Origin of the sequence: Ramlibacter sp., assembly GCF_041916345.1 — a bacterium.
GTDB lineage: Bacteria > Pseudomonadota > Gammaproteobacteria > Burkholderiales > Burkholderiaceae_C > Ramlibacter.
Genome location: NZ_JAYRZR010000024.1, coordinates 1 through 48069, shown reverse-complemented (window position 1 = coordinate 48069; position 48069 = coordinate 1). Strand labels below are relative to the sequence as shown.

Here is a 48069-nt window from a genome sequence, read left to right as displayed (position 1 = left end):
GAGGCGAACTGGAAGATGCGGTTGTCGCGGCCGATGGTGGTGTGGCCCTCGATCACCACGTGGCCGGCCACGGTGGTGCCGGCGCCGATCTTCACGTGCGGGCCGATCAGCGTGTAGGGGCCGACCTGGACGGTGTCGTCGAGCTCCGCGCCGGCGTCGACGATGGCGGTGGGGTGGATGCTGGCCACGGCGGGGCGGCCCTCAGGCCACGGTGCGCATGGTGCACATGATCTCGGCCTCGCAGGCGACCTCGTCGCCCACGCGCGCCACGCCCTTGAACTTGTAGATGCCGGCCTTCGCGCGCATCAGCTCCACGTCCATGATGAGCTGGTCGCCCGGCTCCACCGGCCGCTTGAAGCGCGCGGCGTCGATCCCCGCGAAGTAGTAGACCGACTTGTCGTCCGGCGTGGTGCCGGTGATGGCGAAGGACAGCAGCGCCGCCGTCTGGGCCATGGCCTCGATCATCAGCACGCCCGGCATCACCGGCCGGTGCGGGAAGTGCCCGGTGAAGTACGGCTCGTTCATCGTGACGTTCTTCAGCGCGCGGATGCGCTGGCCGTCCTCGATGGCCAGCACCCGGTCCACCAGGAGGATCGGGTACCGGTGCGGCAGTTGCTTGAGAATTTGGTGGATATCCATCATCGTTTCTCGAGGGCCTTGATCCGCTCGCGCAGCTGGTGCAGCTGGCGCAGCGTGGCGGCATTCTTTTCCCAGCTCGCATTGTCGTCTATGGGGAAGATGCCGGTATAGAGCCCAGGCTTGAGGATGGAGCGCGCCACGAAGGAGCCGGCCGAGATGTTGACGCCGTCGGCGAGCGTGAGGTGGCCCAGGATCATCGCCGCGCCGCCGATGGTGCAGTGCGCGCCGATGGTGGCGCTGCCCGCGATGCCCACGCAGCCGGCGATGGCGGTGTGGCGGCCGATGCGGCAGTTGTGGCCGATCTGGATCAGGTTGTCGAGCTTCACGCCCTCCTCGATGACCGTGTCGGCGAGCGCGCCGCGGTCGATGCAGGTATTGGCGCCGATCTCCACGTCGTCGCCGATGCGCACGGCGCCGAGCTGCTCGATCTTCTCCCAGGTGCCGGCATGCGGCGCGAAGCCGAAGCCGTCCGCGCCGATCACCACGCCGGGGTGCACGATGCAGCGCTGGCCGAGCACGCAGTCCTCGCCCACGTGCACCCGCGCCTTGAGCACGGTGCCGGCGCCGATGCGCGCGCCACGCTCCACCACGCACAGCGGCCCCACGCGAACGCCCTCGCCCAGTGTCGCCTCGGGGTCGATCACGGCGCTGGGGTGCACGGGCGGGCCCGACGGCCGCGCATGAACGCGCCGCCACAACCGCGTGAGCCGGGCGAAATAGAGATAGGGATCGTCGGCGACGATGCAGGCGCCACGCGCCAGGGCGGCCTCTCGCATGGCCTCACCCACGATCACGCAGCCGGCGCGTGAGCCCTCCAGCTGCTGGCGGTAGCGCGGGTTGCTCAGGAAGCTGATGTGGGCCGGCCCGGCGGATTCGAGCGGGGCCAGACCCTCGATGAGCAGGGCCGGATCACCCTGGCAGTCGCCCCCCAGCTCGGCGACGATGGCGGCTAGCGGCAGGGCCACGGCCTGTGCGCCCGGCGCGTCAGCGCGCCGCGTTGAGCGCCCTGATCACCTTGTCGGTGATGTCGTGCTTGGGGTTGATGTACACGGCTTCCTGCAGGATCAGGTCGTACTTCTCCTGCTCGGCGACCTGGCGCACGACGCGGTTCGCGCGTTCCAGCACCTGCTGCAGTTCCTCGTTCTTGCGGGCGTTGAGATCCTCCTGGAACTCGCGGCGCTTGCGCTGGAACTCGCGGTCCTGGTCCACCAACTGCTTCTGGCGCTGGCCACGCTGGCTTTCGCTCAGGGTGGGCGCATCGCGCTCGAACTTGTCGGAGGCGGCCTTCAGGGCGGTGCCCATGTCGCCCAGCTCCTTCTCGCGGCGCGAGAACTCCTGCTCCAGCTTGGCCTGCGCCGCCTTGGCGGGATTGGCCTCGCGGATGATGCGGTCGGTGTTGACGAACCCCACGCGGAATTCCTCGGCCATCGCCGGCGAGGCCAGGCACAACGCGGCCGCAAGCCCCAGGGCGAATCGACGGGACAGGAGCATCATCAGAAGGACGTACCGATCTGGAATTGCAATTTCTGGATTCTATCGCCAGGCTGCTTGCGCACCGGGTTGGCGGCGGCAATGCGCAGCGGACCGATGGGCGACAGCCAGGACAGGCCCACGCCGACCGAGGCCCGCAGGTCGGTCATGCGCATCTTCTCGTGCTCGCCGAACACGTTGCCCGCGTCGACGAAGGCGAACATGCGCAGCGTGCGGTCGTTGCCGGCGCCCGGGAACGGCGCGATGAACTCGCCGTTCAAGGTGATCTTCTTCGGCCCACCGATGGTGGAGCCGGTCACGTCGCGCGGGCCCAGCGTGCCCTGGTCGAAGCCGCGCACCGAGCCGAGGCCGCCGGAGTAGAAGTTCTTGAAGACCGGGAAGTCGCGTCCGTTCAGGCCCTTGCCCCAGCCCAGCTCGGCGTTGAACGCGAAGGTGTACTGGCGCGTCACCGGCAGGTACTGCTGGTACTGGGCGTTGAAGCGCAGGTAGCGGGCGTCGCCGGCGATGCCCCACTCGCCCATGGCGCGCTGGTAGCGCCCCTTGGTGGGCACCAGGGTGCTGTCGCGGTCGTCGCGGGCCCAGCCGATGGCCAGCGGCACGGAGACGCTGGTGTAGCCGAAGCGTTCCGCGTAGGCCAGGTAGGCCGCGGGGATGTTGGTGCCGGGGCGGATCTGGGTGCGCTCCAGGCTGCCGCCGAAGTACACCGTGTCGACCTCGCTGAAGGGGACGCCGAAGCGGATGCCCACGCCGGAGGTGACCAGCTGGTAGTTGCCGCCCTGGTCGTCGTAGGGCCGCGAGGTGCGGTGGTAGACGTCGAACGCGCGCGAGATGCCGTCGGCGGTGAAATATGGGTTGACGGAATTGAACACCAGCGTGCGGTTGTACTTGCTGGTGTTGACCTCCACGCCCAGGTAGTTGCCGGAGCCGAAGGCGTTGTCCTGCTTGATGGAGAACGACAGCGCCAGCCGCTCGGCGCTGGAGAAGCCGGCACCCAGCTGCAGGCTGCCGGTGGGCCGCTCGGTCACGGTGACGATCAGGTCCACCTGGTCGGGCGCGCCCGGCACGTCGACCGTCTCGACGTTGACATCCTTGAAGTAGCCCAGGCGGTCCACGCGGTCGCGCGAGAGCTTGATCTTCTCGCCGTCGTACCAGCTGGCCTCGAACTGGCGGAACTCGCGGCGGATGACTTCGTCGCGGGTGCGGTTGTTGCCGGCGATGTTGATGCGGCGGACGTAGGCGCGACGCGAGGGGTCCGCCGCCAGCACGAAGGCCACGCGATTGCTGGCACGGTCGATCTCGGGGCGGGCCTCGACCTGGGCGAACGCGTAGCCGAAGTTGCCGAAGTAGTCGGTGAAGGCCTTGGTGGTCTCCGTCACGTGGTCGGCGTTGTAGGGCTCGCCGGGGCGGATGCGCACCAGGGTCTTGAACTCCTCTTCCTTGCCCAGGAAGTCACCCTCCAGCCGCACGCCCGTGACGACGTAGCGCTCGCCCTCGGTCACGTTGATGGCGATCGAGATCTCCTGCTTGTCGGGCGACATCGCGACCTGGGTGGAGTCGATGCGGAACTCCAGGAAGCCGCGCTGCAGGTAGTAGGAGCGCAGCGCCTCCAGGTCGGCGTTGAGCTTGGTGCGCGAGTAGCGGTCGGACTTGGTGTACCAGGACAGCCAGCCGCCGGTGTCGAGCTCGAACAGGCCGCGCAGCGTGGACTCGTCGAAGGCCTTGTTGCCCACGAACCGGATCTCGCGGATGCGCGTGGGCTCGCCCTCGGTCACCGTGAAGGTGAGGTTGACCCGGTTGCGCTCGGTCGGGGTGACGGTGGTCACCACCTCGGCGCCGTACAGGCTGCGATTGATGTACTGGCGCTTGAGCTCCTGCTCGGCGCGGTCGGTCAGGGCCTGGTCGTAGGGCCGGCCTTCGGTCAGGCCGATCTCGCGCAGGGCCTTGACGAGCGTGTCCTTCTCGAACTCGCGCGTGCCCACGAACTCGACGGCGGCGACGGTGGGTCGTTCTTCGACCACCACCACCAGCACGTCGCCCTGGGTCTCCAGCCGCACGTCCTTGAACAGGCCGAGGGCGAAGAGCGCACGGATGGCGGCCGAGCCCTTGTCGTCGTTGTACTGGTCGCCGACGCGGAAGGGCAGCGAGGCGAACACCGTGCCCGGCTCCACGCGCTGCAGGCCCTCGACCCGGATGTCACGCACGGTGAACGGCTCCACGGCCCAGGAACCGGCCGCCAGGGCCATGGCCGCCACGGCCGAGACGGCACGCACGCGGAAGCGCTTGAATTGTTGTTTCATTGATGTCGCGATGATGGCGCCGGCCCGACGGCCGGGGGGCGCGGCAGCGGCAATCTGGTTGTCATCCGAAGAGCCGGGTGACGTCGTTGAACAGCGCGATCGACATCATCACCAGCAGCACGGCCACGCCGGAGCGCTGCAGCCTCTCCATCCAGGCGTCGGAGATGCTCCGGCCCGTGACGGCCTCCCAAAGATAATACATCAGGTGCCCCCCATCCAGGACGGGCAGCGGCAGCAGGTTCAGCACGCCGAGGCTCACGCTGATGAGGGCGAGGAACAGCAGGTACTGCGTGAGCCCCATGCTGGCCGACTTGCCGGCGTAGTCGGCGATGGTGAGCGGCCCGCTCAGGTTGCGCACCGAGGCCTCGCCGATCAGCATGCGGCCCATCATGCGCAGCGTGAGGGCCGACACCTCCCAGGTGCGCACCACGCCACGCCAGAGGCCGTCCAGCGGGCCCTGGCGCACCGTCACCATCGCCGGCGGCACACCCACGTAGGCGCCCACGCGGCCGAAGGCGGGCTGCTTGCCTTCCGTCACGACATCCGGACGGACCTCGATGCGCAGTACGCGGCCTGCGCGCTCGACCTCCCAGGTGCTGGTGACGGGCTGGCCGTCCCGCACCTGGCGGCGGATCCAGTCGCGCAGCTGCTGGCCGTCGACGATGGCCTGGTCGCCGGCGCGCCGCACCACGTCGCCCTGGCGCAGGCCGGCCCGGTCAGCAGCGCCGCCGGCCATCACGTCGCCGATGACGGCGGATGTCCACGGACCCATCAGGCCGACCTGGCGCAAGAGGCGGGCATCGGCCTCGTGGGCGTCCAGGCGCGACAGGGGCAGCAGCATGTCGCGCGGGCCGCCGGGGCTGCGCGCATCGAGTTCCAGCCGCAGGTCCTTGCCGTCGAGCGCGCCGCGGGTGAGCAGCCAGCGCAGGTCCTCGAAGGTCTCCACCGGCTGCGGCGCGTCACCGTCGAACGCGGCGCGGGTGACGATCTCGCCGCCGCGCAGGCCGGCCTGCTCGGCCACCGAGCCGGGCACCGGGCTGCCCAGCACCGGCAGCGGGGATTGCACCCCGATCCAGCTGACGACGGCATACAGCAGCACCGCCAGTACCAGGTTGGCCAGCGGCCCCGCGGCGACGATGGCGGCTCGGGCCTTCAGCGGCTGGGTGTTGAAGGCGCGATGGCGCTCCTCGGAGGCCACCGGGGCTTCGCGCTCGTCGAGCATCTTCACGTAGCCGCCCAGCGGGAAGGCGGCGATCACGAACTCGGTGTCCTGGCCCGGGTGCTGGCGGCGCGGCTTCCAGGCGTACAGCGTCTTGCCGAAGCCGATGGAGAAGCGCAGCACCTTCACGCCGCAGGCGACGGCCACGCGGTAGTGGCCGTACTCGTGCACGGCGATCAGCAGGCCCAGGGCAACGATGAAGGCGACGACGGTCAGCATGGGGGCTCCTTGTTCAGGCGCCCAGGCGGCCGATCGCGGCCGTGGCCGCGGCCCGCGAGCGCGCGTCGAGATCCAGCAGGTCCTGCAGGGATCGCGGATTGGAGGTGGCGACGGCCTCCAAAGTTGCAAGGTTCACCGCGTGGATCTGGTCGAAGCGGATGCGGCGGTCCAGGAAGGCCTCGACCCCGACTTCATTGGCGGCGTTCAGCACGGCCGGCGTGCCGGGCGGGCCGGCCAGTGCATCCCAGGCCAGCTGCAGGCCGGGGAAGCGCTGCCGGTGGCCGTGGCCGTCGAAGGACTCGAAGGTCATCGCGCCCAGGTTGGTGAAGTCCAGCGTGGCGGCGCCGGAGGCCACCCGCTCGGGCCAGGCCAGGCCGTAGGCGATCGGCACGCGCATGTCGGGCGTGCCGAGCTGCGCGACCACCGAGGCGTCGACGTACTGCACCATGGAGTGGATCACGCTCTGCGGGTGGATCACCACCTCCAGCCGGTCCGGCGGCAGGCCGAACAGGTAGCGCGCCTCGATCACCTCCAGCGCCTTGTTCATCATCGTGGCCGAATCGACCGAGATCTTGCGGCCCATCACCCAGTTCGGGTGGGCGCAGGCCTGCTCGGGTGTCACATGGCGCAGGCTCGCCGGCTCGCGCGACCGGAACGGCCCGCCGGAGGCGGTGAGGATGATCTTGTGCACCCGCCGCGACCAGCTTTCCGGGTCCTCCGGCAGCGACTGGAAGATGGCCGAGTGCTCGCTGTCGATGGGCAGCAGGGTCGCGCCGCCCTGGCGCACCGCGTCGAGGAACAGCTCGCCGCCGACCACCAGCGCCTCCTTGTTGGCCAGCAGCAGCTTCTTGCCCGCGCGGGCCGCGGCCAGGCACGACGACAGCCCGGCGGCGCCGACGATGGCGGCCATCACCGCATCCACCGAGGGGTGCGCGGCGATCGTGTCCAGGGCCTGCGGGCCGGCCAGCACCTCGGTGGCGATGCCTTCGGCGGCCAGCCGGTCGCCCAGCGCGCGCGCGGCCTCCGGCTGCGCCATCACGGCGTAGCGGGGACGGAAGCGCGCACACTGCTCGACCATGGGCTCCACCTGGCGCGCGGCGCTGAGCGCGAACACCTCGAAGCGGTCCGGGTGGCGGGCCACCACGTCGAGCGTGCTCACGCCAATGGAACCGGTGGCGCCGAGGATGGCGATGCGTTGCAGGGTCATGGGGCGACGAGTCGGGCCAGCATCATGGCCAAAGGCAGCGTGGGGAGCAAGGCATCCACGCGGTCGAGCACGCCGCCGTGGCCCGGCAGCAGCCCGCTGGAGTCCTTGACGCCGGCGCTGCGCTTGATGAGGGATTCCACGAGGTCGCCGACGACGCTCATGGCAGCCAAAAAGATCGCGGCCAGCACCAGAATGGGCAGGCCCGCGGCCGCGAGGCGGCTGTACAGGCTGGGCACCTGCGCCTGCCAGGCCTGGTCGGCCCAGGCCCAGGCGAAGGCCAGCACCAGCACGCCGGCCATCCCGCCCCAAACCCCCTCCCAGCTCTTGCCGGGACTGATGGCCGGCGCCAGGCGCCGCCGCGTGAAGCGCAGGCCGAAGGCGCGGCCGGCGAAGTAGGCTGCGATGTCGGCCATCCAGACCAGCACCAGCACCGACAGCAGGAAGTTGATGCCGATGACGCGGGCCTGGGCCATGGCCAGCCAGGCCAGCACCAGGGCCGCAATGCCACCGACGAGGCGCACGCCGCGCGGGATGCGTGGCCAGCCCTCCACCCCGGCGGCGATCAGGCCGCCGCCGGCCAGCACCCAGGCAGCGCCGACGGCCACCCAGAGCAGCAGCGAAGGCCCATCGGTCGCGCCCGATGCCCAAGCGGCCGCGCAGAGCACCGCGGTCACGGCCCCCAGGGCCAGGCTGGCCGTGCCGCCAAGGCCCACCAGGCGACCCCACTCCCAGCCACCGGCGGCGATCAGCACCAGCGTGAGGGCCAGGAAGGGTTGCGGCGAGGACCAGAAGAGCGCGGGCAGCAGGATCGCCAGCAGGACGATGGCGGTGATGACGCGCTGCTTGAGCATGGCGTTCGCGGCTCAGGCCGCGCGTCGCTCGCCCACGGCGGGCGTCACCTGCTCCGAGGTGCGGCCGAAGCGCCGCTCGCGGCGGGCAAAGTCGGCGATGGCCTCGTCCAGGGCCGCGGCGTCGAAGTCGGGCCACAGCCGGTCGCTGAAGTACAGCTCGCTGTAGGCGGCCTGCCAGAGCAGGAAGTTGCTGATGCGCATCTCGCCGCCGGTGCGGATCAGCAGATCGGGATCGGGCACGTCGGCGAGGGACATGGCGCGGTCCAGGCTGTGCTCGGTGATGGGCTCGCCGCGGGCCGCCAGGCGCGCGGCGGCCTGCGCGATGTCCCACCGGCCACCATAGTTGAAGCAGACGTTGAACAGCAGCCGCTGGTTGCCCGCCGTCAAGGCCTCGGCCTGTTCGAGGCCGGCGCGCACCTTGTCGGACAGCGCGGAGCGGTTGCCGATGAAGCGGATCCGCACCCCCTCGGTCTGCAGCTGCGGGACTTCGCGCGCCAGGGCGAGGGCCAGCAGTTCCATCAGGCCGGAGACCTCCTCGGGCGGGCGGTTCCAGTTCTCGGAGGAGAAGGCGAACACCGTGAGCACGCGCACGCCGACGTCACCACAGCGCCGCACGCAGGCCCGCAGGGCATCGACGCCCTTCTTGTGGCCGGCCACGCGCGGCAGGAAGCGGCGCGTGGCCCAGCGGCCGTTGCCGTCCATGACGATGGCGATGTGGTGCGGGATCACGGCTGCGGGCGGCTCAGACCGCCATGATCTCTTTTTCCTTGTCGGCCACCAGGTGGTCGATCTCCGCGATGTGCTTGTCCGTGACCTTCTGCACCTCGGCCTCGGCGCGCTTCTGGTCGTCCTCGGAGGCGACCTTGTCCTTCACCAGCTTCTTCACGTGCTCGTTGGCATCGCGGCGCAGGTTGCGGATGGCGATCTTGGCGTTCTCGCCCTCGTGCCGCACGAGCTTGGTCATCTCCTTGCGGCGCTCCTCGCTCATGGGCGGCATGGGCACGCGCAGCAGGTCGCCCATGGCGGCCGGGTTCAGGCCCAGGTCGCTCTCGCGGATGGCCTTCTCGATCTTGGCGCCCATGCCCTTCTCGAAGGGTTGGACGCTGATGGTGCGCGCGTCCAGCAGGTTCACGCTGGCCACCTGGCTGATGGGCATCATCGTGCCGTAGTACTCGACGTGCACCGTGTCCAGCAGGGCCGGGTTGGCGCGGCCGGTACGGATCTTGGTCAGGGTGTTCCTGAACGCGGCGATGGTCTGGTCCATCTTGTGCTGCGTGGTCTGCTTGATCTCGGCAATCGTGCTCATGGTGTGCTCCTGATGCGCCCCCGGGCCGCGCTCACGCGTAGACCAGGGTGCCTTCGTCCTCGCCCAGCACCACGCGCTTGAGCGCGCCGTGCTTGAAGATCGAGAAGACGGTGATGGGAAGCTTCTGGTCGCGGCAGAGGGCGAACGCGGTGGCGTCCATGATGCCCAGGTTGCGCGCCATGGCCTCGTCGAAGCTGATGCGGGCGTAGCGCTCGGCGGAGGGGTCCTTCTGCGGATCGGCCGAGTACACGCCGTCGACCTTGGTCGCCTTCAGCACCATCTGGGCGCCGATCTCGGCGCCGCGCAGCGCCGCGGCGGTGTCGGTGGTGAAGAAGGGGTTGCCGGTGCCGGCGGCGAACACCACCACCTTGCCCTCTTCCAGGTACTGCAGCGCCTTGGGCCGGATGTACGGCTCCACGACCTGCTCGATGTTGATGGCCGACATGACGCGGGCCGTGAGGCCCTGCTTGTTCATGGCGTCGGCCAGCGCCAGCGCGTTCATGACGGTGGCGAGCATGCCCATGTAGTCGGCGGTGGCGCGGTCCATGCCGACCGAGCCGCCCGCGACGCCGCGGAAGATGTTGCCGCCGCCGATGACGACCGCGACCTCCACGCCCATGTTCACCACTTCGGCGACTTCCTGGACCATCCGCACGATGGTGGCGCGGTTGATGCCGAAGGCGTCATCGCCCATCAGGGCCTCGCCCGACAGCTTGAGCAGGATGCGCTTGTGGGCGGGCTGGGCGGACATGACGGCGGGACTCCCTGGCGATCTTGGACGGTGAAACGTGGGGCGGCCGCGGCATGGGCGGCGGCCGCCATTTTGTCATCGAAGCGCCGCGCGGTCATGCCACGCGGCGCGCCGCATCACTTCTTGGCGGCGGCCACCTGCGCGGCGACCTCGGCAGCGAAGTCGTCCTGCTTCTTCTCGATGCCCTCGCCCACCACATACAGCGTGAAGCCCTTCACGGTGGTGTTGGCGGCCTTGAGCATCTGCTCCACCGTCTGCTTGTCGTTCTTCACGAACGGCTGGTTCAGCAGCGAGACCTCCTTCAGGTACTTCTGCACCGAGCCTTCGATCATCTTGGCGGCGATGTCGGCCGGCTTGCCGGACTCGGCCGCCTTGGCGGTGGCGACGCTGCGCTCCTTCTCGATCAGTTCGGCCGGCACGTCGGCGGACGACAGCGCCACCGGCTTCATGGCGGCCACGTGCATGGCGACGTCCTTGGCGGCGACGTCGTCACCCTCGTACTCCACCACCACGCCGATGCGGGTGCCGTGCAGGTAGCTCACCAGCTTGGCGCCGCCTTCGAAGCGCTTGAAGCGGCGGAAGCTCATGTTCTCGCCGATCTTGCCGATCAGGCCCTTGCGCACGTCTTCCAGCGTGGGGCCGAAGCCGTCCTGGCTGTGGGCCAGCGCGCCCAGGGCCGCGATGTCGGCCGGGTTGTGCTGGGCCACCAGTTCCGCGGCGGCGCGGGTCATGGCGATGAAGCTGTCGTTCTTGGTGACGAAGTCGGTCTCGCAGTTGATCTCGACCAGGGCGCCGGTGGTGCCGCTGATGGAGGCGGCGACGACGCCCTCGGCCGTGATGCGCGAGGCGGCCTTGCCCGCCTTGTTGCCCAGCTTGACGCGCAGCAGCTCCTCGGCCTTCTCCATGTTGCCTTCGGCCTCCGTCAGGGCCTTCTTGCACTCCATCATGGGGGCGTCGGTCTTGGCGCGCAGTTCGGCGACCATGCTTGCGGTGATTGCTGCCATGTTGATCCTCGTGTCGTGTGTGTTCTTCAATGGGGTTCGGGTGTGCAAAGGGGGCTCAAGAGCCCCCTTTGCGCCGGAAAGGGCGGTGGGCGGTCAGGCGGCGCCTTCGGGCACCTCGACGAACTCGTCGCTGCCCTCGGCCACGGCGCGCTGCACGTCGTTGACGGCGGCGTTCTTGCCTTCGAGGATGGCGTCGGCCATGCCGCGCACGTACAGCGTGACGGCCTTGGCGGAGTCATCGTTGCCGGGGATCACGTAGTCGATGCCCTCGGGGGAGTGGTTGGAGTCCACCACGCCGATGATCGGGATGCCCAGCTTCTGCGCCTCGGCGACGGCGATCTTGTGGTAGCCCACGTCGATCACGAACAGCGCGTCCGGCAGGGTGTTCATGTCCTGGATGCCGCCGATGTCCTTCTCGAGCTTGTCCAGCTCGCGCTGGAACATCAGCTGTTCCTTCTTGGACATGGACTCGAGGCCGGCTTCCTGCTGGGCCTTCATGTCCTTCAGGCGCTTGAGCGAGGTCTTGACGGTCTTGAAGTTGGTGAGCATGCCGCCCAGCCAGCGCTGGTCGACGAAGGGCATGCCGCAGCGCTGGGCCTCGGTGGCGACCAGTTCGCGCGCCTGGCGCTTGGTGCCCACCATCAGGATCGTGCCGCGGTTGGAGGCCAGCTGCTTGGCGAACTGGGTCGCCGCCTGGAACATCGGCAGCGACTTTTCCAGGTTGATGATGTGGATCTTGTTGCGATGGCCGAAGATATACGGGGCCATCTTGGGGTTCCAGAAGCGCGTCTGGTGGCCAAAGTGCACACCGGCTTCCAGCATCTGACGCATGGTCACGGACATGGGGAGAACTCCGAAGGTTGGGTCTAGAATCCCGCCAGCAATCGCGTTCAACAGGCCTGTGGCCCCTTGCACGCGACACCTCGATTGACAGGATCCGCGGATGCGTTCCGCCGTCCCGGTGCATGGCACCCAGGGCCCGGCAAAACCGGCGGATTGTAGCACGCAGCCTGTCTTCACCTGCCTCACCCACCCATGGCCCACCCTCCTGTGACTGCGGATCTCCATGCCCGGCGCGACGCCATCCGCGCCGGTTCGACCACGGCCGCGCGGCTGCTCGCCGAGGCCCGCGACGCCGCCCGCGACCCGGCCGCCCGCGGCACCTGGCTCGACGACCGCTTCGATGCCCTGCTCGCAGCACCCGCCCCGTCGCCGGCCCTGCCCCTCGCCGGCCTGCCGGTGTCCGTGAAGGACCTGTTTGACGAAGCCGGCTTCGTCACGCGCGCCGGCTCGGTGGCCCTGGACGATGCCGCGCCGGCCACGCAGGACGCACCCGCCGTCGCGCGCCTCAAGGCCGCCGGCGGCGTGGTCGCCGGGCGCACGAACATGACCGAGTTCGCGTTCTCCGGCGTCGGCGTGAACCCGCACCACGGCACGCCCGCGAACCCGGCCGATGCCAACGTGCCGCGCATCCCGGGTGGCTCATCCTCCGGTGCCGCCGTGTCCGTCGCCACCGGCGCGGCCGTGATCGGCCTGGGCTCCGACACCGGCGGCTCGATCCGGATCCCGGCGGCGCTGTGCGGCATCGTCGGCTTCAAGAACACGGCGCGGCTCACGCCGGCCGCGGGCGCCTTTCCGCTGTCGACCACGCTCGACACCGTCTGCGCCATGACGCGCAGCGTGCGCGACGCCATCCTCGCCCACGAGATCCTGGCGGCGCGCACCGTCACGCGCGCCACCGCCCCGCTGGCGGGCTACCGGCTGGCCGTCGTCACCACGGTGATGCTGGACGATCTCGAACCGGCCGTGGCGTCCGCCTTCGAGGCCGCCGTGCGTGCCCTGCGCGACGCCGGTGCGCAGGTGCGCGAGATCCCCCTGCCCGAGATCGCGGACCTGGGACGCATCCAGTCCACCGGCGGTTTCTCCGCCGCGGAGAGCTACGCGCTGCACCGCCCGCTGCTGGCGCGCGCCGGCGACCGCTACGACCCGCGCGTGCGCGCCCGCATCGAGCGCGGCGCGGGCATGAAGGCCTGGGAGTACATCGAGCTGCACGAGGCCCGCCGCGCGTGGATCGCCCACGTGCAGCGCGCCCTGGCGGGCTTCGACGCCGTGCTGTCGCCCACCGTGCCGCTGCAGGCCCCGGCCATCGCTGCAGTCGCCCCCGGCGCCGAGCGCGACGAGGCCTTCTTCCGCGTGAACGCGCTGCTGCTGCGCAACCCCAGCGTGGTGAACATGCTGGATGGCTGCGCGCTGTCCCTGCCCTGCCATCGTGCCGGCGAACTGCCGGTGGGCCTGATGCTGTGGCATGGCGCGCTGCGCGACGACACCCTGCTCAACATCGGCCTGCAGGCGGAAGCCGTGCTCGCCAAGAGGCCCGCCCACCCATGAAGATCGCCATCGTGGGCGCCGGCATCGTCGGCGTGACCACGGCCTACGAGCTGGCCGCCGACGGCCACGCGGTGACGGTGTACGAGCGCCTCGGCGCCGCCGCCCTGGACACCAGTTTCGCCAACGCCGGCGTCGTCGCGCCGGGCTATGTCACGCCCTGGGCCTCGCCCGGCATGCCGCTGAAGGTGCTGCGCTACCTGTTCAGCCGCCACGCCCCGGTGCGGGTGCGCTGGCCGCTCGCCGCGCACGAGATCGGCTGGATGCTGCGCTGGCGCACGGCCTGCGCGCTGCCCACCTACCTGGCCAACCGCGCCCGCCTGCAGCGGCTGGCCTTCTACAGCCGGCAGCGACTGCGCGGCCTGACCGAGCACCTGCAGCTGGACTACGACCGCAGCGACGGCTACATGGTGCTCCTGCGCGAGGAGCAGGACCGCCGCCTGGTGCAGCCCGGCCTGCAGGTGCTGCGCGACGCCGGCGTGCGCTTCGCCGAGATCGACGGCGCGCAGGCATGCCTGATCGAGCCGGCCCTGCACACCGAGACGCCCCTCGCGGGCGCCGTGCACCTGCCGGACGACGAGGTGGGCAACTGCCGGCAGTTCGCCCTGCTGCTGAAGGATGAGGCGCAGGGGCTGGGCGCCCGCTTCGAGTTCCGCTGCGGCATCGCCCCGCTGGACCCCGCGGCGCCGACCCGCCTGTCCGTCACGCGCGAGGGCGGCCGCCACGAGCAGGCAGACTTCGATGCGGTGGTGGTCTGCGCCGGCGTCGCCTCGGCCCACCTGCTGCGGCCCATCGGGCTGCGCGTGCCGCTGGCGGCGGTGCACGGCTACTCCGTCAGCGCGCCGGTGCGCGAGCCGCTGCATGCCCCACGCAGCGGCGTGATGGACGACCGCTACAAGGTGGCGATCTCTCGCCTCGGCCAGCGCGTGCGCGTGGCCGGCAGCGCCGAGATCGGCGGCCGGGCCGACCACCGCCCCGCGGCGGCCATGGCCACGCTGTACAAGGTGCTGCGCGACTGGTTCCCGGGCGCGGCGCAGCTCGCCAACACCGGCTCTGCCGTCCAGGAATGGAAGGGCGCGCGCCCGATGCTGCCCGACGGCCCGCCCGTGCTGGGCGCCACCGGCGCACCGGGCGTCTGGGTCAACATCGGCCACGGCTCCAGCGGCTGGGCCCTGTCGTGCGGCAGCGCCCGCGCGCTGGCCGATCTGGTCGCGGGCCGCCCGCCCGAGGTGGACCTGGAAGGCCTGGGCCCGGATCGGCTGAACGCGTGATCCTGGGACCTTCACCCCTGTCACGTTCACCCCTGTCGCTTTCTTGATCACACGCAGCCCGACAGGCGCCGGGCCACTGCCACAATGGCGCCCACCATGCTGCGCATCACGCCCGACCGGGCCTGGCCCCTGCACGACATCGCCGCCACGCGGCGCCTGGAAGAGGCGGCCGCCACCGGCCTGCCACCGCACACGCTGATGCAACGCGCGGGCCGGGCGGTGGCGCGGCTCGCGCTGGCGATCGCACCGCATGCGCGGGCCATCTGGGTGGCCTGCGGTCCCGGCAACAACGGCGGCGACGGCCTGGAAGCCGCGCTGCAACTGCATCAATGCGGGAAGCCCGTCACCGTCACCTGGCTGGGCGAGGCGGCGCGCCTGCCGGCCGATGCCCGCGCGTCACTGGAGCGCGCGCGTGCCGCCGGCGTGCCTTTCGCGCCGCGCCCGCCCGACCACTGGGATCTGGCCATCGACGCCCTCCTGGGCATCGGCAGCTTCCGCCCGCCCGAGGGCCTGATGATGGAGTGCCTGCAGCGGCTGCGTCGCCCGGCGGCTCCGGTGCTGGCGGTGGACGTGCCGACCGGCCTGGACGCCGACCGCGGCGCCTACCTGGCCGTGCGCGCCACTCACACGCTGAGCCTGCTCACCCTCAAGCCCGGCCTCTTCACGGCGCAGGGGCGTGACGCCTGCGGCGAGCTGTGGTTCGATGACCTCGGCGTCGATGCCGCGGCCGAGGCGCCGGTGGCGCGCCTTGTCGTGCCGCCGCCGCGCACCGTGCGGCCCCATGCCTCGCACAAGGGCAGCCATGGCGACGTGGCCATCATCGGCGGCGCCGCCGGCATGACCGGCGCGGCCCTGCTGGCGGGGCGCGCCGCGCTGCACCACGGTGCAGGCCGCGTGTACGTGGGCCTGCTCGATCGCGACGCGCCGGCCATCGATCCGGTGCAGCCCGACCTGATGCTGCGCGACCCTGCCAGCCTGGACCTGCAGGACCAGGCCGTGGCCTGCGGCTGCGGCGGCGGCGACGCGGCGGGCGCGTTGCTGCCCGCGGTGCTGGAGAAATCGCGCGCGCTGGTGCTGGATGCCGACGCGCTGAACGCGATCGCCGCCGACGCCGAACTGCAGGAACTGCTGGAGACGCGCGGCCGCGACGGCCGCCCGACCGTGATCACGCCCCACCCGCTGGAGGCCGCGCGCCTGCTGGGCACGAGCAGTGCCGCGGTGCAAGGCAACCGCCTGCAGGCAGCGAGCCAGCTCGCGTCGCGCTACGGTGTCGTGACCGTCCTCAAGGGCTCAGGCACCGTGATCGCGACGCCTGGGGACGTGTGGATCAATGCCACGGGCAACGCGCGCCTGGCCATCGCAGGCACCGGCGACGTGCTGGCCGGCCAGATCGCGGCGCGCCTCGCGGCCGGCGAAGAGGCCCTGCAGGCCGCCTGCGCGGCGGTCTACCTGCACGGGCTCGCGGCCGAACGCTGGCCCGCGGACGAGCCCCTGACCGCCGCCGCGCTGGCCACCCGCTGAACGGGCGGGCCCGCAACTGGGCGGCTCAGCCGCGGCCCACGAAGGGCATCTTGGTGGCCATCACCGTGTGGAACAGCACGTTGGCCTCCAGCGGCAGGCTGGCCATGTAGAGCACGGACTGGCCGACGATGGCGACATCCATCATCGGCTCCGCGCGGATCTCGCCGTTGGCCTGCGGCACGCCCTTGGCCATGCGCGCGGCGAGCTCGGTGACGGCGTTGCCGATGTCGATCTGCCCGACGGCGATGTCGTGCTTGCGGCCATCGAGCGCGGCGGTCCTGGTCAGGCCGGTCACGGCGTGCTTGGTCGCGGTGTAGGCGATCGAGCCCGGCCGCGGCGCGTGCGCCGAGATGGAGCCGTTGTTGATGATGCGCCCGCCCATCGGCGTCTGCGCCTTCATCACGCGGAAGGCCTGCTGCAGGCAGTAGAACATGCCGTTCAGGTTGGTGTCGACGGCGCGCTTCCAGTCCTCGATGGCGAGGTCCTCGATCGGCGCTGTCACCGAAACGCCAGCGTTGTTGAACAGCAGGTCCACGCGGCCGAAGGCGCGCACGGTGGCGGCGAACAAGGCCTCCACCGAGGCCGGGTCCGTCACATCCGTCGGCACGGCCAGTGCCTGGCCGGCGGGCGCCTGCGCAACGATCTCGTCCAGCGGCTCGCGCCGGCGGCCGGCCACCGCCACGCGCCAGCCCGCGCCCAGCAGCGCCAGCGCCGCCGCGCGGCCAATGCCGGTGCCGCCACCGGTGACAATCGCGACCTGCCCGGTCGCCTGCTTCCCATCCATGACTGCTCCTCGGATCCGGGTTGTCTTCAACGGCGCGGCTTGCGCCCCTTGGTCTTGGTCGCCGCCTTCTTGGCCGCCTCCTTGCGGGCGGCGGCCTTCGCCGCCACCAGCGGTGAGTGCGGCGTCTTCTGGGCGGCCTTCTTGGCGGCGCGGCGATCCGACACCTTGGACGGCTTGCCCTCGTCACGGCTGGCGCCCGTCTTCTCACGCACGGCACGGGCCACGGGGTCATCGCCCTCGCGCACGAGGCGGAAGTCGATCTTGCGGCCGTCCAGGTCGACGCGGCTCACCTGCACCCGCAACCGGGTGCCGATGGCGTAACGGATGCCGGTGCGCTCGCCCCGCAGCTCCTGCCGGGCCTCGTCGAACTTGAAGTACTCGCCACCCAGCTCCGTGATGTGGACGAGACCCTCCACGTACATCGCGTCCAGGGTGACGAAGATGCCGAAGCTGGTGGCCGCAGTGACCACGCCCGCGTATTCCTCGCCCAGGTGATCGCGCATGTACTTGCACTTGAGCCAGGCTTCCACGTCCCGGCTGGCCTCGTCGGCCCGGCGCTCGTTGGCGCTGCAGTGCAGGCCGGCGGCCTCCCAGGCCTGCACCTCGCGCGTGGGCGGGGCGGCGGTCTTGCGCGGCTTGTGCGTGGGCGCGGCCACGCGCGCGGCCAGCCGGCGTGCCAGCTTCTCGTGGGCCTCGCCCGGCGTGGGCAGGGCCGGCAGCTGGTAGCGCTCGCCCCCGAGGATGGCCTTGATCACCCGGTGCACCAGGAGATCAGGGTAGCGGCGGATCGGGCTGGTGAAGTGCGTGTAGGCCTCGAACGCCAGGCCGAAGTGGCCGCTGTTGATGGGCGTGTAGATCGCCTGCTGCATCGATCGCAGCAGCATGGTGTGGATCTGCTGCGCATCGGGGCGCTCCTTGGTCGCCTCGGCGATGCGCTGGAACTCGCCGGGCTTGGGGTCCTCGGTGATGGTGAGGCCCACGCCCATGGCCTTGAGGTACGCGCGCAGCAGCTCGCTCTTCTCCGGCGTGGGGCCCTCGTGCACCCGGAACAGGCCCGGGTGGCCGGCCTGCTGGATGAAGTCGGCCGAGCACACGTTGGCGGCCAGCATGGCCTCCTCGATGAGCCGGTGGGCGTCATTGCGCACGCGCGGCACGATCTGCTCGATGCGGCCGTTCTCGTCGCAGACGATCTGCGTCTCCGTGGTCTCGAAGTCGACCGCGCCGCGCGTGGCCCGCGCCTTCAGCAGCGCGCGGTACACATCGTGCAGGTGCAGCAGGTGGGGCAGCAGGTCCTTGCGGCGGGTGGCCTCGGGGCCGCGGGTGTTGGCCAGCACGGCCGCGACCTCGGTGTAGGTCAGGCGGGCGTGGCTCCACATCACCGCCGGGTAGAACTGGTAGGCATGCACCTCGCCGCTGGCCGTGACCAGCATGTCGCACACCATGCACAGCCGCTCCACCTCGGGGTTCAGCGAGCACAGGCCGTTGGACAGCTTCTCCGGCAGCATGGGAATGACGCGCCGCGGGAAGTAGACGCTGGTGGCGCGGTCGTACGCGTCCACGTCGATGGCGCTGCCGGTCTCCACGTAGTGGCTCACGTCGGCGATGGCCACCAGCAGGCGCCAGCCCTTGGCACGGCCCACCTTGGCCGGCTCGCAGTAGACGGCGTCGTCGAAGTCGCGCGCATCCTCGCCGTCGATGGTGACGAGGGGCACGTCGGTCAGGTCCACGCGATGCTTGCGGTCCTGTGCGCGCACCTTGTCCGGCAGCGAGCGCGCCTGGGCGATGCAGGCCTCGGAGAACTCGTGCGGCACGCCGTACTTGCGCACCGCGATCTCGATCTCCATGCCGGGATCGTCGATCTCGCCCAGCACCTCCTTCACGCGGCCCACCGGCTGGCCGTACAGGCTGGGCGGCTCGGTCAGTTCCACCACCACCACCTGGCCGGTCTTGGCCAGGCCGGTGGCACCCTTGGGAATGAGCACGTCCTGCCCGTAGCGCTTGTCCTCCGGCGCCACCAGCCACACGCCGCTTTCGTGCAGCAGGCGGCCAATGATCGGCTGCGCGGGGCGCTCGACGATCTCCACCACGCGGCCCTCGGCGCGGCCGCGGCGGTCGTGGCGGACGATGCGGGCCTTCACCCGGTCACGGTGCAGCACGGCCCGCATCTCGTTGGGCGGCAGGTAGATGTCGGGCTCGCCGTCGTCACGGACCAGGTAGCCGTGGCCGTCGCGATGTCCCTGGATGACGCCTTCGACTTCGTCGAGCAGGCCCCCCTGGTTGTGCGGTTCAATTTTTTTGATATACAATCTCGTTTTTCCTGAGGCGTCACCCAGTTGATGCTTAGAGGAATCAGCAAATCCTGAAAGCCCAGGTGGCGGAATTGGTAGACGCACTAGTTTCAGGTACTAGCGGGTAACTCCGTGGAGGTTCGAGTCCTCTCCTGGGCACCAAGTCTTGGTGAATGATGATAAGGCCGGTGATCGAAAGATCCCCGGCCTTTTTCTTGGGGGTCGGCCGCACCTTCAGACCGGCACCGCCACGAGGTCGTGGCCTTCGGCCGCCACCACCCGCGCGCGCGTGAACTCGCCCACGGCGAGGCGCTTGCTCAGTTTCTCGGGCGGCAGCAGGCGCACAGTCCCATCGATCTCCGGTGCGTCCGCATAGCTGCGGCCCACGCCGCCCTTGCGGCCCAGGGCCGGCGCGCTGTCCACCAGCACCTGCATGGTGGCACCGACGCGCCTGCGCAGTCGCTCGACCGACACCGCCTCGGCCACGGCCATGAAGCGCGCCCGGCGTTCCTCGCGCACTTCGGCCGGCAGCATGCCCGGCAGGTCATTGGCGGCAGCGCCCTCGACCGGGCTGTACGCGAAGCAGCCCGCCCGGTCGATCTGCGCCTCGCGGACGAAGTCCAGCAGGTGCTGGAATTCCTCCTCCGTCTCGCCGGGAAAGCCGGCGATGAAGGTGCTGCGGATCACGATCTCGGGGCACAGCTCGCGCCAGCGGGCGATGCGTTCGAGGTTGCGCTCGCCGCTGGCCGGCCGCTTCATGCGGCGCAGGACATCGGGGTGGCTGTGCTGGAACGGCACGTCGAGGTAGGGCAGCACCCTGCCCTGTGCCATGAGGGGAATCACTTCATCCACATGTGGGTACGGATACACGTAGTGCAAGCGCACCCAGGCACCGAAAGGCTCGGCCAGGTCGCCCAGCGCCTGCACCAGATCCAGCATGCGGGTCTTCACCGGACGGCCGTCCCAGAAGCCGGTGCGGTACTTCACGTCCACGCCGTAGGCCGAGGTGTCCTGGCTCACCACCAGCAGCTCCTTCACGCCGCCCTCGAACAGGGCGCGCGCCTCCTTCAGCACGTCGCCCACCGGGCGGCTCACCAGATCGCCGCGCATCGAGGGGATGATGCAGAAGGTGCAGCGGTGGTTGCAGCCCTCGCTGATCTTCAGATACGCGTAGTGCTTCGGCGTGAGCTTGATGCCGGCCGCGGGCACGAGATCGGTGAAGGGGTCGTGCGGCTTGGGCAGGTGCGCATGCACCGCGTCCATCACCTCCTGCGTGGCGTGCGGGCCGGTCACAGCGAGCACGGCGGGGTGGATCTCCCGCACCATGTTGCCGCCGCCTTCGCCCGCGCGCGCGCCCAGGCAGCCGGTGACGATGACCTTGCCGTTGGCGGCCAGCGCGTCGCCGATCGTGTCCAGGCTTTCCTTCACCGCGTCGTCGATGAAGCCGCAGGTGTTGACGATCACCAGGTCGGCGCCCTCGTAGGTCTTGGCGGTCTGGTAGCCCTCGGCGCTAAGCTGGGTGAGGATCAGCTCGGAATCGGTCAGTGCCTTGGGGCAGCCCAGGCTGACGAAGCCGACACGCGGCGTCTTCCCGGCTGGGGAGGTGTCATTCATCACGTGATTGTCTCCGACGGCGCCGGATCGCGCCGCGCGGGCCGGCTGGCGGCGGCGTTCAGCGCTTGGGCAGCGAGAAGGCCTGCAGCATCTGCTCGGTCTGCTTCTGCATCTGTTCCTGCATCTTGTCGAACAGGGTCTTGGACTGCTCGACGTAGCTGCCCATCACGCCCTGCATCAGCGGGTTCTGCATGTTCATGAACTGCGCCCACATCTCGGGCGTGAGGGTGCGCGACTGCTCGGCCATCTTGGCCTGCATGTCGGTGAAGGCCTGAACGTTCTTCTCGAGGTAGGCCCCCATGAAGCCCTGCATGGCATGCCCGTAGAAGCGGATGAGGTTGGCGAGCGCCGCCTCGCTGAACATCGGCGCGCCGCCCGCTTCCTCTTCCAGGATGATCTGCAGCAGGATGCTGCGGGTCAGGTCCTCGCCGCTCTTGGCGTCGCGCACCACGAAGGGCTCGCCTTCCATCACGAGCTGCTTCACTTCGGCCAGCGTGATGTAGGTGGAGGTGTCGGTGTCGTAGAGCCGGCGGTTCGGATACTTCTTGATCACGCGCTGCGCCGGTCGCGCCGCACCGCTGGCTTTCTTGCTGGTCACTGAAGGGGGCTCCTCGGGCGCGGCCTCGGCAGGCGGCGCTATTGCATTGCAGCAGATTCTAGGGAGCGCCCCCCCGTGCTGCCCGGGGTAATACCCTTATGAAGTCGGGACGGTTCCGCCCCACGTGCCCCGAGCCGCGCACCGCGCGCTCCGGGCCGCACGGAGCAACGCGCAGAGCGGCCCCGTCATGGAAAAGGCCGGATTCACTTCGGCCTTTTCCATCTGATCAGTCACTTGCAAATCGCGCAAGCGATTTGCAAGTGAACGCATTTGGTAGGCGCGATTGGACTCGAACCAACGACCCCCACCATGTCAAGGTGGTGCTCTAACCAGCTGAGCTACGCGCCTGTCGTTGAGCCTGTGATTCTAGCAGACGATCCGGCGGTCCTGCCGCGCAAGCCCTTCAGCGCCGTCTAGCGGAGCGCACGCCGGGCACCTCGCGCACCTGCACCAGCACCTTGGCGAGGCGCTGCGAGTCGGCGATCTCCACCGTGAACGTCATCCACGCCGTGCCCTTGACCGACTGCGTCTGCACGCCCACCACGTTCATCTTCTCCTTGGCGAACACCTCGGAGATGTCGCGCAGCAGGCCCTGGCGGTCCGCCGCCTCCACCGCCACGTCTACCGGGTAAAGGGCCGCCTCGCCGCTGCGCGGGCGGCCCCACTCGACCTCGATCACGCGCTCGGGCGAGCGGGCGACCATCTCGCGGAAGCTCGGGCAATCCACGCGGTGGATGCTCACGCCCTTGCCACGCGTGACGAAGCCGCTGATGCCATCCGGCGGCGCCGGCTTGCAGCAGCGCGCGAGCTGGGTCATCAGCGAATCCACCCCCACCACCAGCACCCCGCCCTTGGGCGCGGCCGGCGCCGCCCGCAGCTTGCGCGTGACGAGGAACTCGTCCTGCGGCACCGGCGGCTCGGGCGGCTTGAGCAGCGTCTCGATGTTGCGCAGCGAGTATTCGTCCTTGCCGACCACGTCGAACAGGTCGTCGGCCGACTTGAAGCCGAGCTGCGAGGCCAGGTCCTCCAGCTTGAAGGCCGTACGGCCCTCGCGCTGCAGCAGGCGCTCCACCGCCTCGCGGCCGCGCGCCACGGTCTCGTGGCGCTGCTGCTCGTTGAACCAGGCCCGCACCTTGGCGCGTGCGCGGTGACTCGCCAGGTAGCCAAGCTCCGCGTTCAGCCAGTCGCGCGAGGGTCCGCCCTCCTTGGCCGCCACGATCTCCACCGTCTGCCCGTTGGCCAGCGGCGTGTTCAGCGGCACCATGGCGCCGTCGACCCGTGCGCCGCGGCATCGGTGGCCCAGGCTGGTATGCAGGCTGTAGGCGAAGTCCACCGGCGTGGCACCGCGCGGCAGCTCGATGATGGAGGCCTGCGGCGTGAGCACGTAGATGCGGTCGTCGAACAGTCCCGCGGAAGCGCCAGCGAGGTCACGCTCCCAGGCCAGCAGCTGCCGCAGCACCGCGATCTTGGTGTCGTACTCGCTGCTGGCCGACACGCCGCCATAGCCCTTGGCACCCGCCTCCTTGTAGGCCCAGTGCGCCGCCACGCCGTGCTCGGCGTGGTCGTGCATGGCCTGCGTGCGGATCTGGATCTCGATGGCCCGGCCCGCCGCGTCGCGCACCACGGTGTGCAGCGACTGGTAGCCGTTAGGCTTGGGCCGCGCGATGTAGTCGTCGAACTCCTCCACGATGGGCGAGAACTGCGCATGCACCCAGGCCAGCGCCGCGTAGCAGTCTTTCACCTCGGGCACGATCACGCGCAGCGCCCGCACGTCGAACACCTGGTCGAAGTCGAGGGACTTGCCGCGCATCTTGCGCACGATGCTGTAGATGTGCTTGGGCCGGCCATGCACCTGGGCCGCGATGCCCTGGCCGCGCAGTTCCTGCTCGAGCCGCTCGCGCAGCTGCTCGACGTACGCCTCGCGCTCCACCCGCTTCTCGTCCAGCCAGCGGGCCACGGCGCGGTAGGTCTCCGGCTCCAGGAAGCGGAAGGCCAGGTCCTCCATTTCCCACTTGAGCTGCCAGATGCCCAGCCGGTTGGCCAGGGGGGCAAAGACCTGCAGCGACTCGCGAGCGATGGGCGCCGGCAGCGGCTGCCGGCAGGCGGCGTAGTGGCGCATCGTCTGCAGCCGGGACGCCAGCCGCAGCAGCACCACCCGCAGGTCACGCGAGAACGCCAGCAGCATCTTGCGCACGTTCTCGGTCTGGGTGCGGGCCAGGTCGGCCGGCTGCTCGGCGCCGCGCGCCTGCTGCTGCACGCGCACCAGCTTGTTGGTCTCGATCGCCAGCTCGGCGTAGCTGTCGCCGAAGGCCTTGGCGATCACCTCCTGCGGCCGGTTCAGGTGCGGGCACGCGTAGACCAGGTAGCTCGCGGCCTGCATGGCCTCGGAGCCACCGAGCGTCTTGAGGATCGCGGCCACGGCGTCGGCGTGGGCAAGCGTGTTCTCGCCCGTGTCCAGCGTCTCGCCGGCGATCAGCGGCTCGGCGAAGGCGCGCGCGCGGGCCAGCGCGTCCACCTGGCGCGGCAGCGACTGCTCGGCCGCGGCGACGAGGCCGGGGACCGCGGAGGCCTCAGCCCGCTCCGCCGCGTGACTCTTCATCGGCTGCCAGCAGGAAGGCGGCGACCGCCTCCACCTGCCCTTCGGCCACGAGCGTGGGGGCGTGGCCCACGCCCTCGAACTCCACCAGCCGCGCCTTCGGGCCGCGCTGCGTCATCTCGCGCGCCGTGTCGGGCGACAACAGGTCGGACTGGGCGCCGCGCAGCAGCAGCGTGCGCGCGCGGATCGCGTCATAGGCCTGCCAGAGCGCGGCCTGCCCGGCGGCCGCGGCCTCCTGCGTGATGGCGCGGAACGGCACCGCGATGGCCGGGTCGTAATGCAGCATGAACCCGCCTTCCGGATGCGGCTTCACCATCGGCTCGGACAAGGCCATCCATTGGTCCGGCGTGTGCGGCCCGAAGCCCTGCGAGACCGCCCACATGGCGTCGGCGGCCTGTTGCACCGACTCAAAGCGCCCCGCGTGCCCCAGGTAGGTGCCGATGCGCTGGAGGGCCTGCCACTGGATGACCGGGCCGACATCATTGAGCACCAGCCGGCGCACCGGGGCCGGCAACGGCAGGCCGGGCGTGCCCGCGATCCCCATGCCGATGAGGCCGCCCATGCTGGTGCCCACCCAGTCCAGCGTGCGCACCGGCGCGGCCGCGTGCAGCTGGCCCAGCATCTGCAGCATGTCGCCCACGTAGGTGGGGATGGCGTAGCCCATGGGATCCTTCAACCAGTCGCTGCGGCCGCGGCCCACCACGTCCGGGCAGGCCACGCGCAGCGCGCCGCCGCTTTGCGCCACCAGCGCCTGGGCCAGCACGTCGAAGTCGCGGCCCTGCCGAGACAGGCCATGCGCGCACACCATCAGGTGCGGCGCGTTCGCGTCGCCCCACTGCCACCAGGCCATGCGGTGGCCGCCAGCGGCGTCCGGGCAGGATACGTAGTTCAGCGTAGGTGCGGTCATGGATGCGGGTTCGGGCCGATACTTTCAGACTCGGCACCGATCCTAATTCATCCCGGAGAAACAAGACCATGTTGAAAGGCAAGACCGCCCTCGTGACCGGCTCCACCAGCGGCATCGGCCTGGGCATCGCCAAGGCCCTGGCCCGCCAGGGCGCGAACATCGTGCTGAACGGCTTCGGGGATGCCGAGGGGCCCAAGGCCGAGGTGGCGGCGCTCGGCGTGCAGGTGGCCTACCACGGGGCGGACATGAGCAAGCCCGCCGAGATCGAGGCCATGATGCAGTTCGCCGCCGCCCAGTGGGGCAGCCTGGACATCCTGGTCAACAACGCCGGCATCCAGCACGTGGCCGCCATCGAGGACTTCCCGGCCGAGCGCTGGGACGCGATCATTGCCATCAACCTCACCAGCGCGTTCCACACCACGCGGCACGCGCTGCCGGGCATGAAGAAGGCCAACTGGGGCCGCATCATCAACGTGGCCTCGGTGCACGGCCTCGTCGCCTCGGCCCAGAAGTCGGCCTACGTGGCGGCCAAGCACGGCATCGTGGGCCTGACCAAGGTGACTGCGCTGGAGACGGCCACCACCGGCATCACCTGCAACGCCATCTGCCCGGGCTGGGTGCTCACGCCGCTGGTGCAGAAGCAGGTGGATGCCAAGGCGGCCGCCCTGAACGTCTCCAACGAGGAAGCCAAGAAGGTGCTGCTGGCCGAGAAGGAGCCCTCGCTGCAGTTCACCACGCCCGAGGAGCTGGGCGAGCTGGCGGTGTTCTTCTGCTCCCCTGCCGGCGCCAACGTGCGCGGCGTGGCCTGGAACATGGACGGCGGCTGGGCCGCGCAGTGACGCGCCCTGCGGCGGCCTTCAGCGCAGCTGCACCGACCCCGAGACGGTGACCGTCACCGTGCTGCGGCCGGCTTCCACCGGCACCGCGGCATCCGCCGTGGCGGCCTTGGCCTCCATGGCCATCGCCATGGCCCGGGGTCTCGGCGCGAAGCCGGGCTCATCCGCGGTGACCGACACCTCGCGCAGCGTGTAGCCGTTGAACCCGAAGCCGCGCGCCAGCTCGGCGGCGCGGGCCTTGAAGCGCTCGATCGCCTGGGCCTGCGCCTCGGCCTCCACACGGGTGCGCTGCTCACGCGACAGCGCGAAGCCCACGCCGGCGAGCGTCAAGCCCTGCAGCCGCGCGGCCGTCTGGCTGATGCGCGGGAAGTCGCGGCCCTCCAGCACCAGCTCGGCCCGGCCCGCCCAGCCGTTGATGCGACCATCGCGCCCGTAGCGCGGATAGACGTTGAAGGCGCCGGTGCGCACGTCGAGCTGGCCGGGCTGCGCGGCCCGCTTCGCCTCGGCCAGGGCGGCCTCCAGCACGGTGCGCAGCTGCGCCTGCACCGCGCCCGCGTCGGCACCGTCACGGGTCGCCGCCAGCGTGAGTGCCAGCAGGTCCTGCTGCACCTCCACGCTACCGGTGGCCTGCAGCTGCAGCACGTTCTCGGGCGCAGGCTGCACCTGGGCTTGAAGGGCCGCCGGCAGCGCGAGCGCACTGGCGAGCAGCATCGAAAGAAGGGGGTTGCGCATGGCGCTATCGTCGCATGAGCCCTGCCGCACCCGCTCCGCGCGCGAGGGGGCAACAGTTGTAACACAGTGAAAAGCGCAGGAAAAATGCCGGGCGGCGACCTCGCCAGCCCTTCAGAATCGGCTCTGTTACAAATCGGATTCCCGCACTCATGACCCAAGCCGCCGCCCGCACCGACAAGATTCTCGTGGTCGATGACGACGCGCGCATCCGCGACCTGCTGCGCCGCTACCTCACGCAGGAGGGCTTCGAAGTCATCCTCGCCGAGGACGGCAAGGCCCTGAACCGCCTGATGCTGCGGGAGACCGCCGACCTGATCGTGCTCGACCTGATGATGCCCGGCGAGGACGGCCTGTCCATCTGCCGCCGCCTGCGCGCCGCCAACGACCGCACGCCCATCATCATGCTCACCGCCAAGGGCGAGGACGTGGACCGCATCGTCGGCCTGGAGGTCGGCGCCGACGACTACCTGGGCAAGCCCTTCAACCCGCGCGAGCTGCTGGCCCGCGTGCACGCGGTGCTGCGGCGCCGCCCCGCGCAGGAGGCGCCGGGCGCGCCCTCGGCGGAGAACGAGGTGGTGAGCTTCGGCCCCTTCGCGTTCGATCTCGGCGCACGCACGTTGCGCAAGAACGGCGACGAGCTGCCGCTGACCACCGGCGAATTCGCCATGCTCAAGGCGCTGGTGCGCCACCCGCGGCAGCCCCTGTCACGCGAGAAGCTGGCCCAGCTGGCGCGCGGCCGTGAGTTCGAGCCCTTCGACCGCAGCCTCGACGTGCAGGTGTCGCGCCTGCGCAAGCTGATCGAGGCCGACCCGGCCTCGCCGCGCTACATCCAGACGGTCTGGGGCGTGGGCTACGTGTTCGTGCCGGATGGTGCGGGCTGACGCGGTGGCCGCCGCAGGAGCCTGATCGATGCGCGCCGTCCTCCCCGGCACCCCCAGCGGCCCGGTGCCTCTGGAAACCGCCCCCGCACCACTGGAGATGCGGCCACGCCTGGGCCTGTCGCTCTTCTGGCGCACCTTCTTCCTGCTGTCGCTGCTGCTGGTGGGCTCCATCGTCGCCTGGCTGCAGACCTTCCGCGCGCTGGAGTTCGAGCCGCGCGCCGTGCAGACGGCGCAGCAGATCGCCTCGCTGGTGAACCTCAGCCGCGCGGCCCTGGTGCACGCGGACCCGATCTCGCGCGTGTCCCTCATCAAGACCCTGGCCGACCAGGAGGGCGTGCGCATCGTCCCGCGCGAGCCCACCGACCGCTTCGCGCCGATCGCCGCCAGCGCCATCGACCAGGCCGTGATCGACGAGCTGATGCACCGCCTGGGCAAGGGCACCGTCATGGCCAGCAGCGTCAATGGCGAGGAAGGCCTGTGGATCGGCTTCCAGATCGAGCAGGACGCCTACTGGCTGCTGATGGACCGCGCGCGCTTCAGCCAGGTGGGCGGGCGCACGTGGATGGTGTGGCTGCTCACGGCTGCGGCGCTGTCGCTGGCCGGCGCGGCGGTGATCGCGCGGCTGATCAACCGGCCGCTCAAGCAGCTTTCCTTCGCCGCCAGCCGCGTGCGCGATGGCGACTTCGACGCCAGCCGGCTCGACGAGAAGGCGGTGACGGCCGAGATCCGCGAGGTGAACATCGGCTTCAACCGCATGGCGCAGCAGCTGTCGAAGATCGAGCAGGACCGCGCGGTCATGCTGGCCGGCATCTCGCATGACCTGCGCACGCCGCTGGCGCGGCTGCGGCTGGAAACCGAGATGAGCGTCGTCGACGAGGACGCGCGCCAGCACATGGCCTCCGACATCGACCAGCTCGACGCCATCATCGACAAGTTCCTCGACTACGCCCGGCCCGACCACGCCGAGCTGCGGCCGGTGGTGCTGGCCGATGTCGTGCAGGCCTGCGTGTATGCGCTGCGTGACCAGCCCGACATCCGCATCAACGTGGACGTGGGCCGCGACATGATCGTGCTGGCCGACGAGGTGGAGCTGGGCCGCGTCGTCTCCAACCTGCTGGAGAACGCACGCCGCTACGGCAAGACGCCCGAGACCGGCATCGCCGTGATCGACGTGGCGGCGCGGGCCCGCAATGAATGGGTGCTGCTGAAGGTGCGGGACCATGGCATGGGCGTGGCACCCGAGACGCTGCCCAACCTGGTGAAGCCCTTCTTCCGCGGTGACGCCGCGCGCACCGCCGCCACCGGCGCCGGCCTGGGCCTGGCCATCGTCGACAAGACGGTGCAGCGCATGGGCGGCATCTTCGCGCTGGCCAACACCGCCTCCGGCGGGCTCGCCGCGCACATCAAGCTGCAGCGGCCGCGGCAGATGCCCACCGTGGCGGGCACGAACAGCGCGAGCCATACGTCGCGCGATGAGGCCGCGCGGGCAGAGCCGGCCTAGCCAGGCGTCGCCACCGCCTGCAGCAGCACCACCGCACGCGCCTCGATGCTCTGCCCCATGCCCACGGGGCCGAGCTTCTCGGCCGTCTTGGCCTTCACGTTGACCGCGCCGGCAGGCACCTGGAGCACCTCCGCGATGCGCGCGCGCATGGCCTCGATGTGCGGCGCGAGACGCGGCGCCTGCGCGATCACGGTGCTGTCGAGGTTCACGAGCTGCCAGCCGGCCTCGCGCACGCGCCGCGCCGCCTCGGCCAGCAGCACCGCGGAGTCGGCGCCACGAAAGCGTTCATCGGTATCGGGAAAGTGCCGGCCGATGTCGCCCAGCCCCGCGCCACCCAGCAGCGCATCGGTGATGGCATGCAGCAGCGCATCCGCATCCGAATGCCCCAGCAGGCCCTGGTGATGCGGAATCTCCACCCCGCCCAGCACCAGCCGCCGGCCCGGCACCAGCGCATGCGTGTCCCAGCCTTCGCCGATGCGCAGGTTCATCGTGCGCGACCCCGCAGCACCGCCTCGGCCATCACGAAGTCTTCCGGGTAGGTCACCTTGAAGTTCAGCGCGCCGGCCGGCACCAGCCGCGGCCGCAGGCCCATGTACTCGATGGCGCTGGACTCATCGGTCACGCGGTCGCCCGCGGCCTCCAGCGCCTGCCGCAGCATGCCCAGGCGGAACATCTGCGGCGTCTGCGCCAGCCACTTGTCGTCGCGCGGCACGGTCTGCGCCACACGGCCCTCATCCTCCACCTTCAGCGTGTCCGCAAGCGGGTGCGCCAGCAGACCACCCACCTCATCGTCCGCGCAGGCATCGATGAGCCGGTTGATCAGCTCCGGCGTGATCAGGCAGCGGGCCGCGTCGTGCACTAGCACCCAGTCGGCATCCACTGCACCCGCGCGCCGCAGCTCGCGCAGGCCGTTGCCCACGCTGGCCGCGCGCGTGGCGCCGCCGCAGGCCACCACCAGGGCAGAGGTGGTCGGGTTGCGCTCGAAGAAGCCATCGCCGGGCGCCACCACCACCAGCGTGCGCGCGATGCGCGGCACGGCGGCGAAGGCCGAGAGCGTGTGCCAGATCAGGGGCTGGCCGGCGATGCGCTCGTACTGTTTAGGGCCGGCCGTGCCGGCCCGGCTGCCATTGCCGGCGCAGGGAATCAGGGCGAAGTGGCGCGCCTTCGCGGGCGACTGGGAGGGTCCTGTCATGGGCGTGCGGATGATTCTAGATCGCCCCGTCGCCCGACGTGCCATCGAGGACACGCCTACAATCCCGCTCACACCCCTCCCCTTCGTGGCGCGGGGTGTTTTGCATTTGCCGGCCGGCCCGCAAGGCGGCCTTCGCTGTACATGGATCTGCCCAAGCTCTCCCCTGGCCGCCGGATGACCGTGCCGCGGCCCCTCGGTTCCGCCGACGCGCTGCTGCTCGCCCGGCTCGCCACGCGTCAGCGCGCCGAAGGCCGGCTGACCGCCGTGGTCACCGCCGACGCCAGCGACGCGCAGCGCCTGCTCGACGAGCTCGCCTTCTTCGCCCCCGACCTGCGCGGCGCGCTGTTCCCCGACTGGGAGACGCTGCCCTACGACACCTTCTCGCCGCACCAGGACCTGATCAGCGAGCGCCTCGCCACGCTGTGGCGCATCCTGCAGCGAGAGGCGGATGTGGTGCTGATGCCCGCCTCCACCGCGCTGTACCGGCTGGCGCCGCCCGCCTTCCTGGCCGGCTATACCTTCCACTTCCAGGTGCGGCAGAAGCTGGATGAGGCGAAGCTGAAGGCGCAGCTCACCCTGGGCGGCTACAACCACGTGACGCAGGTGGTGAGCCCGGGCGAGTACGCCGTTCGCGGCGGCCTGATCGACCTGTTCCCCATGGGCTCGCCCGTGCCGTACCGGGTGGACCTGTTCGACGACGAGGTCGATTCCATCCGCACCTTCGACCCCGACAGCCAGCGCAGCCTGTACCCCGTGCCCGAGGTGCGCCTGCTGCCCGGCCGCGAATTCCCGATGGACGAGCCGGCCCGCGCGCGCTTCCGCAGCCGCTGGCGCGAGCTGCTGGAGGGCGACCCCACCCGCAGCCGCATCTACAAGGACATGGGCAACGGCGTGGCCACCGCCGGCATCGAGTACTACCTGCCCCTGTTCTTCGAGGACACGGCCACGGTCTTCGACTACCTGGGGGCCGAGGCCACGGTGGTGCTGCATGGCGATCTGGAGCCGGCCTTCCAGCGCTTCTGGCAGGACACACGGGACCGCCATCGCCTGGTGCAGGGCGATCCCGAGCGGCCCGTGCTGCCGCCCGATGCGCTGTTCCTGAACGCCGAGCAGTTCTACAGCCGCGCCAACGCGCACCCGCAGCTGGCGGTGCGCACCCGCGCGGATGCTGCGCCGGACGCATCGGCCTTCGCCGAGATCGCGCCACTGCCCGATCTGTCCGTGGTGCGTGGCGCCGACGAGCCCTTGCAGCGCCTGAAGGACCACGTGGCGCGCGGCGCGCACCGCGTGCTGCTGCTGGCCGAGAGCGACGGCCGGCGCGAGAGCCTGCTGGACTTCCTGCGCGCGAGCCACCTCACCCTGCCCGCCTTCGACAGCCTCGACGAGTTCCTGGCCAGCAGCGAGCGCGTGGGCATCGCCACCGCGCCGCTGGCGGCCGGCTTCGGCTGGCCCGAGCACGGCATCGACATCGTCACCGAGACGGAGCTGTTCGCCAGCACACCCACGGCGCGCAAGCGCCGCAAGCAGGAACAGGTGAGCGACGTCGAGGCGCTGATCAAGGACCTGTCGGAACTCGCCATCGGCGATCCGGTGGTGCACGCGCAGCACGGCATCGGCCGCTACCGCGGGCTGGTCAACCTCGATCTGGGCCAGGGCACCGATGCCGAGGGCAAGCCGGTGCTGCAGGAGTTCCTGCATCTCGAATACGCGGGCAACGCCACGCTCTACGTGCCGGTGAGCCAGCTGCACCTGATCAGCCGCTACACCGGCGTCGGCGCCGACGAGGCACCGCTGCACAAGCTCGGCTCCGGCCAGTGGGAGAAGGCGAAGCGCAAGGCCGCGGAGCAGGTGCGCGACACGGCCGCCGAGCTTCTGAACGTGTACGCCCGACGCGCCGCGCGCGAGGGCCATGCCTTCCGCTTCTCGCCGCATGACTACGAGACGTTTGCCAACGACTTCGGCTTCGAGGAGACGGCCGACCAGAACGCCGCCATCCACGCCGTGATCCAGGACATGGTGTCGCCGCGGCCGATGGACCGGCTGGTGTGCGGCGACGTCGGCTTCGGCAAGACCGAGGTCGCGCTGCGTGCCGCCTTCGTGGCCGTCACCGGCGGGCGGCAGGTGGCCTTCCTCGCGCCCACCACGCTGCTGGCCGAGCAGCACTACCAGACGCTGGTGGACCGCTTCGGCAAGTGGCCGGTGAAGGTGGCCGAGATGAGCCGCTTCCGGTCCGCCAAGGAGATCACGGCCGCCGCCAAGGGCCTGGAAGACGGCAGCGTGGACATCGTCGTCGGCACCCACAAGCTGCTGTCGGCCTCCATCCGCTACAAGAACCTGGGCCTGCTGATCATCGACGAGGAGCACCGCTTCGGCGTGCGCCACAAGGAGGCCATCAAGGCCCTGCGCGCCGAGGTGGACGTGCTCACCCTCACCGCCACGCCGATCCCGCGCACGCTGGGCATGGCGCTCGAAGGCCTGCGCGACCTCTCGGTCATCGCCACCGCGCCGCAACGCCGCCTGGCCATCAAGACCTTCGTGCGCAACGAAGGCAATGGCGTCATCCGCGAGGCGGTGCTGCGCGAGCTCAAGCGCGGCGGCCAGGTCTACTTCCTGCACAACGAGGTGGAGACCATCCAGAACCGCCGCGAGGCGCTGGAGAAGCTGCTGCCCGAGGCGCGCATCGCGGTGGCGCACGGCCAGATGCCCGAGCGCGAGCTGGAGCGCGTGATGCGCGAGTTCATCGGCCAGCGCCACAACCTGCTGCTGTGCTCCACCATCATCGAGACCGGCATCGACGTGCCGACGGCCAACACCATCGTCATCAGCCGCGCCGACAAGTTCGGCCTGGCGCAGCTGCACCAGCTGCGCGGCCGCGTGGGCCGCAGCCACCACCAGGCCTATGCCTACCTGATGGTGCCCGACGTGGAAGGCCTCACCAAGCAGGCCGCGCAACGGCTGGAGGCGATCCAGCAGATGGAGGAGCTCGGCTCCGGCTTCTACCTCGCCATGCACGACCTGGAGATCCGCGGTGCCGGCGAGGTGCTGGGCGAGAACCAGAGCGGCAACATGCTGGAGGTGGGCTTCCAGCTGTACAACGAGATGCTGTCGGAGGCGGTGCGGTCCCTGAAGGCCGGCAAGGAGCCAGACCTGCTGGCGCCGCTGGCCGTGACCACCGAGATCAACCTGCACGCGCCTGCCCTGCTGCCGGATGACTACTGCGGCGACGTGCACCTGCGCCTGTCGTTCTACAAGAAGCTGGCCACCGCCAAGACGCCCGAGCAGATCGACCGCCTGCTGGAGGAGATCGTCGACCGCTTCGGCAAGCTGCCGACGCAGGGGCAGACGCTGATCGACGTGCACCGCCTGCGCGTGATGGCACGCCCCTATGGCGTGGTGAAGGTCGATGCCGCGCCGGGCGTGATCCACATCAGCTTCCAGCCGCAGCCGCCGATCGACCCCATGGCCATCATCCACCTGGTGCAGAAGAACCGGCACATCAAGCTGGCCGGCAACGACAAGCTGCGCATCGAGAAGGCCCTGGCCGAACCGCGCGAGCGGGCGCAGATGGTGCGCGACGTGCTTCGCGCGCTGGGCCAGCCCAAGGTGCTGGAGACGGCCTGATGGCCCTGGAGCTGGCGCTCGCGCTGCTGGCCCTGGCCGTGGCCGCCGCCCTGCAGCCCTGGCGGCTGCTGCGCACCGCCTCGGGCGCCATCTCGCCGCTGGCCACGCCGCTGCTGGCCACACTGGTCGTCCTGCCGTGGCTGTGGGCCCTGCCCGCGCTGCACAAGTCGCCGCTGCAGCTGCAGTGGTCGGGCGCGGTGCTGGTGCTGCTGATGATGGGGTGGCCGCTGGCGATGCCCCTGTTCGCCGCCGTCGCTGGCGTGGCCTGGCTGATCGCGCCCATCGACGCCACGCAGGCGGTCTCGCTCGCCGTCTGGCAGGGCGTGGTCCCCGCCACGCTGGCACTGGCCCTGGGCGCGCTGATCCGCCGCTTCCTGCCGCAGCACCCCATGGTCTACGTGCTGGGCCGCGGCTTCCTGGGCGCGGTGCTGTGCCTCTTCGTGGCCGGCGTGCTGTCGCAGTGGACCGGCCATGCACTCCCTGGCGTGGACCCGAACCTCGGCCTGGTCGCGCGCTGGCTCATGGCCTGGGGTGATGCCTTCGTGACCGGCATGCTGTGCGCGATCTTCGTCGCCTTCCGGCCGCAATGGCTGCTGACCTGGTCGGACGCCCGCTACCTCGGCGCCTGAAAGCTGGCGCCCGCAATAATCGCGACATGACCGACGCCATCGAACACGCTCCCGGCCTGCTGGTGCGGGGCTTCACGCCGCCGCTCGCGCTGGCCGACTTCCGGCTCATCGCCTTCGATATGGACTCCACGCTGATCAACATCGAGTGCGTGGACGAGATCGCCGACGCCGTCGGGCGCAAGGCGGAAGTGGCCGCCATCACCGAGGCCGCCATGCGCGGCGAGATCGCCGACTACAAGGAGAGCCTGCGCCGGCGCGTGGCCTTGCTGCGCGGCGTGACGGTGGCCGACATGGAGCGCGTGTACACCGAGCGCCTGCAGCTCAACCCCGGCGCCGAGCGGCTGGTGCAGACCTGCAAGGCCGCCGGCCTGAAGGTGCTGCTGGTCTCCGGCGGCTTCACCTTCTTCACCGACCGCGTGCGCGACCGCCTGGGCATCGACTACACCCGCTCCAACGTGCTGGAGGTGCGCGCCGGCGCCAACTGCGGCGAGCTGACGGGCCGCATGGTGGACCAGCCCTGGGGCGATATCTGCGACGGCGCCGAGAAGCGCCGCATGCTGCTGGAGACGTGCGCATCGCTCGGCATTTCGCCGAAGCAGGCCATCGCCATGGGCGATGGCGCGAACGATCTGCCGATGATGGGCGAGGCCGGCCTGTCAGTGGCCTACCACGCCAAGCCCAAGGTGCGCGAGCAGGCGATGGTCGCCATCCAGGAGGGCGGGCTCGACCGCCTGCTCGAAGTGCTGCGCTGATCCGCTCCCCGCGCGCGCTCACCCCACGTGCGGGATCCGCACCACGAAGGTGGTGCCCTCGCCCACCACGCTGGTCACCTCGATGGTGCCGCCGTGGGCGTCCACCGCGTTCTTGACGATGGCCAGGCCCAGGCCGGTGCCCGGGATGGCGCCCACGTTGCTGGCGCGATGGAAGGAGCCGAAGAGATGCGGCACCTCGTCGGCCGGGATGCCGATGCCCTGGTCGCCCACCTCGAACACCGTGGCCGTCTCTTCGCGGATGACGTTGAAGCGCACCTGGCCGCCGGCCGGCGAGTACTTGATGGCGTTGGACAGCAGGTTGCCGAAGATGTGGCGCAGCAGCTTCTCGTCGAAGCGGCCGCGGCCCACGCCCGCGCTGAAGCTCGCCACCACCTCGCAGTGGCTCTCGGGGTGCTGGATGCGGGCCTCTTCCACCATGATGCGGCACAGCGCCCGCAGGTCCAGGTCGCCCGGCTGGCAATCGAGCATCTCGGCGTCGGCACGGCCGATCAGCAGCACGCGGTCGAGCATCTTCGACATGCGGTCCACGCCGGAGGCAATGCTGTCCAGCGTCTCCACCCGGTCGGCGTGGTCCATCCGGTCACCGTAGTGGCGCAGCAGCTCCTCCGCCGAGCGGATGGCCGCCAGCGGCGTGCGGAACTCGTGACTGGTCATGGCGACGAAGCGCGAGCGCAGCTCGTTCAGCGCCTTCTGCTGCTCCAGCGCCTCGCGCATCTCCGCTTCCGATTTCTTGCGGCCGGTGATGTCCAGCAAGGTCCAGATCACGCCCGAGTCGGGGTCGTTGGGCTTGATGCAGCTGCCGCCCATCTCCGCCCAGAACAGCGAGCCGTCGGCGCGCCGTATCTGGCGCTCGCAGGTGTAGCCGTTGGTGGCCACCAGCGCGGCGCGCGCCTCCACGCCGAAGCGGTCCCAGCTTTCGCGGTCGGGGTGGATGTAGTCGGAGGTGCGGCCGATCAGTTCCTCACGCGGGTAGCCCAGCATGCGCGCGAACTTCTCGTTCACCCACTCGTGCCGGCGCCGCACCGACAGCACGATGCCCACCACCGCGTTGTTGAGGATGGCCTCGCGTTCCGAGCTGGTGCGCTGGAGGGCGGCCTCCAGCTCCTTGCGGCGGGTGATGTCCATGATCACCCAGACGGTGCCCTGCGCCAGGTCGTGGCGGCTCACGGAGCGCCCGGCCAGCGAGACCCAGATGCGCGTGCCGTCCGAGCGCTGCATCTGCAGCTCATTGGCATACACCTCGCCGCGCGACACCGCCTGCGCCACGCCGCCGCCCACCTCCAGGTACTGCTCCCGCGAGAGGTAGTACGGCTCCATCGATTCCACCAGCGAGGCCTCGGTGGCGCCGAAGATGTCCATCATCGCGCGGTTGGCCCACTTGAAGCGGCCCTGCGGCGTGAGGAAGGCGATGCCCACGATGGAGGTGTCGAGGATCGTCTCGCGCTCGTCCAGCAGGGTGCGCAGCCGCTGCTGCGAGGTCGACAGCGTCTGCACCATCGCCTGCTCGGCGGCGATGCGTGCCTGCGCCTGTTCCTTGAAGCGGCGCGCCACGTTGATGCGGTTGCCCAGCGCGAACGACAGCAGCACCATCTCCAGGGCCGATCCGATCAGCAGCGCGTTGGAGGTGACGGCGTTGCTGGGCACCTGCCCGGTGTTGTGCAGGAAGAGCGAGAACACGCCGATCAGCAGCACCGACCAGGCCGCCATGAACTCACGGGCGCCGCCCAACCCGCGGCGCATGCCCACCACGCCGGCGGACACCAGGACCAGCACAGCCAGCGGGGCCAGCACGGTCACCAGGATGCTGGAGACGATGTACGGCAGCAGCAAGGCCGTGCCCAGCGCGACCACCCAGCCCACGATCAGCGCCAGCAGCAGCTTGTCGACCGTGGGCATGGTCTGCCGGCTGGCCAGGAAGCTGCGCGCGAACTGCATCGCGAAGATCGCCGCCGCGCACATGCCCGCCGGTGGGGAGACGCTGTTCCACCAGATGTGCTCGGTCCACAGGAACTGCAGGCCGATGCCGGTGAGCGCCGCCTGCGCGGTGCCCATGCCGGCCACGAACAGCACGTACACCAGGTAGGCCGTGTCACGCACCGACAGGTAAAGCAGCAGGTTGTAGAGCAGCAGGCCCACCAGCAGGCCGAAGTAGAGGCTGAGCGCCGCGTACTCGCGCTGGTCGGCCTGCCAGAGTGCCGCGGGCCGCCACAGCCGCAGCGGCGCGGACACCGTGCCCTGCGAGGCGATGCGCAGGTACAGCGTGGTCGTGGTCGCCGGTGGCAACGTGACCGGGAACACATGGTTGCGATGCGGCACCACCCGGCTGGCATAGGGCTGCAGGTCGCCGCCGATCTGCCGGTGCAGGCCGAAGCCCTCATCCGGTGACCACAGCTCCACCCGGTCCAGCGGCGGATACCCCAGCTCCAGCAGCCAGCGCGTGTCCGGCCCCGCCGGCGCGTCGAGGCGCACCCGCAGCCAGATCGCGGAGCGCGTGAGGCCGAAGTTCGCCCCCGGCCCGCTCACCGGCACCGGCCGGAAGCGCGCCTGCTGCGCCGGCTGGCGGATCTCGTCGATGGTGAGCCCGCCGGTGTCGTCCTCCAGGAAGTCGGCATGGGCGGAGAGGTCGTAGGTCGGTGCGTCGGCCAGGCGCAGCACGCGGCCAGTGTCGGCGGCGATGGCGGTGCCGTGCAGCAGGCAGGCGGCCAGCAGCAGGCAGGCCATAGCCAGCAGGCGCGACAGGCGCAGACGCCTCATGCCCGCTCCACCACCGGCCGGCCGGCCTGCACCACGAAGGCGGCCTGCGTGCGCACCTCGGCATCCGGCCGCGTCACATCGTCCAGCGTGCGCAGGCGCACCTCCAGCCGGCTGGGCAGGAAGTCCGCCACGCCATAGCCGCGCTCGTCGGCGCGGGCATGGATGAAGTGCGGGTTCTCCGCCAGCCGCGCAGGCGTGGCATCACCCGTGCCCGCGCGCGAGGTGATGCTGGTGCCGCAGAACTCCACGCCCACATTGGCACTGTCGGGCCGCGCGTAGTCGGCCTTCACATGGCCGACCCAGTTCTCGTGCACGTCGCCGCCCAGCAGCACCGGGTTGGTGGCGCGACCGCCGCGCAGCGCCTCCACCAGCCGCTGCCGGCTGGCCGCGTAGCCGTCCCAGCCGTCGTTCCAGTAGGTCTCGCCAGGGCCCGGCTTCAGGTCCCGCGCGCCGAACAAGGTGCCCTGCCCCAGCACCGTCCAGGTGGCGCCCGGCTCGGCCACTTGCCGACCCAGCCAGCGCTCCTGCTCGGCGCCGAGCAGCGTGCGCGCGGGGTCGGCCCAGGCCGCGCAGTCCTTCGGGTCCACCGTGCTCGACCCGTGGCGGCCCCCGCGCGTGCAGGCCTGCACATCGCGGTACTGGCGGTTGTCCAGCAGGCACAGATCGACCAGCCCGCCGATGCGATGCCGGCCGTACAGGCGCAGCTCCGCCCCTTCACGCAGGCCCTGCAGCGCCCGCGCCAGCACGCCCGCACGCAGCGGCATGTGCTCGTAGTACGCCTGATACGCCGCCGCACGCCGGGCCGCGAAGTCGGTGATGGCCGGCCCGGCGTTGCCCGGTGCGGCCCCCGCGTAGTCGTTCTGCACCTCGTGGTCGTCCCAGGTCAGCAGCCAGGGGCAGGCGGCATGCATGGCCTGCAGATCGGCATCCGACTTGTGCAGCGCATGACGCGCGCGGTACTCGGCCAGCGTCGTGGCCCACTGGCCATCCGGCACGCGGACGGCCCCGAACGCGCTGGGATACTCGTAGATGTAGTCGCCCAGGAACACCACCGCGTCCGGCGCTTCGGCGCGCAGGTGGCGCCAGGCGGCGTACCACCCATGTTCCCAGCGCTGGCACGAGGCAAAGCCGAGGCGCAGCCGCGCCATGGCCGCGCCCGGCTGCGGCCAGGTGCGCGTGCGGCCGACCGGGCTGCGCCAGGCGCCCACGTGAAAGCGGTAGTGGTACCAGCGGTCCGGCGCCAGGCCATCGGCCTCGACATGGACAGCATGTGCCAGTTCCGGCAGGGCTTGCGCCTGGCCGCTGCGCACGATCTCGCGGAAGCCCTCGTCATGGGCCACTTCCCAGCCGACGGTGACCGCGCCGGCAGCCAGTTCACGCAGGCCCGGCGCGACCAGCCGGGTCCACAGCACCACCGAATCGGCAGCCGGTGAGCCGCTGGCCACGCCGAGGAGGAACGGGTTCTCCGCCAGGGGCGGCTGGCTCCACGCCGAGCGCGGCCACCAGCCGGCCGCCGCGCTGGCGGCGGCCAGGCGCAGCAGCTGGCGGCGGTCTGTGGCGGCGGCAGGCGGCATGGGCCAGCCGACTATAGACCAGCCAGCGCGCCCGCCCTCTCGGGCCCGACCCCTCAGGCCGGCCGCGGCGACACCGGCCAGGGCACGACCAGCCCCATGCGCGTGGCCCGCAGCAGCAGCGTGCCGACGATGGCGATGTTCAGCAGGTTCCAGGCGATCCCGTTCCAGAACGCCGCGCGGTAGGAGCCCGTGAGGTCGAACACCGCCCCCGACATCCAGCCGCCGAGCGCCATGCCCAGCAGCGTGGCCATGAGCACGGTGCCCACGCGGGCGCCCGCCTGCTCCACCGGGAAATACTCGCGCACGATCAGCGCGTAGGCTGGAACGATGCCACCCTGGAACAGGCCGAACAGCCCGGCCACCACGTAGAGCGACACCAGCCCGTCGAACGGCAGGAACAGCAGCAGCGCCACCCCCTGCAGCACCGAGCCCAGCAGCAGTGTGCGCAGGCCGCCGATGCGGTCCGAGATCCAGCCCGACACGAGACGGCTCACCACCCCCAGGGCGAGCATGAGCGACAGCATCTCGGCACCGCGTGCCGCGCCGAATCCGAGGTCCCCACAGTAGGCCACGATGTGCACCTGCGGCATCGACATGGCCACGCAGCAGGCCACGCCGGCCACCGCCAGCCAACCCTGCAGCACGCCCGGCGCCAGGCCCAGCGGCCGTTCCGAGGCGAGGCTGCGCCGCGGGGCCGCCGCCGGGCCGGCCGCCACCGCGCCCTGCGCGGGCGGCCGCGGCCGCAGCACCAGGGCCAGCGGCAGCATCGAGGCGATGCAGAAGACCCCCAGGCCGACGTACGTCTGGCGCCAGCCCACGGCCTCGATGAAGTGCTGCAGCACCGGCGGCCATACCGCGCCGGCGGTGTAGTTGCCGGCCATGCAGATCGCCAGGGCGATGCCGCGCCGGCGGTCGAACCATCGCGAGGTGTCGGCCACCAGCGGCGCGAAGGTGGCCGAGGTGCCCAGCAGCCCGACCAGCACGCCCTGCGCCAGGCCGAACAGCAGCGGCCCCGGCGCCAGCCCGGCGGCGATGAAGCCCAGGCCCAGGCCCACCGCGCCGATCATCACCGGCACCATCACGCCGAAGCGGTCCGCCAGGCGGCCCATCAGGATGCCGCCGATGCCGAAGCCGATCATCGTGAGCGTGTATGGCAGGGAGGCCTCTCCCCGGGCGATGCCGAAGTCCGCCTGCATCGGCGGCAGCACGACCGTGATGGCGTACATGCCGGAGCCGCCGATCGTCATCAGCAGCAGCGAGACCCACAGCCGCGTCCAGGCGTAGGTCGATTCCATGGCGTGTTGCATGCCCTTCCTTCCCGAGGCATCGATTGGATCCGATTCCGCGCCTTCATGCACCAGCTAAGTGCTTTCCACACGCTGACGGGGCGTCGGCTGCCCTATTGTTGGAACCATTCGACCTCATGGGAGACATCGGGCATGCAACGAATCTCGATCGTGGCGCGCATGGCACTGGCTGGCGCGCTGACCCTCGGCGCCCAGCTGGCAGGCGCGGCACAGGTGGTGGTGGGGCAGGTCGGCCCCCTCTCCGGCCTGGAGGCCAGCCAGGGCCGGGCCTACGGCACCGGCATGAAGCTCTACTTCGACGCCGTGAACAAGGCAGGCGGCGCTGGCGGCCACACCTTCACCCTGGCCCGCCGCGACGATGGCGGCCGCCCCGAGGACACCGTCGCCGTCACCAGGACCCTGCTGGCCGAAGACAAGCCGCTGGTGCTGGCCGGCTACTTCGGCACCCGCAACATCACCGATCTGGTCGCCGCCGGCCTGCTGGAGAAGGAGCGCATCGCCCTGGTGGGCTACCGCACCGCCGAGATCCGGCCCGAAACGCCGCTGCTCTACAACGTGCGCGCCACCCTGCGCGACGAGGTGAACAAGCTCACCGAGCACCTGTCGACCATCGGCATCTCGCGCCTGGGCCTGTTCTATGAAGACGGCCCCGGCGCCCCGGCCCTGCTGGCGGCCGCGGAAGAGGCGGCGAAGAAGGCACGCGCCACCATCACCCACAAGGCCGCCTACGAGAGCGGCACGGCCCGTGTCACCCCCGCGGTGGATGCATTCATGAAGGCACCGCAGCCCCAGGCCATCATCATGGTCTCCAGCGGCGCGGCCGCGGCGGCCTTCATCGAGCAGTACCGTGGCGGCGGCGGCACCGCGCAGCTCTTCGCGCACTCGGGTGCCGACGTCGAGCAGATGTCCAAGCGCCTGTCGGAGGAGCAGATGCAGGGCGTCGCCATCACGCAGGTGACGCCCAGCCCGTACAAGATCTCCAACCGGCTGGCCAAGGAGTTCAACGACCTGGTGGCACGCACGCCCAACCTGGAAGTGCCGGTGAGCTACGCCATGATCGAGGGCTACATCGCCGCCAAGGTGATCGTCGAGGCGGTGCGCCGCCAGGGCGCCCGGCCCACCCGCGAGGGCACCATCGCGGCGCTGGACGCGATGGAAAGCTTCGACCTGGGCGGTTACCTCATCAGCTTCCGGCCGAACGCGCGATCGGGCTCGCGGTTCGTGGAACTGTCCATCATCAGCGGCAGCGGGCGCATCCGGCAGTAGCCACCCGACCCCGCGCCGGGCGGGGCGCCCGGCCGCCCGCTAGCGCTTGCGCGGGGCGGCGTCGTCCGCCGGGAGGTCGAAGGGGCGCGTGGGCTCGAAATCAGACGCCGTCTCGTCTTCGGTGCCGGCCCGGCGCACGCGCGGCGCGGCTGCTGCCTCCGCGGCGGCTGCGGCCTGCGCGGCCTCTACCTCCTAGGCGGCGGACAGGTCCTTCGCGAGCACGGCGTCACGGATGGCGAACAGGGCCGCCAGATCCTTCTGCACGTCGTCGTCTTCGGAGGGCTCGGTGTCCTGGCTGTCCAGCAGGTCGAGCGAAGCCATCGGCGCCGCCGCGGCGGCTGCCAGTGGCGTGCCGGCAATGCTGGGCGGCACCGGCTGCGGCGGCGCGCCATGCGCCTCCCAGGTCTTGGGGTCGGGCATGGCCGTCTTCTGCACGCCAGCGGGCTCGCCCTCGAACTGCCAGCCGACGGTGAGGCCCCAGTCCTTGGCCTGCGGCTCGAAGCGCAGCAGCTCACGGTGGAAGCTGTCCTGGAAGGCGAAGACGTAGCCCAGCAGCTTGTCGTGCGCCTGGTGCACGACGAAGCTCACGTGCATGCCGGGGCGCTTGTTGCGGCCTACCGTGGGGATGATGCGGCATTCGATCCAGTCGGCCGGAATGCCGTGCTGGCGCATCGTCTCGCGCAGCATCACCTTGACGATCTCGCGCCGGCGGTTGGCGCGGGCAACCTCTTCGTCGTCTTCATCTGCCGCGATCTGGCTTTCAGAGAACGCGGAGGACAGAGGGGTGGGCGACGACGCCGAGCCGGCGCCCGGCTTGTCCTTGCCCGTGTTGCCCAGGATGCGTTGGATCAGCCCCATGAGCCCGATTGTGAACCAGAACCGGGATCAGCCGGCGAGCTGGAACACCATTCCCGTGCCATCGATCTCGAGGGTGTCGCCTGGGGACAGCAGTTCGGGGTCATGCCCCAGGGGGCGGCCGTTGAGCCGGGGCACGCTGGTGCCGGCCAGGTGGGCCACGAAGTAGCCGGTGCGCCGGTGCGCCACCGACACCACGCAGACGCCCGGCTTGCCGAAGGTGGTGACGGCCTTGACCACCGGCACCTCCAGGCCCGCCGACGAGCCTGAGACGACCTTCAGGCTGGCATGGGCCGCCGGTGTGCGCGGATCGAAGCTCATGGCCTGCGTCTCGCCGAAGCCACTGGGCTCCTCCGACGCCTGCAGGTACTTGATGCGGAACGGGCCGATGGCGATGACGTCGCCGTCGTTCAGCTTCGTCCGCCGCTTGATCATGTGATCATTGACGTAGGTGCCGTTGGTGCTGCCCAGGTCCTCCAGGTAGACATCGGCCACGCCCACGAGATCGAAGGCGCAATGCCGGCTGCTGACGACCAGGGTGTCGAGCACGATGTCGTTGTCCGGCTTGCGGCCCAGCGTGGTGCGGTCCTTGTGCAGGAACACGTGCTTGACCTCGACGCCCTCGACCGTTGCAATCAGTTGCGGCATGGCACCTCCGCGCCGCGCAGACCCGGCGCGACGCGGCCCATGCTACCGGGGTGGCAGGTCGAAGTCCAGCAGGCGGGTGGCGAGCACCGTCTCGGCCAGGAAGCACAGCAGCGCCGCCAGGAAGCACCCCACCCCGCCCAGGAAGCATCCCACCGCCCAGGGGCTGACGGCCAGACCCCGCGTCTCCCCCAGGAACAACACGATGATGGTGAAGCCGATCATCAGGCCGCAGCAGGTGAGCAGGCCGATGCAGCCATTGGCCAGCCAGCCGCGGCGACGCAGCTGGTCCAGCTCCGTCCGGGCGCGGGCCACGAAGGCGGCGTCATCGGACTGGCGGGCACGCTCCTGCACCAGGCGCGCCCGGTCGATGATGCGTGCCAGGCGACCGGCTACGGCCCCGATCAGGGCCGACACAGCCGTGAGCAGGAACACCGGGGCGACGGCGAGCTGGATGCCGTGGGTGACTGCGCTGGGGTCGGGGGGCGTGGCCATGGGTGGGATTATGGGCGGGCGGCAGTACCATGGACCAATTGCATTCACCCCAAGGAGAGAACCATGTTCAAACACATCCTGCTGGCCACCGACGGATCCCCGGTCTGCGACCGCGCGGCGCAGGTGGCCGCCGGCCTGGCCCGCACCCACGGCGCGCGGCTGACCGCGGTGTACGTGGTGGACCCCTACCCTTACCTGGGCATCGGGCAGGCCAACCCCATCGGGTTCGAGGCGTACATCCAGGCGGCCCACTCCCATGCGGGGCAAGCGTTGAGCCGTGCGGTGGAGGCTGCGCAGGCGGGTGGTCCGTCGCTGCAGGTGGAGACACGCATCGTGGAGGAAGCCGCCGCCGCGCACGGCATCGCGCAGACGGCCACCGACGAAGGCGCGGATCTCATCGTGATGGGGTCCCATGGGCATGGGGCGCTGCGCAAGCTGGTGCTGGGGAGCGTGACGACGCGAGTGCTGGCGGAGGCGACGGTGCCGGTGATGGTGGTGCGGTAGGGGCTCTCCTGTTTGTTGTTCGCGCGTCGCTGGTTCGCGCCGGACCGAGACGGGGGTGTCCCCTTCCGCGAATGTCCCCCGCTTTGCCGCGCGCGGCATGCTCCTCCTTTATTTCGCTACAGGGGACACCCCCGCCCCAGTCCTTCAGGTGGGTGGCGGGCCGACGGATTGAACTGCTCTGCTGATCTGTGCGTGGGCGGAACTGTCGACGGGCCGACACCTGAAAAGTGTCGACCTATAGACACCCACCGATCGACACTTGTGTCGACCGGTAGACAGTTCTCTTGATCTGTGGATAGGATGCGTGCGTACTACGTTCGATAGACCGCTGCAACAGGGTAGCGGACACTGATCGAACTGTACGGAGGTCACCTCATGAAGATCACACGAAGAGGCACCCTAGCCGACCATGGTCCCGCAACAATCGAGTTGAAGGAGCCCAAGTTTGAGTGGCGGAGTGGCGGCTCAAATCTGGTTATCGTCAAAGCGGGAGTGGGCGACTTCTCCGGGAAGGCAAGACATGACTACCACGTGCAAGTCTCTGCAAGCGAGATCTGCGCGCTCTTGGAATGCCTCGCGGTTGCTGCGGCCACTGCCCCTTCGGAGATTGAGCGTGCCTTGGCACCTGCGTTGAAGTCCACGCTTCAGTTGACGTATATCGTTTCTGGAGCCCACTCTATAGGCAAGTTGTCGTGAGCGACTCTTCCAGCGATGAGGAAGACAAAGCAGGCAAGCCGAGCGATAGGTCCGGCTGCTTGCCGCCGATTCTATTCGTGGCTGCGATCTTCGTAGTCTCGTTCATCGCCAGCCAAGTGGACAAGGCACAACCTGGGGCTGGGCGGTCGTTAGTCCTTTGGGTTGGTGTGGCGTTCGCGATCTGGGTGCTGCTGCACATAGTCTGGGGACCAACGTTCAAAGAAACCGTCAAGAACTTTGCCGGTCTGCTCAAGGCGGCTCTGTCGCTACTGCTGACCATAATGATTGTTGGCGGTGTTGCGCAATGCGTGGGCGGTGGGTCGCGTGGTAGTCCCGAAGGCCTAGGCGGCGTCCCTGACAATTGGAGAAAGTAGTTGTGTGTGCAATAGACGGTCTAACAAGCTAGGCACGGGAGGCTTGAAGACCCGCTCACGGCGACTTCCTCGTCTTCGCCCGAGAGAGAGGCACGCGATGGGGCTGCGTTGAGTTGACAATAATAACGACACGCGTTACTATCGGCCTGCGTGACTATCAGGGACTTCAAGTGCAAGGACACCCAAGCCCTCTTCGAGGGCAAGCGAGTCAAGCGCTGGGTGAATATCGAACGACCCGCCCTACGCAAGCTTGCGCTGCTGGACTGGTCGCAGGTACTTGATGATCTGAGGGTGCCACCAGGCAACCATCTCGAGGCACTGAAGGATGACCGAAAGGGACAACACAGCATCCGCATCAATCAACAATGGCGAGTCTGCTTCGTCTGGACAGCAGACGGGGCCACAGATGTAGAGATCGTCGACTATCACTGAAGGATTCACCATGCGAACGGTTCTCCCAGTCTCCCCGGGGGAAATGCTGGAGGAAGAATTCCTCAAGCCGCTCGGTTTGACGAAGTACCGCCTCGCCAAGGACATCGGCGTGCCAGCCCAGCGCATCGGCGAGATCGTCGCTGGCAGGCGGGCCATCACGGCCGACACGGACTTGCGGCTTTGCCGCTACTTCGGCCTGAGTGACGGCTGGTGGCTGCGTGGCCAGGTCGCGTATGACACAGCCCTTGCAAGGGAAGCCTTGCAGGAGGAGCTGGCGACCATCCAAAGGTGCACGCTCCTGGCCGCGTAGCCTGCGCCGCGCGCCAACCCTTCGGACTCCTTCAGATATACCCCGGCATCGCATGCACATGCCGCATGTGCAGCGACATGCCCAGCGCGGCCATGTGATTGCCGTCGCGGCCCAGGATGCGTTCGGCCAGGGGCAGGAAGATGTCTTCCTCGGTGCGGGCATGGCGGTGGTAGCGGCGCACCAGCTCGGCGAGGCCGGGGCCGTCGATGGCGGCGTCTTCGCCTTTGGCCACCTTCTTCACCGCCGGGCGCAGCAGCATCCACTGCGCCTCCACGTCGCGGTGTTCGGCGACCAGCTTGTCCACCAGCTCGCGCACCGTCGCCTGCTCTTCCGGCCGCGCGGAGCGCAGGACCGCGGGGAACAGCTCGGACTCTTCCTCCGCATGATGGGGCATCACCGCATCGTCGAACAGCTTCAGCGCGTCGCGCGCCATGCGCCGCGCCAGCATGGCGGCGTCGGCCAGTTCGGCCAGGCGTGAGCAGGCTTCCAGCTGGGTGATCAGGCCGATGTGGCAGCGGTGGAAACCGTCGATCGGGTTGGCATCGGTGGCGGTGGCGGGCGTGGTCATGGCATTCCTTCGTCGATGCCATGCATGGTCCCGCCGCGTCGGCCGCTGCTCGTTGACGCAGGTCAACTGCACGCGGCACGGCTGCCTGCAACATGCAGCGTCTGTTGTCGAACCTACCCGCACGCCGCCATGTTCAAGCACATCCTCCTGGCCACTGACGGTTCTTCCGCCTCCACGCACGCGGCCGAGCTGGCCGTCCGCCTGGCCCGCATCCACGGCGCGGAACTGACCGCGCTGTTCGTGGTGGATCCCTACCCCTACGCGGGCGTGGGCGAGGCCAACCCCATGGGCTTCCAGGCCTACATGTCGGCGGCCATGCAGCAGGCCTCGCAGGCGCATGGTCAGGTGATGACGTTGTGCGAGCAGGAACCGCGTGTCACCTTCCATCCGCGCCTGGCCGAAGAGCTGGCGCCGGCCCCCGGCATCCTGCAGACGGCCGAGCAGACCGGCGCCGATCTCATCGTGGTCGGCTCGCACGGCCGCACCGGCGTGGCACGGCTCGTGCTGGGCAGCGTTGCCAACAAGGTGGTGGCCGAGTCGCGCATTCCCGTGCTCGTGGCGCGCTGAGCCGCGCGCCGGCAGGCGCCGCGTGATCGTGCGACACTGCCGGCCGCATGCCGAGCGAGAGACCTGAGACCGCCCGCCCCTGGCAGATCGCCGTTGCCGGCCTGGTGAGCCTGGCGGTGGCCATGGGCATCGGGCGCTTCGCCTTCACCCCCCTGCTGCCCATGATGCTGGCCGAAGGCTCGGTCAACGTGGCCGGTGCCAGCCTGCTCGCCAGCGCCAACTACCTGGGCTACCTCGTCGGCGCCCTCGCCTGCACCTTCCAGCCCTGGCTGTGGCGCCGTTTCGGCTTCGCCTCGCGCGTGAACCCGCCCCGGCTGGTGCGCGGCGGCCTGGTCGCCACCGCGCTGCTGACGCTGGGCATGGCCTTCCACCTGCCCGCGGCGTGGCCGCTGCTGCGCTTCGCCGCCGGCGTGGCCAGCGCGGTGGTGTTCCTCTACACCTCGGGCTGGTGCCTGGAGCAGCTCGCGCGCCGCGGCGTGCCGGAGATGGGCGCGCTCATCTACACCGGCCCGGGTGCCGGCATCGTCGTGAGCGGCCTGGTCGCGAGTGCGCTGGTGGCCGCGCAGGTGCCGGCGGCCAGTGGCTGGCTGGGCTTCGGCGTGCTCGCGG

At 70.2% G+C, this 48069-nt stretch carries 44 protein-coding genes, 2 tRNA genes and 1 pseudogene; 17 read left to right on the top strand and 30 right to left on the bottom strand.

The annotated features are described in order from the left end of the window. From ACE3T5_RS08920 to rpsB, 13 genes and pseudogenes are all read right to left on the bottom strand, one after another. A pseudogene (locus tag ACE3T5_RS08920) lies at positions 1-188 on the bottom strand (acyl-[acyl-carrier-protein]--UDP-N-acetylglucosamine O-acyltransferase); the annotation flags it as partial. A gap of 13 nt (positions 189-201) precedes the next feature. Next, the gene (gene fabZ / locus ACE3T5_RS08915; protein WP_374666647.1) at positions 202-642 is read right to left on the bottom strand and encodes a 3-hydroxyacyl-ACP dehydratase FabZ; all 441 of its coding nucleotides are present in this window, start codon (positions 640-642) and stop codon (positions 202-204) included. Beyond that, on the bottom strand, positions 639-1604 hold the full coding sequence (gene lpxD, locus ACE3T5_RS08910; protein WP_374666645.1) for a UDP-3-O-(3-hydroxymyristoyl)glucosamine N-acyltransferase: 966 nt from the start codon (positions 1602-1604) through the stop codon (positions 639-641). The genes fabZ and lpxD overlap by 4 nt, the downstream gene beginning before the upstream one ends. Positions 1605-1623: 19 nt before the next feature. After that, positions 1624-2133, bottom strand: coding sequence for an OmpH family outer membrane protein (locus ACE3T5_RS08905; protein WP_374666643.1), 510 nt, complete (start codon positions 2131-2133; stop codon positions 1624-1626). Next, on the bottom strand, positions 2133-4427 hold the full coding sequence (gene bamA / locus ACE3T5_RS08900; protein ID WP_374666641.1) for an outer membrane protein assembly factor BamA: 2295 nt from the start codon (positions 4425-4427) through the stop codon (positions 2133-2135). Before bamA ends, ACE3T5_RS08905 begins: the two co-directional genes overlap by 1 nt. Positions 4428-4488: 61 nt before the next feature. Further along, complete coding sequence (gene rseP / locus ACE3T5_RS08895; protein WP_374666639.1) at positions 4489-5865, bottom strand: RIP metalloprotease RseP; 1377 nt, start codon at positions 5863-5865, stop codon at positions 4489-4491. 13 nt (positions 5866-5878) lie between these two features. Continuing rightward, the gene (ispC, locus tag ACE3T5_RS08890) at positions 5879-7072 is read right to left on the bottom strand and encodes a 1-deoxy-D-xylulose-5-phosphate reductoisomerase (RefSeq protein WP_374666637.1); all 1194 of its coding nucleotides are present in this window, start codon (positions 7070-7072) and stop codon (positions 5879-5881) included. Beyond that, positions 7069-7923, bottom strand: a complete 855-nt coding sequence (locus ACE3T5_RS08885) for a phosphatidate cytidylyltransferase (RefSeq protein ID WP_374666635.1) — start codon at positions 7921-7923, stop codon at positions 7069-7071. The genes ispC and ACE3T5_RS08885 overlap by 4 nt, the downstream gene beginning before the upstream one ends. 12 nt (positions 7924-7935) lie before the next feature. After that, complete coding sequence (gene uppS, locus ACE3T5_RS08880; protein WP_374666633.1) at positions 7936-8652, bottom strand: polyprenyl diphosphate synthase; 717 nt, start codon at positions 8650-8652, stop codon at positions 7936-7938. A gap of 13 nt (positions 8653-8665) precedes the next feature. Beyond that, positions 8666-9229, bottom strand: coding sequence for a ribosome recycling factor (gene frr / locus ACE3T5_RS08875; protein WP_374666631.1), 564 nt, complete (start codon positions 9227-9229; stop codon positions 8666-8668). Positions 9230-9260: 31 nt separating this feature from the next. Then, positions 9261-9980, bottom strand: coding sequence for a UMP kinase (pyrH, locus tag ACE3T5_RS08870; RefSeq protein ID WP_374666630.1), 720 nt, complete (start codon positions 9978-9980; stop codon positions 9261-9263). A gap of 116 nt (positions 9981-10096) precedes the next feature. Then, entirely contained in the window at positions 10097-10984 is an 888-nt protein-coding gene (gene tsf / locus ACE3T5_RS08865) for a translation elongation factor Ts (protein WP_374666628.1), read from the bottom strand. Between the two features lie 93 nt (positions 10985-11077). Further along, entirely contained in the window at positions 11078-11827 is a 750-nt protein-coding gene (gene rpsB / locus ACE3T5_RS08860; protein ID WP_374666626.1) for a 30S ribosomal protein S2, read from the bottom strand. 192 nt (positions 11828-12019) lie between these two features. On the opposite strand from rpsB, the gene ACE3T5_RS08855 reads away from it, so the two are divergent. The 3 genes from ACE3T5_RS08855 to ACE3T5_RS08845 all read left to right on the top strand — a co-directional run bounded on the left by ACE3T5_RS08855 (position 12020) and on the right by ACE3T5_RS08845 (position 16161). After that, positions 12020-13372 carry an amidase gene (locus tag ACE3T5_RS08855; RefSeq protein ID WP_374666624.1) on the top strand — a complete coding sequence of 451 codons (1353 nt, stop codon included), beginning with the start codon at positions 12020-12022 and terminating at the stop codon, positions 13370-13372. Continuing rightward, positions 13369-14640: a D-amino acid dehydrogenase gene (locus ACE3T5_RS08850; protein WP_374666621.1), complete on the top strand. Its 1272-nt coding sequence runs from the start codon at positions 13369-13371 to the stop codon at positions 14638-14640. Before ACE3T5_RS08855 ends, ACE3T5_RS08850 begins: the two co-directional genes overlap by 4 nt. Before the next feature lie 96 nt (positions 14641-14736). Further along, on the top strand, positions 14737-16161 hold the full coding sequence (locus ACE3T5_RS08845) for an NAD(P)H-hydrate dehydratase (protein WP_374666619.1): 1425 nt from the start codon (positions 14737-14739) through the stop codon (positions 16159-16161). Positions 16162-16186: 25 nt separating this feature from the next. Here the strand turns inward: ACE3T5_RS08845 and ACE3T5_RS08840 are convergent, their stop codons facing one another. Both ACE3T5_RS08840 and rnr read right to left on the bottom strand, forming a co-directional pair. Then, entirely contained in the window at positions 16187-16945 is a 759-nt protein-coding gene (locus tag ACE3T5_RS08840; protein ID WP_374666617.1) for an SDR family oxidoreductase, read from the bottom strand. A gap of 26 nt (positions 16946-16971) precedes the next feature. Continuing rightward, entirely contained in the window at positions 16972-19251 is a 2280-nt protein-coding gene (gene rnr / locus ACE3T5_RS08835; RefSeq protein WP_374666615.1) for a ribonuclease R, read from the bottom strand. A gap of 59 nt (positions 19252-19310) precedes the next feature. Here rnr and ACE3T5_RS08830 point away from each other — a divergent pair. Further along, positions 19311-19395 (top strand) — tRNA-Leu (locus tag ACE3T5_RS08830). A gap of 72 nt (positions 19396-19467) precedes the next feature. Here the strand turns inward: ACE3T5_RS08830 and rimO are convergent. The 5 genes from rimO to ACE3T5_RS08805 all read right to left on the bottom strand — a co-directional run bounded on the left by rimO (position 19468) and on the right by ACE3T5_RS08805 (position 24948). Beyond that, complete coding sequence (rimO, locus tag ACE3T5_RS08825) at positions 19468-20847, bottom strand: 30S ribosomal protein S12 methylthiotransferase RimO (RefSeq protein ID WP_374666613.1); 1380 nt, start codon at positions 20845-20847, stop codon at positions 19468-19470. A gap of 58 nt (positions 20848-20905) precedes the next feature. Continuing rightward, entirely contained in the window at positions 20906-21445 is a 540-nt protein-coding gene (phaR, locus tag ACE3T5_RS08820) for a polyhydroxyalkanoate synthesis repressor PhaR (RefSeq protein ID WP_374666611.1), read from the bottom strand. A gap of 271 nt (positions 21446-21716) precedes the next feature. Further along, positions 21717-21793 (bottom strand) — tRNA-Val (locus ACE3T5_RS08815). Positions 21794-21848: 55 nt separating this feature from the next. Beyond that, positions 21849-24044, bottom strand: a complete 2196-nt coding sequence (locus tag ACE3T5_RS08810; protein ID WP_374666609.1) for a bifunctional (p)ppGpp synthetase/guanosine-3',5'-bis(diphosphate) 3'-pyrophosphohydrolase — start codon at positions 24042-24044, stop codon at positions 21849-21851. Next, a complete protein-coding gene (locus ACE3T5_RS08805; RefSeq protein WP_374666607.1) occupies positions 24016-24948 on the bottom strand; it encodes an alpha/beta fold hydrolase in 933 nt (310 codons plus the stop codon). The genes ACE3T5_RS08810 and ACE3T5_RS08805 overlap by 29 nt, the downstream gene beginning before the upstream one ends. 68 nt (positions 24949-25016) lie before the next feature. On the opposite strand from ACE3T5_RS08805, the gene ACE3T5_RS08800 reads away from it, so the two are divergent. Next, complete coding sequence (locus ACE3T5_RS08800; protein ID WP_374666605.1) at positions 25017-25787, top strand: 3-hydroxybutyrate dehydrogenase; 771 nt, start codon at positions 25017-25019, stop codon at positions 25785-25787. 18 nt (positions 25788-25805) lie between these two features. Here the strand turns inward: ACE3T5_RS08800 and ACE3T5_RS08795 are convergent, their stop codons facing one another. Beyond that, positions 25806-26516, bottom strand: a complete 711-nt coding sequence (locus tag ACE3T5_RS08795; RefSeq protein WP_374666603.1) for an SIMPL domain-containing protein — start codon at positions 26514-26516, stop codon at positions 25806-25808. A 149-nt stretch (positions 26517-26665) separates the two neighbouring features. Here ACE3T5_RS08795 and ompR point away from each other — a divergent pair, with 149 nt between their 5' ends. Beyond that, positions 26666-27397, top strand: a complete 732-nt coding sequence (gene ompR / locus ACE3T5_RS08790; protein ID WP_374666601.1) for a two-component system response regulator OmpR — start codon at positions 26666-26668, stop codon at positions 27395-27397. Between the two features lie 28 nt (positions 27398-27425). Further along, positions 27426-28898, top strand: coding sequence for an ATP-binding protein (locus ACE3T5_RS08785; RefSeq protein WP_374666599.1), 1473 nt, complete (start codon positions 27426-27428; stop codon positions 28896-28898). On the opposite strand, the gene ispF is transcribed toward ACE3T5_RS08785, so the two are convergent. Next, on the bottom strand, positions 28895-29386 hold the full coding sequence (ispF, locus tag ACE3T5_RS08780) for a 2-C-methyl-D-erythritol 2,4-cyclodiphosphate synthase (RefSeq protein WP_374666597.1): 492 nt from the start codon (positions 29384-29386) through the stop codon (positions 28895-28897). The two genes, ACE3T5_RS08785 and ispF, sit on opposite strands and share 4 nt — an antisense overlap. Beyond that, on the bottom strand, positions 29383-30090 hold the full coding sequence (gene ispD / locus ACE3T5_RS08775) for a 2-C-methyl-D-erythritol 4-phosphate cytidylyltransferase (RefSeq protein WP_374666595.1): 708 nt from the start codon (positions 30088-30090) through the stop codon (positions 29383-29385). The genes ispF and ispD overlap by 4 nt, the downstream gene beginning before the upstream one ends. Before the next feature lie 141 nt (positions 30091-30231). On the opposite strand from ispD, the gene mfd reads away from it, so the two are divergent. The 3 genes from mfd to serB are packed head-to-tail and all read left to right on the top strand — an operon-like array spanning position 30232 to position 35092. Continuing rightward, the gene (mfd, locus tag ACE3T5_RS08770; protein WP_374666593.1) at positions 30232-33711 is read left to right on the top strand and encodes a transcription-repair coupling factor; all 3480 of its coding nucleotides are present in this window, start codon (positions 30232-30234) and stop codon (positions 33709-33711) included. Then, positions 33711-34340: a hypothetical protein gene (locus ACE3T5_RS08765; protein WP_374666591.1), complete on the top strand. Its 630-nt coding sequence runs from the start codon at positions 33711-33713 to the stop codon at positions 34338-34340. The genes mfd and ACE3T5_RS08765 overlap by 1 nt, the downstream gene beginning before the upstream one ends. Positions 34341-34366: 26 nt before the next feature. Continuing rightward, complete coding sequence (serB, locus tag ACE3T5_RS08760) at positions 34367-35092, top strand: phosphoserine phosphatase SerB (protein WP_374666589.1); 726 nt, start codon at positions 34367-34369, stop codon at positions 35090-35092. An 18-nt stretch (positions 35093-35110) separates the two neighbouring features. On the opposite strand, the gene ACE3T5_RS08755 is transcribed toward serB, so the two are convergent. From ACE3T5_RS08755 to ACE3T5_RS08745, 3 genes are read right to left on the bottom strand one after another with little or no spacing between them, the layout of a single operon-like run. Next, positions 35111-37867 carry a 7TM diverse intracellular signaling domain-containing protein gene (locus ACE3T5_RS08755; RefSeq protein WP_374666587.1) on the bottom strand — a complete coding sequence of 919 codons (2757 nt, stop codon included), beginning with the start codon at positions 37865-37867 and terminating at the stop codon, positions 35111-35113. Beyond that, positions 37864-39441, bottom strand: a complete 1578-nt coding sequence (locus ACE3T5_RS08750) for an alkaline phosphatase (RefSeq protein WP_374666585.1) — start codon at positions 39439-39441, stop codon at positions 37864-37866. The genes ACE3T5_RS08755 and ACE3T5_RS08750 overlap by 4 nt, the downstream gene beginning before the upstream one ends. 53 nt (positions 39442-39494) lie before the next feature. Further along, positions 39495-40748, bottom strand: coding sequence for an MFS transporter (locus ACE3T5_RS08745; RefSeq protein ID WP_374666583.1), 1254 nt, complete (start codon positions 40746-40748; stop codon positions 39495-39497). 132 nt (positions 40749-40880) lie between these two features. Here ACE3T5_RS08745 and ACE3T5_RS08740 point away from each other — a divergent pair, with 132 nt between their 5' ends. After that, positions 40881-42014 carry an ABC transporter substrate-binding protein gene (locus ACE3T5_RS08740; protein WP_374666580.1) on the top strand — a complete coding sequence of 378 codons (1134 nt, stop codon included), beginning with the start codon at positions 40881-40883 and terminating at the stop codon, positions 42012-42014. Between the two features lie 192 nt (positions 42015-42206). Here the strand turns inward: ACE3T5_RS08740 and ACE3T5_RS08735 are convergent, their stop codons facing one another. Genes ACE3T5_RS08735 through ACE3T5_RS08725 form a run of 3 tightly spaced genes read right to left on the bottom strand, consistent with a single transcriptional unit; the run spans position 42207 to position 44009 of the window. Then, positions 42207-42872, bottom strand: coding sequence for a hypothetical protein (locus tag ACE3T5_RS08735; RefSeq protein ID WP_374666578.1), 666 nt, complete (start codon positions 42870-42872; stop codon positions 42207-42209). Positions 42873-42899: 27 nt separating this feature from the next. Next, positions 42900-43517 (bottom strand): FHA domain-containing protein, encoded by a 618-nt coding sequence (locus ACE3T5_RS08730; RefSeq protein WP_374666576.1) that lies wholly within the window; start codon positions 43515-43517, stop codon positions 42900-42902. A gap of 42 nt (positions 43518-43559) precedes the next feature. Next, positions 43560-44009: a DUF2721 domain-containing protein gene (locus ACE3T5_RS08725; protein ID WP_374666574.1), complete on the bottom strand. Its 450-nt coding sequence runs from the start codon at positions 44007-44009 to the stop codon at positions 43560-43562. Positions 44010-44072: 63 nt separating this feature from the next. Between ACE3T5_RS08725 and ACE3T5_RS08720 the strand changes: the two genes are divergently transcribed. The 4 genes from ACE3T5_RS08720 to ACE3T5_RS08705 all read left to right on the top strand — a co-directional run bounded on the left by ACE3T5_RS08720 (position 44073) and on the right by ACE3T5_RS08705 (position 46325). Next, positions 44073-44513 (top strand): universal stress protein, encoded by a 441-nt coding sequence (locus tag ACE3T5_RS08720; RefSeq protein WP_374666572.1) that lies wholly within the window; start codon positions 44073-44075, stop codon positions 44511-44513. A 692-nt stretch (positions 44514-45205) separates the two neighbouring features. Next, on the top strand, positions 45206-45583 hold the full coding sequence (locus ACE3T5_RS08715; RefSeq protein WP_374666570.1) for a hypothetical protein: 378 nt from the start codon (positions 45206-45208) through the stop codon (positions 45581-45583). Positions 45584-45733: 150 nt separating this feature from the next. After that, the gene (locus ACE3T5_RS08710; protein ID WP_374666568.1) at positions 45734-46015 is read left to right on the top strand and encodes a type II toxin-antitoxin system RelE/ParE family toxin; all 282 of its coding nucleotides are present in this window, start codon (positions 45734-45736) and stop codon (positions 46013-46015) included. A 10-nt stretch (positions 46016-46025) separates the two neighbouring features. Then, the gene (locus ACE3T5_RS08705) at positions 46026-46325 is read left to right on the top strand and encodes a HigA family addiction module antitoxin (RefSeq protein ID WP_374666566.1); all 300 of its coding nucleotides are present in this window, start codon (positions 46026-46028) and stop codon (positions 46323-46325) included. 31 nt (positions 46326-46356) lie between these two features. On the opposite strand, the gene ACE3T5_RS08700 is transcribed toward ACE3T5_RS08705, so the two are convergent. Further along, positions 46357-46893, bottom strand: coding sequence for a hemerythrin domain-containing protein (locus ACE3T5_RS08700; RefSeq protein ID WP_374666564.1), 537 nt, complete (start codon positions 46891-46893; stop codon positions 46357-46359). A gap of 129 nt (positions 46894-47022) precedes the next feature. Here ACE3T5_RS08700 and ACE3T5_RS08695 point away from each other — a divergent pair, with 129 nt between their 5' ends. Beyond that, complete coding sequence (locus ACE3T5_RS08695) at positions 47023-47460, top strand: universal stress protein (protein WP_374666562.1); 438 nt, start codon at positions 47023-47025, stop codon at positions 47458-47460. 47 nt (positions 47461-47507) lie between these two features. Continuing rightward, on the top strand, positions 47508-48069 hold a 562-nt coding region (locus ACE3T5_RS08690), incomplete at its 3' end, for a YbfB/YjiJ family MFS transporter (RefSeq protein ID WP_374666560.1).

Coding starts and splice junctions, on each gene's coding strand:
- fabZ (WP_374666647.1), bottom strand. CDS start 642: ATGATGGATATCCACCAAATTCTCAAGCAACTGCCGCACCGGTACCCG.
- ACE3T5_RS08905 (WP_374666643.1), bottom strand. CDS start 2,133: ATGATGCTCCTGTCCCGTCGATTCGCCCTGGGGCTTGCGGCCGCGTTG.
- bamA (WP_374666641.1), bottom strand. CDS start 4,427: ATGAAACAACAATTCAAGCGCTTCCGCGTGCGTGCCGTCTCGGCCGTG.
- rseP (WP_374666639.1), bottom strand. CDS start 5,865: ATGCTGACCGTCGTCGCCTTCATCGTTGCCCTGGGCCTGCTGATCGCC.
- ispC (WP_374666637.1), bottom strand. CDS start 7,072: ATGACCCTGCAACGCATCGCCATCCTCGGCGCCACCGGTTCCATTGGC.
- ACE3T5_RS08885 (WP_374666635.1), bottom strand. CDS start 7,923: ATGCTCAAGCAGCGCGTCATCACCGCCATCGTCCTGCTGGCGATCCTG.
- frr (WP_374666631.1), bottom strand. CDS start 9,229: ATGAGCACGATTGCCGAGATCAAGCAGACCACGCAGCACAAGATGGAC.
- pyrH (WP_374666630.1), bottom strand. CDS start 9,980: ATGTCCGCCCAGCCCGCCCACAAGCGCATCCTGCTCAAGCTGTCGGGC.
- tsf (WP_374666628.1), bottom strand. CDS start 10,984: ATGGCAGCAATCACCGCAAGCATGGTCGCCGAACTGCGCGCCAAGACC.
- rpsB (WP_374666626.1), bottom strand. CDS start 11,827: ATGTCCGTGACCATGCGTCAGATGCTGGAAGCCGGTGTGCACTTTGGC.
- ACE3T5_RS08855 (WP_374666624.1), top strand. CDS start 12,020: ATGGCCCACCCTCCTGTGACTGCGGATCTCCATGCCCGGCGCGACGCC.
- ACE3T5_RS08850 (WP_374666621.1), top strand. CDS start 13,369: ATGAAGATCGCCATCGTGGGCGCCGGCATCGTCGGCGTGACCACGGCC.
- ACE3T5_RS08845 (WP_374666619.1), top strand. CDS start 14,737: ATGCTGCGCATCACGCCCGACCGGGCCTGGCCCCTGCACGACATCGCC.
- ACE3T5_RS08840 (WP_374666617.1), bottom strand. CDS start 16,945: ATGGATGGGAAGCAGGCGACCGGGCAGGTCGCGATTGTCACCGGTGGC.
- rimO (WP_374666613.1), bottom strand. CDS start 20,847: ATGAATGACACCTCCCCAGCCGGGAAGACGCCGCGTGTCGGCTTCGTC.
- ACE3T5_RS08810 (WP_374666609.1), bottom strand. CDS start 24,044: ATGAAGAGTCACGCGGCGGAGCGGGCTGAGGCCTCCGCGGTCCCCGGC.
- ACE3T5_RS08805 (WP_374666607.1), bottom strand. CDS start 24,948: ATGACCGCACCTACGCTGAACTACGTATCCTGCCCGGACGCCGCTGGC.
- ACE3T5_RS08800 (WP_374666605.1), top strand. CDS start 25,017: ATGTTGAAAGGCAAGACCGCCCTCGTGACCGGCTCCACCAGCGGCATC.
- ACE3T5_RS08795 (WP_374666603.1), bottom strand. CDS start 26,516: ATGCGCAACCCCCTTCTTTCGATGCTGCTCGCCAGTGCGCTCGCGCTG.
- ompR (WP_374666601.1), top strand. CDS start 26,666: ATGACCCAAGCCGCCGCCCGCACCGACAAGATTCTCGTGGTCGATGAC.
- ACE3T5_RS08785 (WP_374666599.1), top strand. CDS start 27,426: ATGCGCGCCGTCCTCCCCGGCACCCCCAGCGGCCCGGTGCCTCTGGAA.
- ispF (WP_374666597.1), bottom strand. CDS start 29,386: ATGAACCTGCGCATCGGCGAAGGCTGGGACACGCATGCGCTGGTGCCG.
- ispD (WP_374666595.1), bottom strand. CDS start 30,090: ATGACAGGACCCTCCCAGTCGCCCGCGAAGGCGCGCCACTTCGCCCTG.
- mfd (WP_374666593.1), top strand. CDS start 30,232: ATGGATCTGCCCAAGCTCTCCCCTGGCCGCCGGATGACCGTGCCGCGG.
- ACE3T5_RS08765 (WP_374666591.1), top strand. CDS start 33,711: ATGGCCCTGGAGCTGGCGCTCGCGCTGCTGGCCCTGGCCGTGGCCGCC.
- serB (WP_374666589.1), top strand. CDS start 34,367: ATGACCGACGCCATCGAACACGCTCCCGGCCTGCTGGTGCGGGGCTTC.
- ACE3T5_RS08755 (WP_374666587.1), bottom strand. CDS start 37,867: ATGAGGCGTCTGCGCCTGTCGCGCCTGCTGGCTATGGCCTGCCTGCTG.
- ACE3T5_RS08750 (WP_374666585.1), bottom strand. CDS start 39,441: ATGCCGCCTGCCGCCGCCACAGACCGCCGCCAGCTGCTGCGCCTGGCC.
- ACE3T5_RS08745 (WP_374666583.1), bottom strand. CDS start 40,748: ATGCAACACGCCATGGAATCGACCTACGCCTGGACGCGGCTGTGGGTC.
- ACE3T5_RS08740 (WP_374666580.1), top strand. CDS start 40,881: ATGCAACGAATCTCGATCGTGGCGCGCATGGCACTGGCTGGCGCGCTG.
- ACE3T5_RS08735 (WP_374666578.1), bottom strand. CDS start 42,872: ATGGGGCTGATCCAACGCATCCTGGGCAACACGGGCAAGGACAAGCCG.
- ACE3T5_RS08730 (WP_374666576.1), bottom strand. CDS start 43,517: ATGCCGCAACTGATTGCAACGGTCGAGGGCGTCGAGGTCAAGCACGTG.
- ACE3T5_RS08725 (WP_374666574.1), bottom strand. CDS start 44,009: ATGGCCACGCCCCCCGACCCCAGCGCAGTCACCCACGGCATCCAGCTC.
- ACE3T5_RS08720 (WP_374666572.1), top strand. CDS start 44,073: ATGTTCAAACACATCCTGCTGGCCACCGACGGATCCCCGGTCTGCGAC.
- ACE3T5_RS08705 (WP_374666566.1), top strand. CDS start 46,026: ATGCGAACGGTTCTCCCAGTCTCCCCGGGGGAAATGCTGGAGGAAGAA.
- ACE3T5_RS08700 (WP_374666564.1), bottom strand. CDS start 46,893: ATGACCACGCCCGCCACCGCCACCGATGCCAACCCGATCGACGGTTTC.
- ACE3T5_RS08695 (WP_374666562.1), top strand. CDS start 47,023: ATGTTCAAGCACATCCTCCTGGCCACTGACGGTTCTTCCGCCTCCACG.